This window comes from Klebsiella sp. RC2 (genome assembly GCF_014192815.1).
Classification (GTDB): Bacteria; Pseudomonadota; Gammaproteobacteria; order Enterobacterales; family Enterobacteriaceae; genus Klebsiella; species Klebsiella variicola.
This window is the reverse complement of the sequence record NZ_JACHYL010000003.1, coordinates 511,757-569,427: the sequence shown is the minus strand read 5'-3', so window position 1 is coordinate 569,427 and position 57,671 is coordinate 511,757. Positions and strand designations below refer to the sequence as shown.

The 57,671-nt window shown below is 53.0% G+C and carries 55 protein-coding genes and 1 pseudogene (2 of these 56 running past the window's edge); 42 read left to right on the top strand and 14 right to left on the bottom strand.

Features of this window, described 5'->3' with window-relative positions; all coding sequences use genetic code 11:
• The 7 genes from FHW76_RS12295 to FHW76_RS12270 form a co-directional block, all read left to right on the top strand.
• On the top strand, positions 1–1,422 hold the 3' portion of the coding sequence (locus FHW76_RS12295; RefSeq protein ID WP_126315458.1) for a DNA cytosine methyltransferase. The gene continues 432 nt to the left of window position 1, outside the view; 1,422 of the gene's 1,854 nt are visible here — the last part of the coding sequence; its start codon lies beyond the left edge, outside the window; the stop codon is at positions 1,420–1,422.
• 427 nt (positions 1,423–1,849) lie between these two features.
• Positions 1,850–2,083: a hypothetical protein gene (locus tag FHW76_RS12290; protein ID WP_023304767.1), complete on the top strand. Its 234-nt coding sequence runs from the start codon at positions 1,850–1,852 to the stop codon at positions 2,081–2,083.
• Between the two features lie 35 nt (positions 2,084–2,118).
• Positions 2,119–2,715 (top strand): DUF1367 family protein, encoded by a 597-nt coding sequence (locus tag FHW76_RS12285; RefSeq protein WP_117147561.1) that lies wholly within the window; start codon positions 2,119–2,121, stop codon positions 2,713–2,715.
• A complete protein-coding gene (locus FHW76_RS26440) occupies positions 2,715–2,921 on the top strand; it encodes a hypothetical protein (protein ID WP_040206312.1) in 207 nt (68 codons plus the stop codon). The genes FHW76_RS12285 and FHW76_RS26440 overlap by 1 nt, the downstream gene beginning before the upstream one ends.
• Positions 2,922–2,923: 2 nt before the next feature.
• The gene (locus FHW76_RS12280; RefSeq protein ID WP_117147560.1) at positions 2,924–3,220 is read left to right on the top strand and encodes a DUF1364 domain-containing protein; all 297 of its coding nucleotides are present in this window, start codon (positions 2,924–2,926) and stop codon (positions 3,218–3,220) included.
• Positions 3,217–4,032 carry an antitermination protein gene (locus FHW76_RS12275; RefSeq protein ID WP_117147559.1) on the top strand — a complete coding sequence of 272 codons (816 nt, stop codon included), beginning with the start codon at positions 3,217–3,219 and terminating at the stop codon, positions 4,030–4,032. Before FHW76_RS12280 ends, FHW76_RS12275 begins: the two co-directional genes overlap by 4 nt.
• 252 nt (positions 4,033–4,284) lie before the next feature.
• Positions 4,285–4,911, top strand: coding sequence for a YagU family protein (locus FHW76_RS12270; RefSeq protein WP_038421387.1), 627 nt, complete (start codon positions 4,285–4,287; stop codon positions 4,909–4,911).
• Positions 4,912–5,859: 948 nt separating this feature from the next.
• Here the strand turns inward: FHW76_RS12270 and FHW76_RS26320 are convergent.
• Positions 5,860–6,030: a YnfU family zinc-binding protein gene (locus FHW76_RS26320; protein ID WP_220384099.1), complete on the bottom strand. Its 171-nt coding sequence runs from the start codon at positions 6,028–6,030 to the stop codon at positions 5,860–5,862.
• 203 nt (positions 6,031–6,233) lie between these two features.
• Between FHW76_RS26320 and FHW76_RS12265 the strand changes: the two genes are divergently transcribed.
• The 29 genes from FHW76_RS12265 to FHW76_RS12125 all read left to right on the top strand — a co-directional run bounded on the left by FHW76_RS12265 (position 6,234) and on the right by FHW76_RS12125 (position 31,856).
• The gene (locus FHW76_RS12265; RefSeq protein ID WP_126315622.1) at positions 6,234–6,533 is read left to right on the top strand and encodes a phage holin family protein; all 300 of its coding nucleotides are present in this window, start codon (positions 6,234–6,236) and stop codon (positions 6,531–6,533) included.
• Positions 6,530–7,069 carry a glycoside hydrolase family 108 protein gene (locus FHW76_RS12260; protein WP_117147558.1) on the top strand — a complete coding sequence of 180 codons (540 nt, stop codon included), beginning with the start codon at positions 6,530–6,532 and terminating at the stop codon, positions 7,067–7,069. The genes FHW76_RS12265 and FHW76_RS12260 overlap by 4 nt, the downstream gene beginning before the upstream one ends.
• Positions 7,066–7,413, top strand: coding sequence for a hypothetical protein (locus FHW76_RS12255; RefSeq protein ID WP_048324665.1), 348 nt, complete (start codon positions 7,066–7,068; stop codon positions 7,411–7,413). The genes FHW76_RS12260 and FHW76_RS12255 overlap by 4 nt, the downstream gene beginning before the upstream one ends.
• Positions 7,410–7,685 (top strand): hypothetical protein, encoded by a 276-nt coding sequence (locus FHW76_RS12250; RefSeq protein WP_108433261.1) that lies wholly within the window; start codon positions 7,410–7,412, stop codon positions 7,683–7,685. Before FHW76_RS12255 ends, FHW76_RS12250 begins: the two co-directional genes overlap by 4 nt.
• Positions 7,636–7,824, top strand: coding sequence for a hypothetical protein (locus FHW76_RS12245; RefSeq protein WP_108433260.1), 189 nt, complete (start codon positions 7,636–7,638; stop codon positions 7,822–7,824). The genes FHW76_RS12250 and FHW76_RS12245 overlap by 50 nt, the downstream gene beginning before the upstream one ends.
• Positions 7,825–7,991: 167 nt before the next feature.
• On the top strand, positions 7,992–8,228 hold the full coding sequence (locus tag FHW76_RS12240) for a hypothetical protein (RefSeq protein ID WP_108433306.1): 237 nt from the start codon (positions 7,992–7,994) through the stop codon (positions 8,226–8,228).
• Between the two features lie 1,153 nt (positions 8,229–9,381).
• Positions 9,382–9,627, top strand: a complete 246-nt coding sequence (locus FHW76_RS12235; RefSeq protein ID WP_023304777.1) for a DUF2560 family protein — start codon at positions 9,382–9,384, stop codon at positions 9,625–9,627.
• Positions 9,628–10,184: 557 nt separating this feature from the next.
• Complete coding sequence (locus FHW76_RS12230; protein ID WP_117147557.1) at positions 10,185–11,177, top strand: terminase small subunit; 993 nt, start codon at positions 10,185–10,187, stop codon at positions 11,175–11,177.
• Positions 11,155–12,459, top strand: coding sequence for a terminase large subunit domain-containing protein (locus FHW76_RS12225; RefSeq protein WP_100157556.1), 1,305 nt, complete (start codon positions 11,155–11,157; stop codon positions 12,457–12,459). Before FHW76_RS12230 ends, FHW76_RS12225 begins: the two co-directional genes overlap by 23 nt.
• A gap of 4 nt (positions 12,460–12,463) precedes the next feature.
• Positions 12,464–13,888 (top strand): DUF4055 domain-containing protein, encoded by a 1,425-nt coding sequence (locus tag FHW76_RS12220; protein WP_183476739.1) that lies wholly within the window; start codon positions 12,464–12,466, stop codon positions 13,886–13,888.
• A complete protein-coding gene (locus tag FHW76_RS12215; protein ID WP_183476737.1) occupies positions 13,872–14,984 on the top strand; it encodes a phage minor head protein in 1,113 nt (370 codons plus the stop codon). The genes FHW76_RS12220 and FHW76_RS12215 overlap by 17 nt, the downstream gene beginning before the upstream one ends.
• Positions 14,985–15,090: 106 nt before the next feature.
• Positions 15,091–15,855, top strand: a complete 765-nt coding sequence (locus FHW76_RS12210; RefSeq protein WP_177334884.1) for a DUF6651 domain-containing protein — start codon at positions 15,091–15,093, stop codon at positions 15,853–15,855.
• An 87-nt stretch (positions 15,856–15,942) separates the two neighbouring features.
• Positions 15,943–17,079 (top strand): P22 phage major capsid protein family protein, encoded by a 1,137-nt coding sequence (locus FHW76_RS12205; protein WP_063106149.1) that lies wholly within the window; start codon positions 15,943–15,945, stop codon positions 17,077–17,079.
• A gap of 39 nt (positions 17,080–17,118) precedes the next feature.
• Positions 17,119–17,331, top strand: a complete 213-nt coding sequence (locus FHW76_RS12200; protein ID WP_016160819.1) for a hypothetical protein — start codon at positions 17,119–17,121, stop codon at positions 17,329–17,331.
• A 3-nt stretch (positions 17,332–17,334) separates the two neighbouring features.
• The gene (locus FHW76_RS12195; RefSeq protein WP_126315588.1) at positions 17,335–17,745 is read left to right on the top strand and encodes a protein singed; all 411 of its coding nucleotides are present in this window, start codon (positions 17,335–17,337) and stop codon (positions 17,743–17,745) included.
• Position 17,746: 1 nt separating this feature from the next.
• Positions 17,747–18,043: a hypothetical protein gene (locus tag FHW76_RS12190; RefSeq protein WP_117116257.1), complete on the top strand. Its 297-nt coding sequence runs from the start codon at positions 17,747–17,749 to the stop codon at positions 18,041–18,043.
• A complete protein-coding gene (locus FHW76_RS12185) occupies positions 18,015–18,398 on the top strand; it encodes a hypothetical protein (protein WP_012967908.1) in 384 nt (127 codons plus the stop codon). The genes FHW76_RS12190 and FHW76_RS12185 overlap by 29 nt, the downstream gene beginning before the upstream one ends.
• Before the next feature lies 1 nt (position 18,399).
• A complete protein-coding gene (locus FHW76_RS12180; protein ID WP_012967909.1) occupies positions 18,400–18,951 on the top strand; it encodes a hypothetical protein in 552 nt (183 codons plus the stop codon).
• Complete coding sequence (locus FHW76_RS12175; RefSeq protein WP_117147552.1) at positions 18,948–19,340, top strand: phage tail terminator-like protein; 393 nt, start codon at positions 18,948–18,950, stop codon at positions 19,338–19,340. Before FHW76_RS12180 ends, FHW76_RS12175 begins: the two co-directional genes overlap by 4 nt.
• Before the next feature lie 23 nt (positions 19,341–19,363).
• Positions 19,364–20,296, top strand: coding sequence for a phage tail tube protein (locus tag FHW76_RS12170; protein ID WP_117147551.1), 933 nt, complete (start codon positions 19,364–19,366; stop codon positions 20,294–20,296).
• Positions 20,297–20,335: 39 nt separating this feature from the next.
• Positions 20,336–20,818 carry a hypothetical protein gene (locus tag FHW76_RS12165; protein ID WP_026005925.1) on the top strand — a complete coding sequence of 161 codons (483 nt, stop codon included), beginning with the start codon at positions 20,336–20,338 and terminating at the stop codon, positions 20,816–20,818.
• Between the two features lie 167 nt (positions 20,819–20,985).
• Positions 20,986–21,153, top strand: a complete 168-nt coding sequence (locus tag FHW76_RS12160; RefSeq protein WP_004184440.1) for a hypothetical protein — start codon at positions 20,986–20,988, stop codon at positions 21,151–21,153.
• A gap of 67 nt (positions 21,154–21,220) precedes the next feature.
• Positions 21,221–21,688: a hypothetical protein gene (locus FHW76_RS12155; RefSeq protein WP_117147550.1), complete on the top strand. Its 468-nt coding sequence runs from the start codon at positions 21,221–21,223 to the stop codon at positions 21,686–21,688.
• Between the two features lie 100 nt (positions 21,689–21,788).
• Positions 21,789–24,905, top strand: a complete 3,117-nt coding sequence (locus FHW76_RS12150; protein WP_117147549.1) for a phage tail length tape measure family protein — start codon at positions 21,789–21,791, stop codon at positions 24,903–24,905.
• Positions 24,905–25,378 carry a hypothetical protein gene (locus FHW76_RS12145; protein WP_104458893.1) on the top strand — a complete coding sequence of 158 codons (474 nt, stop codon included), beginning with the start codon at positions 24,905–24,907 and terminating at the stop codon, positions 25,376–25,378. Before FHW76_RS12150 ends, FHW76_RS12145 begins: the two co-directional genes overlap by 1 nt.
• The gene (locus tag FHW76_RS12140; RefSeq protein ID WP_080884792.1) at positions 25,365–25,847 is read left to right on the top strand and encodes a DUF1833 family protein; all 483 of its coding nucleotides are present in this window, start codon (positions 25,365–25,367) and stop codon (positions 25,845–25,847) included. The genes FHW76_RS12145 and FHW76_RS12140 overlap by 14 nt, the downstream gene beginning before the upstream one ends.
• Before the next feature lie 9 nt (positions 25,848–25,856).
• Positions 25,857–26,237 (top strand): nitrite transporter, encoded by a 381-nt coding sequence (locus tag FHW76_RS12135; RefSeq protein WP_104458895.1) that lies wholly within the window; start codon positions 25,857–25,859, stop codon positions 26,235–26,237.
• On the top strand, positions 26,234–29,302 hold the full coding sequence (locus FHW76_RS12130; RefSeq protein ID WP_117147548.1) for a host specificity factor TipJ family phage tail protein: 3,069 nt from the start codon (positions 26,234–26,236) through the stop codon (positions 29,300–29,302). Before FHW76_RS12135 ends, FHW76_RS12130 begins: the two co-directional genes overlap by 4 nt.
• Before the next feature lie 76 nt (positions 29,303–29,378).
• Positions 29,379–31,856, top strand: a complete 2,478-nt coding sequence (locus FHW76_RS12125) for a GDSL-type esterase/lipase family protein (RefSeq protein ID WP_181959791.1) — start codon at positions 29,379–29,381, stop codon at positions 31,854–31,856.
• A gap of 137 nt (positions 31,857–31,993) precedes the next feature.
• Here the strand turns inward: FHW76_RS12125 and FHW76_RS12120 are convergent, their stop codons facing one another.
• Positions 31,994–32,830, bottom strand: a complete 837-nt coding sequence (locus tag FHW76_RS12120) for a hypothetical protein (protein ID WP_117147546.1) — start codon at positions 32,828–32,830, stop codon at positions 31,994–31,996.
• An 8-nt stretch (positions 32,831–32,838) separates the two neighbouring features.
• On the bottom strand, positions 32,839–35,565 hold the full coding sequence (locus FHW76_RS12115; RefSeq protein WP_117147547.1) for a hypothetical protein: 2,727 nt from the start codon (positions 35,563–35,565) through the stop codon (positions 32,839–32,841).
• A gap of 92 nt (positions 35,566–35,657) precedes the next feature.
• Between FHW76_RS12115 and FHW76_RS12110 the strand changes: the two genes are divergently transcribed.
• Positions 35,658–36,257, top strand: a complete 600-nt coding sequence (locus tag FHW76_RS12110) for a recombinase family protein (protein WP_062913846.1) — start codon at positions 35,658–35,660, stop codon at positions 36,255–36,257.
• Positions 36,258–36,388: 131 nt separating this feature from the next.
• Here the strand turns inward: FHW76_RS12110 and lpxP are convergent, their stop codons facing one another.
• The 3 genes from lpxP to FHW76_RS26665 form a co-directional block, all read right to left on the bottom strand.
• Positions 36,389–37,297 carry a kdo(2)-lipid IV(A) palmitoleoyltransferase gene (lpxP, locus tag FHW76_RS12105; protein WP_023322469.1) on the bottom strand — a complete coding sequence of 303 codons (909 nt, stop codon included), beginning with the start codon at positions 37,295–37,297 and terminating at the stop codon, positions 36,389–36,391.
• A 201-nt stretch (positions 37,298–37,498) separates the two neighbouring features.
• Positions 37,499–37,771: a hypothetical protein gene (locus FHW76_RS12100; protein ID WP_023322470.1), complete on the bottom strand. Its 273-nt coding sequence runs from the start codon at positions 37,769–37,771 to the stop codon at positions 37,499–37,501.
• A 79-nt stretch (positions 37,772–37,850) separates the two neighbouring features.
• Positions 37,851–38,027, bottom strand: coding sequence for a YnfU family zinc-binding protein (locus FHW76_RS26665; RefSeq protein ID WP_214579372.1), 177 nt, complete (start codon positions 38,025–38,027; stop codon positions 37,851–37,853).
• Between the two features lie 153 nt (positions 38,028–38,180).
• Between FHW76_RS26665 and FHW76_RS12095 the strand changes: the two genes are divergently transcribed.
• Complete coding sequence (locus FHW76_RS12095; protein ID WP_004132711.1) at positions 38,181–38,414, top strand: hypothetical protein; 234 nt, start codon at positions 38,181–38,183, stop codon at positions 38,412–38,414.
• Positions 38,415–38,427: 13 nt separating this feature from the next.
• On the opposite strand, the gene FHW76_RS12090 is transcribed toward FHW76_RS12095, so the two are convergent.
• The 3 genes from FHW76_RS12090 to cspF form a co-directional block, all read right to left on the bottom strand.
• The gene (locus FHW76_RS12090; protein WP_117147672.1) at positions 38,428–47,016 is read right to left on the bottom strand and encodes a GH36-type glycosyl hydrolase domain-containing protein; all 8,589 of its coding nucleotides are present in this window, start codon (positions 47,014–47,016) and stop codon (positions 38,428–38,430) included.
• Between the two features lie 156 nt (positions 47,017–47,172).
• Positions 47,173–47,337: a YnfU family zinc-binding protein gene (locus FHW76_RS26310; RefSeq protein ID WP_220383972.1), complete on the bottom strand. Its 165-nt coding sequence runs from the start codon at positions 47,335–47,337 to the stop codon at positions 47,173–47,175.
• A gap of 81 nt (positions 47,338–47,418) precedes the next feature.
• The gene (cspF, locus tag FHW76_RS12085) at positions 47,419–47,631 is read right to left on the bottom strand and encodes a cold shock-like protein CspF (RefSeq protein WP_071787615.1); all 213 of its coding nucleotides are present in this window, start codon (positions 47,629–47,631) and stop codon (positions 47,419–47,421) included.
• Positions 47,632–47,910: 279 nt separating this feature from the next.
• Here cspF and FHW76_RS12080 point away from each other — a divergent pair, with 279 nt between their 5' ends.
• Positions 47,911–48,129 (top strand): cold shock domain-containing protein, encoded by a 219-nt coding sequence (locus FHW76_RS12080; RefSeq protein WP_126315592.1) that lies wholly within the window; start codon positions 47,911–47,913, stop codon positions 48,127–48,129.
• A gap of 346 nt (positions 48,130–48,475) precedes the next feature.
• Positions 48,476–48,703, top strand: a complete 228-nt coding sequence (locus tag FHW76_RS26435) for a hypothetical protein (RefSeq protein ID WP_071787616.1) — start codon at positions 48,476–48,478, stop codon at positions 48,701–48,703.
• 435 nt (positions 48,704–49,138) lie between these two features.
• Here FHW76_RS26435 and FHW76_RS12075 read toward each other — a convergent pair.
• The 4 genes and pseudogenes from FHW76_RS12075 to FHW76_RS12060 form a co-directional block, all read right to left on the bottom strand.
• Positions 49,139–49,763: pseudogene (locus FHW76_RS12075) on the bottom strand (SOS response-associated peptidase family protein).
• 228 nt (positions 49,764–49,991) lie between these two features.
• Complete coding sequence (gene sapB / locus FHW76_RS12070) at positions 49,992–50,957, bottom strand: putrescine export ABC transporter permease SapB (protein WP_008805241.1); 966 nt, start codon at positions 50,955–50,957, stop codon at positions 49,992–49,994.
• Positions 50,954–52,597, bottom strand: a complete 1,644-nt coding sequence (gene sapA, locus FHW76_RS12065) for an ABC transporter substrate-binding protein SapA (protein ID WP_008805240.1) — start codon at positions 52,595–52,597, stop codon at positions 50,954–50,956. The genes sapB and sapA overlap by 4 nt, the downstream gene beginning before the upstream one ends.
• Before the next feature lie 333 nt (positions 52,598–52,930).
• On the bottom strand, positions 52,931–53,839 hold the full coding sequence (locus FHW76_RS12060) for an SDR family oxidoreductase (RefSeq protein WP_172755129.1): 909 nt from the start codon (positions 53,837–53,839) through the stop codon (positions 52,931–52,933).
• A gap of 107 nt (positions 53,840–53,946) precedes the next feature.
• On the opposite strand from FHW76_RS12060, the gene FHW76_RS12055 reads away from it, so the two are divergent.
• On the top strand, positions 53,947–54,789 hold the full coding sequence (locus FHW76_RS12055) for a helix-turn-helix transcriptional regulator (protein WP_008805238.1): 843 nt from the start codon (positions 53,947–53,949) through the stop codon (positions 54,787–54,789).
• Here the strand turns inward: FHW76_RS12055 and FHW76_RS12050 are convergent.
• Positions 54,744–57,077 carry a helix-turn-helix domain-containing protein gene (locus tag FHW76_RS12050; RefSeq protein WP_110209412.1) on the bottom strand — a complete coding sequence of 778 codons (2,334 nt, stop codon included), beginning with the start codon at positions 57,075–57,077 and terminating at the stop codon, positions 54,744–54,746. The genes FHW76_RS12055 and FHW76_RS12050 overlap by 46 nt on opposite strands.
• Positions 57,078–57,248: 171 nt before the next feature.
• On the opposite strand from FHW76_RS12050, the gene FHW76_RS12045 reads away from it, so the two are divergent.
• Positions 57,249–57,671, top strand: the start of a protein-coding gene (locus FHW76_RS12045; RefSeq protein WP_008805236.1) for a M20 aminoacylase family protein. The gene runs 747 nt beyond the window's last position; only the first 423 of its 1,170 coding nucleotides appear in the window; the start codon lies at positions 57,249–57,251; its stop codon lies beyond the right edge, outside the window.

The window sequence follows — 57,671 nt, the reverse complement described above, 5'->3', positions numbered from 1 at the left end:
TTCCTGGCATTCGTCGGCATGCTGACATCCGGAGTTCCTGCGGATCACCCTGCGTTGTTGGAATGCTGCGAGTTTCTGGAGTTGTCGCCGGATAGCGAACAGGCGAGGCGCTTGATTACCGGGCTGGGCTATGACATCGATTATCGCGAGCTGCGCGCCTGCGACTATGGTGCACCAACTATTCGTAAGCGCTTTTTCATGGTGATGCGAAGGGACGGAAAACCGATAGTCTGGCCAGAAGCTACTCACGGGGATCCGAAATCACCGGCGGTGCAGGCTGGAAAATTGACGCCATGGCGGACAGCTGCTGAATGCATCGACTGGTCTATTCCTGCACCATCGATATTTGACCGCAAAAAGCCGCTTGCAGTTAATACGTTGAAGCGTATAGCACGGGGTATCCAGAGATTTGTGGTCGATAGCGATAACCCATTCATCGTTAAATGCAACCACACTACGACACGCGGTAAATATGATTGTTTCCGTGGGCAGGGGTTATATTCACCAATACAGACAATCACCAAAACTCATGGTTACGCGTTGGCGGTACCTACTCTGGCACCGTTTATGGCTGGAAATGGTGGTAGCCAGTACCAGGCTAAACCGCGTCCACTCAACAAACCAGTTCATACCATCTTAAAGCAATCCCGAGCATGCGTGGTTGCCCCGGTTATCGCCCGCCAGTTCGGCGCAAGCATTGGCCACCGGGCAGATGAGCCTAGCGCCACGATTACCGCTGGTGGAGGGGGTAAGTCTCAGTTAGTCACCGCTACGCTTATTCAGATGGGGTATGGCGAGCGGGTAGGGCAATCGCCGCGGGTTCTCAATCTTGGTAAACCGTTGGGTACGGTTACAGCTGGGGGCAATAAGTTTGCCGTAACAACTGCGTTCCTGGCGAAACACTATGGCGGGAACTACGCCGGTCCAGGCGTTGCGCTTGATGAGCCAGCTCACTCAGTGACTACCGTCGATCATCACGCTCTTGTGACATCGCAACTGGTAAAATTGCGTGGTACCTGCCGTGATGGTCAGCGCACCAATGAACCGATGCCGACAATCACCGCTGGAGGTCAGCATGTGGGAGAGGTTAGCGCGCTGCTGGCGGCTAATGATTACGACGAGCGGCGTGCGGACCAAGTTAAAAAGTTCCTAAATTCTTTTGGCGTCAGCGAACTGGTGACGATTAAGGGCATTGTTTACCGCATCGTTGATATCGGGATGCGAATGCTGCAACCGCATGAGCTTTACCGGGCGCAGGGCTTTCCGGAGTGGTACATCATTGACCAGGATTACCGCGGCGTAAAATACGCGAAGGACAAGCAAGTGGCTCGCTGCGGTAATGCCGTCCCGCCGCCGTTCGCTGAAGCGCTGGTGCGGGCCAATTTGCCGGATCTATGTCAACAGAAGGGAATGGCTGCTTAATAAACTTCTATCAATTCAACCCGCGCCGGCGGGTTTTCTTTGTTGTCCTGGTAAATAGGGGATTGCACACTACACAAATTGTGCATCCTAAGGCTCAGTAGTTTTTTCTGCTACACCAATACATCTGAAATTAATTAAATTCTGAAATTGGCCTTTTCCATTTGATCGAGTGAAATAGGGGCTTGTACGATACACAAAATATGCCGTCGACAACCGCGCAAAGCTTTTAACTCCGTTAGCCATGAAAGTTAAACAATACTCCCAAACTTTCAATTTCGATAATCTCTTTTGAAAATAGGGGCTTGTAGGACGATCTTCATCTGCCATCATATCTTCCGCTACCGTGAAATTTTCACATGTAAGTGATTTAACATTAATTTATACTGTATAAAAACACAGTATATGGTTTTGCTTCCGGGAGGTAGGGATGCGCAATGAGAGTAATGAGTACTACGATCTGGTTAAACGTTCTACAGGTGAAGTTGTTGGCAGCATCAGGGCAGCAGGCCGGGTTCTGGTATACACGGCAAATGGTGTTACTTCTATGCGACCACTGCTTGAGGACGAGGGAGTATTTAATCTCAACGCAATGACCAGTTTTCTGCATCGCCTCGGCTACCGAGTTATCCCGCCTTCTGATAATATGAAATCAACGGCCTGAACAACCGTTGACCTACTGCGCCACGGAGGGAAACCATGGCGCAATTGCACTTAATAAAGCAGTCACAAGGTTTACTGATCCCTGCCACGCAGGAGACCAGCGAATTTCTACAATCAAAATGCAAGCTCGGCTGCGTTCTGGAGGCCGACTTTAAGCTTGTCCGCAATCCGGCGTTTCACCGCCGTTACTTTGCTTTACTCAATCTCGGTTTTGAATATTGGGAGCCTACCGGCGGGGCGATTTCGTCTAATGAGCGCAGGCTTATCACAGGTTACGCCAAATACCTTGCTGCATATGGCGGGAGTGAATCGGCGTTACTTGATGCCGCCGGGCAATATCTCGACCGAATAGCCGAGAAGCGATCCGGCTATATCAGTATTTGCAAATCTTTCGATGCTTACCGGGCGTGGGTCATCGTAGAAGCAGGCCACTATGACGCCATACAGCTGCCGGACGGCACGCTGAAAAAACACCCTCGCAGTATTTCTTTCGCCAGCATGGACGAATGCGAATTCCAGGAACTGTACAAAGCATCGCTCGATGTTCTCTGGCGATGGATCCTCTCTCGTTCGTTCAACAGCCTGCAGGAAGCTGAGAACGCCGCAAACCAGCTTTTAAGCTTCGCGGGGTGATGCCGATGAAACACTCATGGTTTCACCATCACGAATGCACAACGCAGCAGGCCGACGAACTGATGGCTAGATATCGCCAGCGGGGCGTAAAGGTCGAACGAAGCTTAAACCCTGACTTTATGACATGGACCGTCAGCGCGCAGCTGGTGGAGGACAAAAATCCGCCGCGGCCAGACTCTCGCTGGCGCAACAGGATGTGGGGGTGAGTATGGCGAACCTACGTAAAGCGGCCCGAGGCCGCGAATGCACAGTACGTATTCCCGGGCACTGTAATGGCAACCCGGAAACCAGTGTACTGGCGCATTACCGTCTGGCTGGCACCTGCGGAACTGGATGCAAGCCGGACGATACCCAGGCGGCTATTGCCTGTAATGCATGCCACGATCTCATCGATGGCAGAAAGAAAACCACAGATTACACCCGCGACGAACTGCGCCTGATGCATGCGGAAGGTGTGCTCAGAACATTGGCTATATGGAAAAAAGAGGGGTTACTGAAAGCATGAAACTCGAAGCGTCCTTAAAACATTTCAGCCCTCAGGGTATGCATATCAGCGACGACGTGAAAAGCACATCACCTGATCGTCTCAACGGTACGGATGTTATGGCTGGTATTGGGGTGACAAGCAGCAGGGCACGGTTCGGGCTGGCAGCGTTCTTTGGAAAGACTGGCATCAGCAAGACAGATGAGCAGTTGGCCGTCCAGGCGCTAGCGCGGTATGCGATTGAAACCGCACCGAAGAACGTACGCAAAACAGCTGGTAAAGAGCTGGGGCGCTGCTGCCTGATTTTGGCACAGTTTGCCTTTGCGGAGTATTCCCGGTCCGCGGAAACAACGGGAGTCTGCAGGGTATGCAGTGGCACCGGACAGATTGAAACCACTACCACAGAACGCAAAGTTTCTAATCCGTGGGGCAAAGCACCATATTGGGCAAACAGGTCCCGTGCTGTTCGTCCGTCCGACTGGGATAAGTGGACTGAAGTAACAGCCATCATAAGCGCTAAGTGTGAAGCTTGTGACGGTAAGGGGAAAATAAATGCACGCTGCCGCTGTGGTGGTTCTGGCCGGGTTCTGGACCGCAAAGCGACAAAAGAGCAGGGAGCACCGATATATAAAATCTGTGAGCGCTGTTCGGGGAATGGCTTTTCAACGATGCCGTCTACTGCTGCTTACAAAGCGATTCTGACGCTTATCCCAGACCTGCACATCAGAACATGGACACGCAACTGGAAACCTTTCTGCGATGCGCTGGTGGACCTATGCTGGAGGGAAGAGAAGAGGGCAGATAAAGAGTTTCAACGAGCAACAGCTGATTGAGTAAATGGTCGCATTATTTTGCATTTTAAGCGCACGATGCTTGATTTTGTCCGAAGTTGTCGTGTATATTTTAAATCGTGGAATAAAGCGCCTGAACGAAAACATTTATATAAACCCTGCTACGGCAGGGTTTTGTGTTTTTGAAAACAAATGCCTGAAATCGGCTATAAAGTGTGATCTGCATCAAAATGCCATGCGCCAAACTTAAGGAATATTAAGGAACTGTAAATATTCTTTATAAGTGATGGTCTTATGGCGTTAAAAGATATTTTTGTGCGTACCGAACCTCGCAGACGGCATTATGGCGTTGCATTGTTTATCGGGCTTATTTCTGGGGTGGTTTCAGCATTTGTTAAATGGGGTGCTGAAGTACCATTACCACCGCGTAGTCCTGTCGATATGTTTACCAGTGCCTGTGGACCAGAGTCATTAATTCGAGCTGCCGGGCAAATTGATTGCTCCAGAAACTTCCTTAACCCTCCTTATATTTTCCTGCGTGATTGGTTAGGGTTAGCCGATCCAAATGCGGCTGTCTATACCTTCGCCGGACATGTGTTTAACTGGGTAGGCGTAACACATATCATATTCTCGATCGTATTCGCGGTTGGGTATTGTGTAGTTGCTGAGGTGTTTCCAAAAATTAAGCTGTGGCAGGGTTTGCTTGCAGGTGCACTCGCACAACTGTTTGTCCATATGATTTCGTTCCCGCTTATGGGCCTAACCCCACCGTTGTTCGAACTTCCATGGTATGAAAACGTTTCTGAAATATTTGGTCACCTGGTGTGGTTCTGGTCCATTGAGATAATTCGCCGGGATCTCAGAAACAGAATTACGCATGAACCTGATGCTGAGGTTTCTCTGAATTCAGCATTCAGATAATCCAAGCTGCAAAGCCAGGAACCCGCATAAAATGCGGGTTTTTTATGCCTGCGATTAGTAGCTGTTCGACAGCGCTGTTCGCTGCGATGGCAGCCGTAAGATAGGCGTCTTTCACAGGCATTGTATTGACGCCAGCTATGTTTGCAGCATAACGTATTGATGTGGTGAATCCCCCTGTGCGGAGGGGCGACCAGTCAGTTACAGAAACCTGTAAATGCAGCGCGGGCCATGCCGACTGGGGCATGCTCACCGGGAGGCACCCGGCACCACACTGTCACTAAGCATATTGAATATTTCATAGTGGGTTTACTTTTGCGGTAGCCCTTCTATGTTTATAGAACGTAACGGCAAAAGTGAATGCTTCCTGGTAAATCGGTAGCTCGGACTATTAGGAGTGCTTTCGTTTCGTTACTACCTAGAATGCCTACTTTCTGCCCGCTTCTCTGAGCGGGCTTTTTTTATTCCTAATCAGTTCACGTAAAACATCAAAACAATAATTATGCATTCATCTGCTGGCATGCCTTTTACCTTCAACTGAGAGACACTCCTGGCTATGAGAAGGAGAGTCGAAGCATGCTTTATGTCTAAATCTCTTGTCATTGCAACGTATGGCATTGAAACGATGTTATCGAGATGTTAGGTTTTATGTGTGGTGAATCCCCCTAGCGGAGGGGCGTAAACAGTTAGAAGTGAATCCTCAGCGCGAGTCACGGTGACTGACCAACGACTTACCGGGAAGCACCCGGCACCACACATACTGCATAACCCCCTAAAGGCCTTCCATTCCGGTAGGCCTTTTCTCTTCTGGGCGCCATGACGTAAAAGTTCGACCCGTAGACCTATAACTGTCTGTGGGTTCGTCAGGCCACATTGCCTGATGGGCTCACTTTTGTAAGCTATACGGGCGCTGCAGTGGATGCTTTACCAGAGATTATGATGATGTAAAGCCTAAGCGACTGGGAGTTTGTCTTGAGTGAAAATCTTACTACAGTGAGGGCACATCAGCGCAGAGCCTTTCTGGACTCGGGTGTAACTATGTTCTGATTGGTTGGCGCAGCCAGGGCAGGTACATTTGATGAGGTAGTTGCGATTGTTTTTTGAGTTTTTGCGTTGTTGCATATGATATTTCCTGATGAATGGTCCGCAACCATACACTATCCCCAGGCACATAGCTCGCGTTGAATTCCCCAACCACCTCTTCAAGGTGGTTTTTTCTTTCAGGCACCTGGAATCACCATTGATGAGTATTCCACCTGCCGGTCCTGATCCCTTTCAAACACACAGCACCCCGTTAACCCGGAGGTGAACCTATGGCAAAGCATATGCAAGACAAAGAGAGCATGGCCGGAATCACCTGGCTAGCTCTGCTGATCATTGCTGGTTGGGGCGGCCTTGTCCGATTCCTGATGGATGTGAAGCAGGGCAAAGCAAAATGGAGCTGGATAAATGCTTTTGCGCAGATTGTGGTTTCGGCTTTTACCGGGGTCATTGGTGGGCTCATCAGCATTGAAGGTGGCCTGAGTATTTACATGATACTGGCCACTGCCGGTATCAGTGGTGCTATGGGGTCTGTAGCGCTCACGTATTTCTGGGAACGAATCACCGGAGTGAAAGTACAATGACAGCAGACCAGATTATTGAGGGGATCCTCGGCAAAGAGGGTGGTTATGTCGATCACCCCTCTGATAAAGGCGGGCCAACCCGCTGGGGCATCACCCAAACCACCGCCCGTGCACATGGTTACACCGGTGATATGAGAAACCTGCCCAGGGAAACAGCAAAGCAAATCCTGCTGAGCGATTATTGGACCGGCCCCCGGTTCGACCAGGTGGCGAGTTTGTCTACGTTACTGGCAGATGAGCTTTGCGACACTGGCGTGAACATGGGGCCCAGCGTCGCCAGTAAGTTCTTTCAGCGCTGGCTGACGGCAATGAATATGCGCGGAAAGCTGTATCCCGATCTGATCCCGGATGGCGCCATTGGCCCCCGAACCATCACTGCGCTTAAGGGATATCTTTCAGCCCGAGGGAAAGAGGGGGAACAGGTTCTGTTACGCGCGCTGAACTGCAGCCAGGGCGCCAGATACCTCGAACTTGCGGAGGGTCGCGAAGCCAACGAGGATTTTCTCTACGGCTGGATTAAGGAGCGCGTGCTATGAAGATGATCATCTTCGCTTTGCTCGTGCTGGTGGCTTTGCTCGTTCTCTTACTGCTGCGCAAATATACCCGGCTGGAGTTCGTAGGCCATGCCAGCCTGCTGCTGAAAACGTGGTCTGTAAAGCTGGGGACTATCGGCGCGCTGGTTGGTGTGTGGGCGCAGTCGTTCCCGGATGCTGCACTGCACGCCTGGGCGATGCTGCCGCCGGACATTAAAAACATTCTGCCTCCAAACATTGTTGCGTTGATTAGCCCTGCGCTGGTGGTGCTGGCGGTGCTTTCGCAATACGTACGCCAGCCAGCATTGAAAGCTAAGGCCGAAGAACTGAAGGAGCCGCAGCGATGAGCTTCGAAATTATTGCTGGGCTGGTGGTCGTCATCCTGGGCGCTATAGCTGGCACGTTCGGTATTGGTCATGCTCGCGGTACCAGTAAGGCAGAAGCCAAAGCCGATCTGCAGCGTACCGAAGAGAACGCCGCCGCAACCGTCGCCGCGACAGAACGTAGGGCAGAAGTCACGAAAGAGGCAAGCGATGTACAGCAGACTGTTAGCCATATGCCTGATGACGATGTTGATCGGGAGCTGCGCGAGCACTTCACCCGCCCCGGTAGTCGTTGATACCGCGTGCAGCTGGGTGCGGATTATCTACCTGACCGACCACGATATCGAGGTGCTGGATAAGCAGACCAAGCGCGATATCCTGGCGCACAACAAAGCAGTGCAGGCCAATTGCCAGAGCATTACCCCTATTCAGTGAGTTAAAAGAATGGCCTCATCCTTGAGGTCCACGGGTAAGTAAACGCAAGGTCTTTCATGTAATGGCTCTTTTAGCCTAGGAGCCAGCTCAGAAACAACAAGCGTAAGCGGTAGATATTTATGATTTTTTTCTGCTGCATATCCCCAGCAAACCAAAAGGGCTACGAAATGAGTGAAGCTAAACCGCGGGATGGCAGCACCGTAAAGGGATACCGCACGTTAACCGAGGGTGATATTGAACAGATGAACCGTCTGAAGGGTGTCAGTAAGCACTTCTTAAACCTTCTGGATACAGCCAAAGAATCAGATGCCGATACCCGTTGGATTGGTATGGCTAAAACTGAAATGCAGAAGGCGTGCATGTTCGCTTGTCGGGCTGTGGCTCAACCTGAAGACGGCTGTTAGCGCTTCAACGTTTCAATGAAATAAATAGAACCGCGGAATGAATCCTACAAAATGCAAGTGTGCTGTATTTTATCGGATTCTAATGAGGTTTTGAGGTGTTTTTCTACTGGTTGCGAGAAAAATGAAAGGTCAGACGTTATGGGAAGTGGCTCATCCATGAGCACACGGGTAAAACAACGGACTTTGTCATGGCAGAGCAAAGTCAAAAGTAAGTGTAGAATGTGTCTCGGATTTAACAAGCTCAGCGGGTTTGTTTCATTGATTGTACGTCTGTAACTTTCATAATATTTCTGCCATTTCAAAACTAACATATTAGGAAAAAACTTAGGAAATTTAGAGGGTAAGTGGAAAAGTGGACAGCTAAATCTCCTCGTGAAGCAATGGGCTTAATTTTAAAAAAAATATATAGTTTGCAATGTTAGTTTTTTAGTTCATTATGCATGCTACATTGACTTTTTATAAAGTGAGTTACTAATTATGATTGATTGCAAACTTCCGCGACTTCCAAAGCATTATCGATATGGTGCTGAACAAATTAACAAATTGCCTGAGCGTGGGGATGTTTTTCCTCCCGCGGGCAGTATAATAAAGTCAGTAAGTTTAACTGAAAGTGTGTTTGTTTGCGTTCCGGTGCAGCGTTATATTCATGGGTTGGATATTTGGGTCACAGTTGAATCCTCTTGCTAATATTTTTTTTGGTAAGAGTGGCTTTTCGTTAGTTTGGTAGTTTCTATTTTTTGTAAATTCGCTGTAGGAATTTAAAATTAGCATCATTGCAACGCTTTCAAACACCGTAGAAGGATTATGATGCTAGTGCAAAATAATATTTATAATAATTCAGAGTCATATGCTCTTCTTTTGTTTAGTATGTGGCCTGTCCTTATTGTACTTCTTGTTGTGATATCTTGTGCCTTCTACGGTGTATTGATGCATAAAACTGCAATTTGTTGTTTTCTGTCAGCCATGTTCCTTGGTATCGCAGGCTGGTTTTATGGATGATCACCAATAGCTCTAATATGAGTCGTTTTTTAGTATAAAGTCAAAGTGTCATTACTTTACCTGGCTTGTAGCGCTGGTTCTCTAAGGTTTGACGATAAAAGGCCCTGCTCATACAGGGCTTTTCTGTATGTATTATTTATTAAAGAGGTAAGACATGTCAGAGATCACCGCATCCGAGCAAATCCGCCTGGATATCATCAAGAAAGTTAACTACGACACCGCAGCGGCCAAGTTGGCCATTGACTGGGTAGGCGACAGCTATCTGAAATCTGAACTTTTCGCAGACTCCTTTGATCGTGTTTACACGGAAAGCGAGATTGTCTCGAAGACCCGTAAAGCGATTCAGGAAGCGACCGAAGCGCTGGCGTTGTTTGATACCGGCGCAGAACAGGCCAGCTAAGGCATTACAACAGGCATTCACTGAGTGCCTGTGATAATGACCATCAGACAAATCGTCTGGGCTGACAGTTCAATCAATCACCAATTTCCAGTTATACGGGGTAACTGACATCATTGTCTGTTTATCCCGGTGAATTTTGAAATACTCACTACTCTCATAACGTCTCTGCCTGCCAACACCAGAACGGCAGAGGTCAGTTAGCCGTATAGATGAACCTCTCCCGGGTGGCTCCTGAGAGATTCTTTATACGCTAGCTGGTAGTAACTAAAGGCCGCATATTTTTGCGGCCTTTTTCATTTTTGTAAAATGAAAGCCCTCAGGCGGTTAACGATGCTCTGGACCATGGAAGTGATCTCCACCATGCCCGCCTCCATGGGGACCAGGGGGAAGGATACATCCTGAAAGTGACAGCGCACCACAGATCACAAAAACAGCAAGCATAATTCTTTTCATAATAACTCCTGAACTAAAGAGCCTTAATTCCAAAACATAAAAGTGAATATTTTATGGAGAATCAGTAATTCCTTTTTCTCCCTCACGTTAAATAGGAATAATCCATGGCAAAACCGGACTGGGGCGAGCTTCAGCAACGGTTCCTGTCCGATCATGCCGCAACCGGCGTATCACCGAAGGATTGGTGTGAAGCGCAGGGACTGAATTACGCTACAGCCCGCCGATACATCAAGAAACCCACTGCGCAAACTGCGCAAAAACCTGCGCAGAAGAAATTGTGCACTGCGCAAAAGGAAAAGTGCGCAGAAGAGTTGGTGGAGAGCAAACTGAGTCCAAAGGTAAAGCGCTTCATTGCTGAATACCTCAAGGACCAGAACGCTACCGCTGCCGCTGAGCGTGCGGGCTATAGCGACCCAAACTATGGCCGTCAGCTTCTAACGAATCCTAACGTTGCGCAGGCCATTGCGCAGCAGCAGAAAGCATCCATTGTGCGCACACTCGGCAGCGCTGATGAAGTACTTGAGCAGATGTGGCGCCTGGCAACGTTCGACGCCAACCAGCTATCACAGTATCGCCGCGGGAGTTGCCGTTACTGCTGGGGCTTCGGTCACCAGTATCAATGGCGCGATGCTGTTGAGTATGAAGAGAAGCGGCTCGAAGCGCTTGAGCGTAAACGTCGCGAGCCCGTAGATGTTGGTGGTTACGGTTACGACCACACCAGCGCACCTAACCCGGAATGCCCTCGCTGTAATGGTGACGGCATCGGCCAGCCTTTCTTCGCTGATACGCGCAAACTGGCGCCCGATGCTGCGCTTGCCTATTCCGGAGTGAAGCTTGGGAAGAATGGCGTAGAGATTACCGCTATTAGCCGGGAGCGGATGTACGAGGCGGTGATGAAACGTCTCGGCCTGGCTGATAGCGAGTTCGCCCAGCGTCTGCAGCAGATAGAAATTGAGCGCCGGCAGCTGGAGGTCGAAAAATTACGCAAAGAGCTGGCCGCTGACCCGGAGGATGACGAACCAACGCCAGTTGCAATCAATATCAACGTAGTCGATGCACGAGTGAGGGAAGAGGATGGCGATAGCACCGACGCTTAACATCCCTCAGGCCAAATTTCTTGCGATGCAGTACAAGTTTAAGGCCTACGTCGCCGGCTTCGGTTCTGGCAAGACATGGGTCGGCTGCGGTGGTATCTGCAAAGGGATGTGGGAACACCCCAAAATCAACCAGGGTTACTTTGCGCCAACGTATCCGCAGATCCGTGACATCTTTTATCCCACTGTTGAGGAGGTGGCCCACGACTGGGGGCTGAATGTCAAAATCAACGAGGGAAACAAAGAGGTTCACTTCTACGCCGGACGCCAGTACCGAGGAACGACGATTTGCCGCTCGATGGAGAAACCGCAAACCATCGTTGGTTTTAAAATCGGTAACGCGCTGATTGATGAGCTGGACGTAATGCCCGCCAAAAAGGCGCAGTTAGCCTGGCGAAAAATCATTGCTCGTATGCGTTACAACGTGGCCGGTCTTCGTAACGGGATCGACGTCACCACGACGCCAGAAGGGTTTAAATTCGTTTATCAGCAGTTCGCAAAGGCTGTACGCGATAAGCCTTCGCTCTCAACGCTGTACGGCCTGGTGCAGGCCTCGACGTTCGACAACGAAAAGAATCTGCCGCCGGACTATATCCCGTCGCTGATGGAGTCATACCCGCCGGAGCTGATCAAGGCTTATCTCCGTGGCCAGTTCACCAACCTTACCAGCGGGACGATTTACCATCAGTTTGACCGTAAGCTGAATAACTGTCGGGAGGAAGAGCAACCCGGTGAGCCGCTGTATATCGGTATGGATTTCAACGTCGGGAAGATGGCCGGGGTTGTTCATGTGTTACGTCTGGGGCTTCCGTTTGCGGTTAATGAAATCGTGAAGGCTTACGACACCCCTGACATGATCCGCATCATCAAAGAACGGTTCTGGCTGTACGACGGCAACGATTATCGCAAGGTGCGGGAAATCTATATTTACCCGGACGCTTCCGGCGATTCCCGCAAATCCAGCAATGCCAGCGCCACGGATATCGCTCAGCTTAAGCAGGCCGGCTTCAATGTGGTTGTTAATGCATCAAACCCGCCAGTGAAAGACCGCATCAACGCGATGAATGCCATGTTCTGCAATGGTAAAGGTGAACGTCGCTACAAAGTGAATGTAAAGCGATGCCCGGTGTACACCGAATCGCTTGAGCAACAGGTTTGGGGCGAAAACGGTGAGCCGGATAAAACGGCGGATAACGATCACCCCAACGATGCCGGTGGGTATTTCATTGTGAAGCAATTCCCGATTATCAAACCGACTGGAAAAGTCACCCAACTGCGGATGTAAAACCATGCCTGATATTTCAACGCCCAACCTCGACTATAACGACATGGTTGAGGCATGGGATATTAATGATGCGCTGATGGGCGGCACGCTGGAAATGCGACGGCAGGGCAAGAAGTATCTCCCGAAATGGCCGAACGAAGATCCTGAAAGTTATAAGGAGCGTTTGGCTTCGGCAACGTTACTACCTGCCTATGAAGAGGCCATTAAACAAAACATCGGGCGAGTGTTTGCTGAGCCGACGGTATTGAGTGAGGACTCTCCTGAACAAATACGGGAACTATCGCCAGATATTGATATGGAAGGAAACCGGCTCGATGTCTGGGCACAACAATTTTTCAGCATCGGATTTCAGTATGGTCTGGTACATGCGCTGGTGGATTTCCCGAAAATTGACCCGGAGGCAGTAAAAACTAAAGCCGACGAAAAAGCCGCGGGATCCCGCCCGTATGCCACGATGTTAAATCCTCGCCAGGTCATCGGCTGGAAATCGAAAGTGGTTAAAGGGAAAGTGGTGCTGACCGATCTGCGCATCAGAGAGGTCATCATTATTGATGGCGACGATTACGGGCAAACGAAAGTTGAACAAATACGCCATATCATGCCGGGCAAGGTTGAAATTTATCGCCGAAATAAAGGTGATAACGGCGAAAGCCAGTGGCAGATTCACGACGAGTGGGAAACCAGTCGCGATGACATTCCCCTGGTGACTCTTTACACAAAACGCACAGGCTTTATGCGCGGTTCACCGCCACTGCTTAATCTCGCCTTACTGAATATCAAGCACTGGCAGAGTCAGAGTGAACAGGACAACATCCTTCATGTCGCTCGCGTGCCGTTGCTGGTGGCTTACGGTCTGGCTGATGGCGAAACGTTGACGATAGGTTCTTCCTCTGCGACTCGTTTCGATGACCGCCAGCGCCAGGGACTGGAATATGTCGAGCATACAGGGGCTGCGATTGAAGCCGGTAAGATTTCCCTTGAGGATCTGGAAAACCAGATGCGTCAGGCCGGCGCAAAACTGCTGCGCGCGGAAAACCCATCGACTAAATCCTTAGACCAGACTCACGAAGAACGGATGCAGGAGAATTCACCTCTCTACACCATGGCAAGTTCGCTTGAGGATGCGCTCGATAATATCCTGCAGATTATGGCGGAATGGCTGGGCGAGAAAGAAGGCGGCAATGTCGATGTACGCACCGAACTGGATGTTTCAGCCCAGACGTTTGATGCCACTGCTGCAACAGCTGTTCAGTCGCTCCGTCAGGGTGGTGATATACGTCAGGTCGATGCTGTTCGCGTTTTGCAGGCCCTCAAATTTATCGATCCGGACGCGAAGCCCGAAGAGGTAATCGATGAGTTGCGGAATCAGCAGGTCACGCTGGCCGGCGGACTGAGTAACCCGGGTGGTGCAAATGGCAACGGCGAATGACAAGCTTCAGGATGAATCGATAGCGCATGCGATATGGATAGCGCGGTACAGCACCAGCGTTGCAAACAGGATGATAAAAATCCTGAATGACAGCGATGCGGAACTGACAGCCAGATTGCTGGTAGCGATGGATAGCCTGGATGCTGACAGCTTTACCGTGTCGCGACTGGAAGCGCTGCTCGTTAGTGTCAGAGCTCTCAATCGCGAGGCTGTGCAGTCAATGTACGCGGGACTATCTGATGAGCTGCAGCAACTCGCTCAGCACGAAGCAGGCTTTCAGCTGAGCCTGTTCCAGTTTGCGATCCCCGATGATGTGCTATCGCTTCACCCGCTGGTGGGCATTTCACCGGATGCCGTTTACGCAACTGCGATGGCACAGCCGTTTCAGGGGCGCCTGCTTTCGGAGTGGGCAGATAACCTTGAAGCTGACAGGATGGCAAGAATTTCCAATACAGTGCGGCAGGGTTTTCTCCTGGGCGATACGCATGAGCAAATCGCCAGAAAGGTCCGTGGTCATGCTAACCGTGGTTATCAGGATGGCGCGCTGCAGATGAGCCGAACCAATGCCGGCAGTATTGCAAAAACGGCTGTGGGGCATCTTGCTTCTACGGCCAGGAAAAGCTTTGCAGATGCGAACGATGACATTTTGAAGGGTAAGCAGTGGTTATCCACTTTGGATAACCGGACATCAAAAGACTGTCGAATTCGCGACCGCCTCAAGTACACACTGGATAACAAGCCGATCGGCCATAAGGTGCCGTATCTGCAGGGACCCGGGAAAATCCATTTCTGCTGCCGCAGCGTCGAAACCTACATCCTGAAATCGTCTGATGAGCTGGGTATTGCTGTAGGGCAAATATCAGATAGCTCGCGCGCCAGCATGGACGGGCAGGTGCCTTCGGATACCGATTATCAGGGTTGGTTCTCGCGCCAGTCGTTCACGCGACAGTCCCAGATCGTTGGCGTAACCCGGGCCCGGCTGATTCGTGACGGCGGCATGTCGCCCGATGATTTCTACAACGACAAGGGCGAATGGCTGACTCTGGAGCAACTTCGTAACCTGGATACTCAGGCGTTCAGCAACGCCAGACTTTAAAGCTTTTTAAGTCTTCAATCAGGCTGCCTCCGGGCGGCCTTTTTTATTGCCGTGATCCGGATGGTGAGCGGTGCAACGGTCGGATGACCACCGAAAAGGTAACCACATGAAACTGAAAACAGTCGAAGTTAACGGCAAAAGCTATGCAGAAGTCGATTCCAGCGGTTTACCCGTCTACGTCCACGATGACGGCCAGGAAGTTGGTTTTGATGCTGTGCAGGCCGTTGGGAAAATCTCTTCTCTGAATGGCGAGGCGAAATCTCATCGTGAAGCCAAAGAAGCAGCTGAAGCCAGTCTGGCTAAGTTTGCCAAAATCGGTGATCCGGCAAAGGCGCTCGAAGCGCTGGAGATGATGACTAAAATCGACCAGAAAAAACTGATCGACGCAGGCGCTGTTGATCAGGTTAAAGCAGATATCACCAAATCCTTCCAGGCCCAGCTTGATGAAGCTACTCAGCGTGCGGCGACCCTTGAAGGCCAGCTTTATCAGGAAATGATCGGCGGTCGGTTCTCTGGCTCGAAATTCATCGCAGATAAAGTAGCAATTCCGGCAGATATGCTTCAGGCGCGGTTCGGTCAGTCCTTCAAAGTCGAGGACGGCAAAGTCGTTGCCTATGATGGCTCTGGCAACAAAATTTATTCCCGCTCGAAGCCGGGCGAACTGGCGGCCTTTGATGAGGCGCTGGAGTTCCTGGTGGAGCAGTACCCACAGAAAGACCACATTCTGAAGGCCAGCGGCAACCAGGGAGGCGGCTCACGGCAGTCTCAGCATTCACTCGGGCAGAAAACGATGAAACGCGATGCGTTTACCAGTTTGAGTCCGACAGATCAGCAATCAACTCTCAAAGACGGTATCACCATCGTCGATTAATTCTTTGCCAGCCGCCGGATGGCTGCTGGTGCCGGAGCTGGATAGCTCAACCAACCCTATATTTTAACCTCCAAGGAATCCATACACATGGCTAATACGCTTACCGGGTTGATCCCGACTATCTTCACGGCTCTGGATACCGTATCTCGCGAACAGGTCGGTTTTATCCCGGCTGTATCGCGCAATGCTAAAGCTGATGCGGCGGCGAAGGACCAGACTGTTACTGCGCCGGTTGCGCCACCGGCAACCACTGTTGATATTACCCCGGGGGCTACTGCGCCAAATGACGGCGACCAGACGATCGGCACCGTTGATGTCAAAATCACCAAATCCAAAATGGCCCCGGTCAAATGGAACGGTGAGGAACAACTGGCACTGGGGCCCGCAGGGACATACAACACCATTCTTGCTGATCAGTTTAAGCAGGCTTTTCGCGCGCTGGCTAATGAGATGGATGCAGATCTTGCAGCTCTGTATTTCGCATCCTCCCGTGCTGTTGGTACGGCCGGCACCGCTCCTTTCGGTATTGCAGGTGATTTGTCGGATGCGGCAAATGCGCGCCAGGTTCTCTCTGACAACGGTTCGCCGACAACTGATCTGCAGATGGTTCTCGGTTCTTCGGCTATCGCAAACCTCCGCGGTAAACAGTCTGTTCTGTTCAAAGTAAACGAGTCCGGTACTGATGCGCTTCTGCGCGAAGGTATCGTGGGGCGACTGGAAGGATTCAACATCCACGAATCCGCGCATGTTAAGAAACGCGCTGCATCTCCGGCTGCCGGATACCTGGTGAATGGAGCAAAAGCTGAAGGCGATATTCTGATTGCCATTGATACCGGCACAGGTGCTTTTGCAGCGGGTGACATCGTGACGTTTGACGGGGACAGCAATAAATACCTTGTTGCTGCTGCGACGGCCACAGCAATCACCCTGGCTGCTCCTGGCTTACGTCAGGCACTGGCCGATAACACCGCTGTTACCGCTGGTGGCGCCTACACCGCAAACATGGCGTTTGATCGCAATGCATTCCTGCTTGCATCCCGAACCCCGGCAATGCCGCAGGGCGGCGATACTGCGGATGATGTGATGAACGTTACTGACCCGGTATCTGGCATCACTTACCAGGTAGCCCTGTACCGCCAGTATCGCCAGGTGCGTTACGAAGTCGGTTTGTCCTGGGGCGTAGCGGCAGTTAAGTCGGCGCACTCAGCGTTGTTGCTGGGCTGATAAACAGGGGCTTCGGCCCCTTTTTTTAGTGGAGGGCTAATGGCCGGATTAACAAAAGAGCAGCGCGCACAACGAGCTGCTGAGCAAACTGCGTCTACGCAGGCGGATAACAATGAACCCGTATCGACCACATCGCAGCTGGTGGCAATGGTTACCGATTTCCCGGCATTCCCTGGTGCGCCCAATACCGCCAACGTTCACCCTGATGAAGTGGAGAACTGGAAGGCGCACGGCTGGAAAGAAATGGAGTGATACATGATCACTTTCATCACCGTTGAAGTTGTCAATTCGATTCTCGGTGCCACCTGGACAGATGAAAGCAAAAAAGCCAAATCTGTGCTGATGGCCAATACCTGGATGAATGGACTTAACCTGAAACTGCCGTGCAATAAGGCAACTCACGAAATCATCATTCCTGACGATGTGAAACAAGCTGGCGCCTATGCAGCGCTAGCGGCCTCGAATGGTGGCCTTTATCAGCAGAAAACCGATTCTGGTGTGTTGCTGAGTAAGACGGTAGATGCCGATGATGTCAGCGTTTCAAAGACCTTCGCGGAACTTGCTACCAACAGCTCGGCATTGCTTGATTCCGATCTGCAGCTGGCGCTTGCAATGCTAAAGCCCTATGGCGTTAGTCAGTCTCAGGTACGGCTGGTAAGGGGGTGATATGCAAAACACTGATGTGCATTATGCCGGTGACGGGCTCGGCCCTCGCGATGTGTTTGTGAATGGAAACCCGATCAATTATGTCGTTTACGCAAACCCGGCAAAGGGCGTTGTTGAGTTTGCTCCGCTTCGGCTGAGGGTTAAACGCAACGGCGAAATCTATACCAGGAAACTGCGTGGTAACGTCCTGGTCCTTTTTACTGGCGGATATGTTTCTAACAATATCCCGCTTCAGCGTTTTGGTGAAAAAGGCATAGAGGAGGTAGACCGTGGGTATCCGCGACGAACTCCAAACTGAAGTCGCCGCAGCCTTCGATACAGACCTGCAGGATGCCGTTAAGGATTTCACTGGGTCATACACCGTTCGAGGTGCCTGGGACCCGGTGACGGAAACCGGCACTGAAACGCAGGTGACTTACTCGGGGCGTGGAGTGCTGGCGCGTTATAAACTGCGCCGTATCGATGGCGTTAACATTCTGCATGGTGACGTGAAGCTAACCGCCCTGGTCAATGAGGTGACTGACAAGCCGGCAGTCGGGCATATCATCACCGCACCGGATTCTATTACGGGTGAGCTTCAGCGTTACGAGATCATCACCGCTTCTGCCGACTCTGCTGGCGCTGCGTACTCCATTCAACTGCGGAGGGTGTGATATGGCTAAGGGCTGGAACATTGACCCGGCGGCATTCGCCGGGCTGGTGGCCGAAGATGTCAAACTACGCCAGCGGACAATCGCCATTCAACTGCTGAATGAAATCGTTCAACGTTCGCCGGTAGGAAACCCTGAGTTGTGGGCCATCAACGCGACCGCGGTTCAATACAACAAAGCTGTTGGGGAATGGAACGAATCTCTTTATGCCGACCCTGCTAACCTGACCAAAACCGGAAGGCTCAGGAAGAAAGTCCGTGTTAATGACAGCATGGATATCAGGCGGCCGGCTGAGTATCGCGCAGGAACCTTCAGGGCATCGCATTTTGTCAGCATCGGCGAACCCGATCACTCCGTCCCGACCGAGCCGGATCCGCGTGGGACAATGACATTTCTTAATGGCAAAAATATCATTGACCAGGCGCCAGCCTACTCGGTGATTTACATTCAGTCGAACCTGCCTTACTCCGTGCCTCTGGAGAATGGTCACTCAACGCAGGCGCCAACAGGCGTCTATGCCGTCTCGTTTAATGGTGTGATTCAGGCCTACAAATGACCCTTACAGAAATCAGAAACGCTGTCATTTCCCGAATGGCGGCACAGACCGCTATTGCCTCTGATGCGGTGGATTATCCCAATGGTCCGGTATTTTACCCCAGCAACCGCGATATCTGGGCCCGCCTCACCAACATTGCAGGACAGGCTGGCGCAACCGAGATCGGGGATGGGCCAGTCGTCCACAGGACGGGCTTACTCATCATTCAGCTATTTGTTCCGGTTGGCTCCGGGACGTTGCTTATCTCACGGACGGCTGATCAGCTAACGGAGCTATTCGAGTTCAAGGACGACGGAAAACTTAGTTATTTCGCTGTTTCTGCTGTGCCGGCGGGTGAGACCGATGGCTGGTTACAGCTCAATCTTCAAATTCCTTATCGCGCTCTGTAGCGCACAAAAAACAGGAGGCTCCTGTGAGCTCAGGTGCAAAAGTAGTAGCCGCGTTTATTCGCGAGACAACGCCAGGAATCACGCCAACAGCAGGGGCGTGGAACCTGCTGCGTCGTTCTTCATTTGGTCTGAAACCAACGCAGAACACCAACAACAATGACGAAATAGCTGGTGACCGTATGGCGCAGGGTGTTTCACGCGGCACAGTGGATGTCGGCGGCGATGTCGGCACACGGTTTCGCTGGAATCAGCATGACGATTTTCTTGCCAGCTGTTTCGGCGCCGAATGGGTAAATAACGTGCTGACGATGGGTAATGGTCGTATTACGTTCTCCGTGGCGACCTTTGCCAGTGATGTGGGGATCGCCCAGATTGCCCGCGGTTGCCAGGTTGGTACCTTCCAGATGGAAATCCCGGCCGATGGTGATATCACTGCAACCATTACGTTTGCAGGGCTGGACTGGGAGACGAAGGGGGACGATACCAGCTTTTTCACCACGCCAGTGGATTTAGCGGGGGCGCTGCGTTACTCCTTCAAAGAGGTCACAAACATCCGGCTAAATGGTGTTGATGGCGGGACAGGCTTCTGCGTCGACACCTTTAACATTCAGTTCAACAACAATATGCAGACTCAGCGCTGCATCGGTACCGGTTCGGCGTTCGCCGGCGCAAACATTCCGACAACCTTTACCCCGTCAGGTCAAATCACGCTGTCATGGTCAAAGGCTGCCTGGGAGGTTTACAAAAAAACATTCACCGGCGAAACGGTGCCGTTTAGCTTCACGCTGGAGAATGATGAAGGCGCCTATACCTTCGATTTCCCGGAAGTGCAGATCTCCGGCGACTGGCCGGATGCGGGGAGCACTGACATTGTTCAGGTTCAGCTGGATATCACCGCGGCCAATACTCCGCCAACTATTACTCGCGTTCCTGCCACTACTGGCGGTGGTGATTAACATTGGCCCTCTTTGGAGGGTTTTTTTATGGAGTTTTTTATGCTGATTGTTACCCCGAAAATTGATTTAAATGGCGAGCGCTGGTTTTATCCCTACAAAAAGCCAGAAGGCAGCAAAAAGGAATTCTCGCCGGAAGAAGAATCGCTGTTCAAACTTCGCCTGCTGGTGGCCAGCAGCGAGAATCCGCAATATCGCTCTCGTAACGCGCTGGTGCGCCGCCACATCGATAAGATGGACGCAGGTTATAAGGTGGGGACAACGGATTTTAATCTCGCCAGCGTGGACGATATAGACTCTGTTGATGACCTGCTGATCGATAACGCCGCTCGGTTCCTGCTGAAAGGCTGGGAGGGAGTAGGTAAGTTAGTCGACGGCATAGAGGTTGCTCTCGACTACACCCCAGAACTTGGGGCTGCCATGCTGAAACAGCACCCGGCGCTATACTGGCTGATACTGGCTGAGGCGGCAAACATTGCTCAGGGTAAGGAGCAGCAGACTCAGGAAACCGTAAAAAAGCCATAGAGGCCCAAAAGTGGCTAAAGGATTTCGCTGGCGAGCAGGGCGAGAAAGCAAAGTGGCGCAGGGAGAAGCTAAATCTCCCACCCATTCCAGAGCCTGAAATCGATGCGGTCACTGGGGAGATCCTCAACGCTTACGCCATGATATCGCGCGGCAGGAAGTATGCCGGCATGGCCGGAGTGCCGCTCCCTCTATCCCTGAATGATATTGAGCTTTACCTGGCATCGCGCACCATCCTGATCGACCGCATTGAGTTTGACGCAGCAATACTGGCCCTCGATGATGCCTGGAGAGTTGAGTGGGCTGAAGAGCAGAAAAGACAGGCAAAAGTGAAGTAGTCATATCATTGTCCCTATCTTTTCCTGTGCTAACCTGTGAGCAAATGTTAATGATGAGGATAGGGATGTGAAAAGGGCTTTGGTGGTCGGGCTTGGTTTAATGGCATTGTTGGGCTGTGATGACAAGTTTCAAATATCAAAACTACTCCCCCCTAAAGACCCACCTTCAATTGCTGAGATGATAGCTACGGGGAAAGAGCAAATAATGTCGGAATGTAAAAAAGGCGATGTTTCCTTTAACTGTGAATTCCTCACTGGCGATTTAACCGGGACGGGAAAGTGGCATCATACCAAGCTGTACCTGCATAACAACGGGATGGTAGATATGATTATTGACGGCAAGGCTTACTATCAAAGCGATATCAGCAGTAACACCTTTGCGGGTCAGGAGACAACTACCTTCACAATGAAAGGCGTTGGTGGCGACAATGGTGAAGTAAATATCGTTAGATCCAATGAAGGGAAATCCTTAAATTTTGAAGCCTATAACAAAGATGACAAACGGTTTGTTATGGGAGGCGTTAAATTGCAGTAACTCAATCGAGGGATGAAGATAGCCTTCACTGATTATCATTTTTTAAGTATTTCCTAACCCGCTTTATCGGCGGGTTTTTTATTGCCCGGAGATAAGGTAAATGGCAGAACAAGAATCACGGCTAGCGATACGCCTGGACAGCTCCGGGGCAGAGAAGCAGGCTGACAGCCTTACTGTTGCGCTTGATAAGATGACTCAGTCTGGTGATAAGGCCGTAACCAGCATATTCAAAGTGACAAAAGCGACTGACGATGAAAAAGATGCTCTCAATAAATTACGAGCAGCCATTGATCCGGTTGGTGCTGCAATTGATACAGTCGGTCGCCGCTATAGTGAGCTAAAAAAATACTTCGATAAGGGTCTAATTGACGAGGAAGAGTTTCGTTCGCTGTCTAAGATGCTGAATGACACCACTGAGGAACTAAGTGGTGTTGCACAAGCTCAACGAGAAGCAGAGAAGGCCAGCAAACTGGCTGCTGTGCAGCAGGAGGCGCAGGCTGATGCATTCCAGAGAATACTCGATAAAATCGACCCTCTGGCAGCTGCTCTTCGCAATCTTGAACAACAACAAAGTGAACTGAATACAGCCTTTAAATCGGGCGCAATTAATACTTCCCAATATGATGCATACAGCAAAAAACTTCAGGAGACTCGTCGGGAAGTCACTGGCGAAGCACAAGCCGAGCGCGAGGCTGTAAAAGCACATGATGAGCAGGTAAATGCACTGCGTCGTCTTGAGGCCCAAATAGATCCCGTAGGTGAAGCATTCCGTCGCCTTAACGAGCAGCAGCGCCAGCTGGATACAGCTAAAACATCCGGGATGCTGTCGCCCCTGGCTTACGATCGCCTCAACAGTAAACTTGCAGAATCCCGCGATGCTCTGGAGAAAACCCAGGCGCAATTGGGTAAAACAAGCCAATCTGCAGCTCAGACTGCCAACGCTATGCGCATGATCCCTGCTCAGATGACCGATATCGTTGTCGGTCTTTCTACCGGGCAGTCACCGTTTATGGTTCTTATGCAGCAGGGCGGTCAGCTCAAAGATATGTTTGGCGGCATTGGGCCAGCGATCAAGGGCGTTGGCACATATGTCATGGGTCTGGTTAATCCCTATAGCGTGGCAGCTGCTTCAGTTGGGTTGCTAACTTATGCTGTCTATCAGAACCGCCAGGAAATTGATGCTGCGACAAAAATAGCCACAACGTCCCTTGGTGCTAACGGAGATGCTGCTGAGCGACTTGCGCTCAATATGGTTGCTATATCTGATAAGACGGGTCAGACGATCGATGAAGTCGGTAGTATGTTTATAACTACTAATGACGGTGCGAGCGAAGCAATAAATAAGCTTATCGACGTTGGTTTTAGTTATGACGAGGCAAGGACAAAGGTAGCCCAATACAAGGATTCTGCTAATTTAACCGCCTTGAATGCTGATATTGATCAGCATCGACGGGAGATCCTGAAAATAGGTGATTCGTGGACAGCTGCAGCTATTGAGGTCAAAAATTATTACACAGCAGCGGATAAGGGTAGGCAAAACGTAGCGCTTGGTGGCGCAATTGACCCTACGATGAGGTTTATCGGCCAGGCGTTAGATCTGCAAACCACGATGAACACACTTACCATTGAAGGTAATAAGGCGGTAAAAAATTCCGTTGACTGGATTAATAAGGAGTATCTGGCGGCAGACAGGGTTGCCGGTGCAGAAGCTCGGTTAAAGGAGGCAAGAGCACAGTCCAGAAAAATTGCTTTCTCAGGAAATAAAGAAGCAATCAATCAGGCCAATGCGCTAATTGCTGTAAGGGAAAAGGAACTTGAGCAGGCCAAAAAAGCTGGGCAGCCCAAGACCCACAAAGAAAAAGCCTATACAGAGGACGCAGCAACCCGGCTTCTTGATCAGATAAACCAGCAGACTGCTGCCATGCAGTCCCAGCTGGATGCCAGTGACAAGCTTAACAGCGCGACACAGGCGCGAATCAAGTTCGAGCAACAGATTGCTGACCTCAAGTCTAAAACGCAGCTCACAGCTGACCAGAAGTCGATCCTTTCCCGTTCAGATGAAATCCTCCAGGCATATAAGCAGCAGGAGGCACTGCAAAATTCCGTAAAAACCCTGGACGATTACCGGAAAATGCAGGAACAGGTAAAGACGAAGGATGAGCGGACCAACGATCTGCTTAAAACTCGTCTTGAACTGCTGGAGAAAGCCAAAGCAACCGGGCAACTAAAACCCGGTGAATATGAAAAAACACGGGCAGATATTTATCAAAACACCGATATGCAACTGCCCTCGACGGTTCGTAATGTTGTAGGAAACCTGACACCCACAGGAGGGCGACTCTCTGGAACTTTTGAGGGGATGCAGGGGCAAATCAACGAATATGACCAGGCTCAGCAAGAGCTCCAGCGCTGGCTGGCAGCTCAGGAGGAAGCTTATGCGAAGGCCGGTGAAATAACTGCCGAGGGTGAGGCCAGAATGACCTCTATTCGTCAGCGTGCAGCGGATGCAAATCAGGTCATAGAGGCTCAGAAAAATACCATCATATCTGCGGCCACGCAGTCCTTGTTTGATAGTACCGCTGAAATCATGCGAACGGGGTTTGGTGAGCAATCGGCAATCTACAAGGTTGCTTTTGCTGCGAGTAAGGCATTCGCTATCGCGGACTCTATGGTGAAAATCCAGCAGGCTATAGCAAGCGGTGCAGTAAGCGCGCCTTATCCGGCCAACTTCATCGCTATGGCCTCAATCGCTGAGCAGACTGCCAGTATCGTCTCAAATATCCAGGCCGTTTCAAGTGTTGGCTTCGCCTCCGGCGGTTACACAGGCCCCGGTGGTAAGTATCAGCCAGCGGGTATTGTTCACAAAGGAGAGTACGTTTTCGACCAGGCATCAACGAACCGGATCGGCGTGTCTCAGCTTGAGGCACTTCGAAATGGCCAACCGCTTGATGCAACTCTGGGGCGTACAGGGTTTGGTACTGGTGTTCAGAACGTTAACAGCGATAACAGCAGCAAGACCACCATCCATGCTCCCATTGAGCAACATTTCCATACGCCGCCCGGGGTGACACCTGATCAGATGGCTCTCTCCATGGCTCAAACGCAGAAGCGGGCGACAACGGAAGCCCTGGATCAGGTTGCTGCGCAATTGTTGAGAGGGGACGGGAAAGTTGGTAAGGCAATGCGCAGTAAATATCCAGGCAGAGGGTTAGAGTGATGACTGATATCTACTACCCGCATGACAGTCTTCCGATGCCATTACAGGAAGGGTACGGATTCCAGCCTGTCAGCCCGTTAAAACGAACCCAGTTAACCACCGGCCGCGCGCGGCAAAGGCGAGCTTATACGTCCACGCCGACGCAGGCCAGCATCACCTGGTTTATGGAAACCGATGCGCAGGGACTGGCGTTTGAGTCCTGGTTCCGGGATGCGTTATCTGACGGGGCTGCGTGGTTCATGATGAAGCTGCAGACGCCGGCGGGCATTAAGTTTTACAAATGCCGCTTCACAGACATTTATCAGGGCCCGGAACTGGTTGCCCCGATCTACTGGAAGTACAGCGCAACGCTGGAATTATGGGAGCGCCCCCTTGCTCCTACCCCATGGGGTAATTACCCGGAATGGATAGTCGGAAGTTCGTTGCTTGATATTGCCCTGAATAAGGAGTGGCCGAAGCATGACGCAGATTAAACGCCTCTACGCCAGCAGCGGCCCGGAGGTGATCATTGAAACGCTGCAGATCACCATTGGTTCTGACGTCCATTATCTGTGCCAGGGTTACGAGAACATCACGGCAACGACGGAGAACGGCGATACCGTAACGTTTTCAGCCTGTGCGATAGACATTGCGCTGCCGGCGCGCAATGCGGACGGCACGCAGGACCTCAAATTTGCCTTGTGCAATATCGATGGTGTTGTGTCCACGGCGATCCGCAATGCGCTGGCTAACCGTCTGTCTGCATTTCTGACGTACCGCCGTTATATCTCCACGGATTTAGCGGCCCCTGCGGAAGTACCGTATACGCTGAAAATCAAGTCTGGTTACTGGACGGCGACAGAGGCGCAGATTACCGCGGGTTATATGAATATCCTTGATACAGCGTGGCCACGTTACCGCTACACGCTACCTGTATTCCCCGGACTGCGTTACATCAGCTAAGGAATCCCAATGTTTATCCCTGATAAATACCGTTCAGTCATCTGGCTGAAGGGCGGGCGCGTATATCCGCAGCTCGACTGCTTCGGCATTGTGAACGAGATACGCCGCGATCTGAAATTGCCCCTCTGGCCTGATTTTGCCGGGGTCACGAAAGACGACGGCGGCCTCGATCGGGAGGCGCGTCGAATGATGCTTACTCTGGAGCGCTGTGAACCATGCGAAGGCGCAGGGGTAGCCTGCTATTCAGGGTCAACCGTCACCCATGTCGGGATCGTCGTTAGTATCGGTGGCCTGCTGCATGTGGCGGAATGCAATCCGGGAACGAACGTCACCTTTCTGCCGTTGCCGCGGTTTAAGCGCCGATTTGTCAAAGTGGAGTTCTGGCAATGACCATTCGTTTTTACCCGTCCCGGCTTCCCGGTGAACCACTCGAAACGCATGAGCATGGTGTAACCAGTATTCGCAGCTGGCTGGTGGAAAATGTTGAAGGCTACGAGGATCGGGATGTCCCACCGCTGACCGTTGAGGTTGAGGGGCTGTTAATTCCGCCAGGCGAGTGGGCCACCTGCGTGATCCGCCCTGATAGTGATGTCAGGTTTTATCCGGTTCCCTTCGGGCTGGAGGCCGCCACAATCGCGTGGATCGGCGTCGGTATCTCCGTTGCCGCTGCAGCCTATTCGCTTGTTTTGATGAGCCGCATCGATACGGGCGGCTATACCTCATCCACAGGGCGGAGTCTCGACCTGAACCCGGCGCGGGCCAACACCGCAAAACTCGGTGATGCCATTCGTGAGGTGTTTGGCCGGGTGCGTATCTACCCGGATTATGTGGTCCAGCCCGTTACCCGGTTCGATGCCGCAGATCCTACGAAAATGCGCGTCCAGATGCTGCTATGTCTCGGTGTCGGTGAACTGATTTATACCACTGGCGATATCAGGGTAGGCAGTACGCCAGCTTCAACGCTGCCGGGTTTCAACATCACCTATTTTCCACCAGGCGCGGACGTTTCCGGCGATGAGCGCAGTGAAAACTGGGTCAATAGTACTGAGGTCGGAGGGACATCATCCGGTACCGGGCTGGATATGGCCCAGACGTCGCCGGATGCCGACGATATTATCGCAGACAGCATGACCGTATCCGGTTCGAGCGTAACGTTTACCGGGCTGGATACGGATGATGATGACGATAATGACGAGAACGATAACTCACTGCCGCCCAGTTGGGTCGCTGGCGCCGTGGTCGAACTGAAAGCCCAGGCGAACTACCAGATCACCACGGCGGCCGGATACAGCGTTATCGCAAGCCCGCTGCTGACGGAGATCGCGCCGGTGGTTGGAATGCCGGTGACGCTGGGGTTTAACTCTGTCGATTACGATCTGTTTATCGCGTCATATACCCCCGGTCAGGCTGCAGTGCCCGGCACCGGGGGGAGTGCGGCAAAAGTCCAGGCCAGTGCGGCCCCGACCACCTACGATTTTTCGACCAGCTCCAGCACGTTCACGATCACTTGGCAGGGAGTTACCTACCCGGTGTCGCTGGTGGCTAACTACGTCTCGATGTCGGGACTGCTGGCGGCCATCACCGAGGGACTCACTGGCTCCGGCCTGGTTGCGCAGGACAACGGCGGCACCGTACTGATAACCGAGTCGGCCAGTCCGTTCGCGGGTGGGGAGATCACGTCCTCTTCGCTGCCTGCAGCTGTTTTCGGTGATGCCCCGGTTTACACCTCCGGCACGGCATCAACCGGCGGCAGCCCGGCGGTAACGGCGAATGTGACGCTTGCCTATAACAGCGCCACGGGAACGGCCTTTTCCGGCATGCCGGAGGGGGTGCAACGGCTTTCACTTGCTCACCGCGGGAATGAGTACCGCATTGTCTCGACCGACGGCACAACGGCGACGGTGGCGCGCCTGGTTAACGGTGCCGTTGATGAGTCATGGCCGGGATTCACCGCCCGGACGATGATCGACTATGAGGCCACTGGTCTTAACGACACGCTGAGCTGGCTGGGGCCGTTCCTGGTTTGCCCTGAAAATGAGACCGTCGATATGTTCGAGGTGAATTTCTCTTTCCCGAACGGTATTTGCGGCTTTGACAGTAAGGGCAAAAAACGGATCCGCCACGTTGAGTGGGAGATACAGTATCGCGTCTACGGTTCCGGATCGGGGTGGGTGAGTCACCAGGGCGAGTATGCGCTGAAAAACGTCAACGGGTTAGGTTTCACTGAGCGGATCACCCTCAGTTCTCCGGGACTGGTAGAGGTTCGCTGCCGTCGGCGCAATGAGCAGGGCTCAAACAACGCCAGGGATTCGATGTACTGGCAGGCACTGCGCGGGCGACTGCTGACGCGCCCTTCATCCTATCCCGGCGTGTCGCTGATGGCGGTGACCGTTGAGACGGGCGGGAAGCTGGCGGCGCAGTCGGACCGCCGCGTAAACGTTGTGGCCACCCGCGCCTATGAAACCGGAACGGCCAGAACTATCTCGGGTGCTCTGCTGCATGTCGGAAACTCGCTGGGGCTGGAGATGGACGTCGACACCATCACTGCGCTGGAATCCGCGTACTGGACGCCACGGGGCGAAAATTTCGATTTCGCTACCGGAGACAGTATCTCAGCGCTGGAAATGCTGCAGAAGATAGCCAATGCCGGGAAGTCACGTTTTCTGCTGAGTGATGGCCTGGCGACGGTCAACCGTGAGGGGATTAAGCCCTGGACTGGCGTGATCACTCCGCATGAGATGGTGGAGGAGCTGCAGAGCGGATTTACCGTCCCGTCCGACGATGATTTTGATGGCGTCGACGTGACGTACATCAACGGGACTACCTGGGCGGAGGAGACCGTTAAATGCCGGACGCCTGATAATCCCACGCCGGTGAAAATCGAGAACTACAAACTCGATGGGGTACTGAATCAGGATCTCGCCTACCAGATCGGCATGCGTCGCCTGATGAAATACCTGCAGCAGCGGGTGACGTTCCAGACCACTACCGAGCTGGACGCGCTGTGCTACAACACGGGCGATCGCATTGTGCTCACGGATGATATTCCGGGTAACAACACGATTTCCTGTCTGGTGGAGGCGATGACAACGGCTGGTGGCGTGACAACGTTCACCGTTACGGAGCCGCTGGACTGGTCTTTCGAAAATCCCCGAGCACTGATCCGCTATCAGGATGGCTCTGCATCCGGGCTGATGGTGGCGAGCAGGGTGGGTGATTTTCAGCTGACAGTCCCGCACCTGAGCGAGTTTGATGACCCGATGAAGGTTGACCTGTCGTCGGCAACCATCGAGCCGATCCGCCTGGTGTTCTGCGGCTCAACGCGCCACGTCTACGACGCCATTGTTGAGGAGATCGCCCCGCAGTCTGACGGAACCTGCCAGGTCACCGCAAAAGAATACCTCGAATCGTTCTACCAGTACGACGACGCCACATACCCTGGCGACGCTGCTTAATACCAAAAAAATCCCTTTCAACTTTTCTTTCGCTCAAACCCTCGTTTGGGCGAATCCCTTTTTTGGAGCAAAAAACATGGCCGAACTTAACCCGCCTCTGGGAACGACGACGCCTGAAATTTTCCTGGATAACGTTAAACGGGCCGATCGGCTGGTGAACGGGCCAGAGGAGACGGTCGATGACCGCGGAGGGAAACCGCTCGATACCTGGCGCCAGATGATGGCGAAGAATGATGAGATCCGGCAGAACATCATCCCGCTCAGTAAGCAGTACATGACCCTGACGGCAGCGCAGGCGGATATCGTGAATATTCCGTTGGGGAGCACCACCTATTACCGCAGCCCTGATGACAGCGCGCTCGCAGTTGAGGTTATCAATAACGCCGGGACGCTACAGCCAACCGGCCGAAAAATGCCCTCCCAGCAGGCCGTTGACGCTATTATCAGGGCTGTTTTTGGCGGTCTTAATGTGTTGTTTGATCCGCTTTGCGAATTGCTTCTTCTTTATCCTTCCCTTGGCGGGAAAACACATATCCCCCTGGGTTCAATCACAGCAGCGGCGAACACAAATTCAAGGATGGGGTTCCCGGCTATAGTAGCGGGACCAGCAGCGGGAGGTGTGGCAGCGAGAACGGCATGGTTTGCTGATTGCGGTTTGAAGGCGGGGGATGTAATTAGTACGAAGGTTACTGCATGGTATGCCAACGCAGGCGGGCGCGTGGCCTATGTTTTCAGGGATACGTCTGGTACACAGATTGGCACGCAGGGATTGCAATATGCCACTGCGACAGGCGTGAACAGTTTTACAAACACGCTGACTATTCCTGCCGGGGCAGTCAGGTTAGATATTCGGGTGGAAAATACGGCTAACGCTGGACTGGTAGAGCTGGCTGTTGTGTTCGTGATTACTGCAAATGCTTCCGCTACCCTGGTTGTTCCTGGACGTCCTCTATCTCCTTATCCCGTCCCTCTCAGCGCGGGAGCGGTCTCGACCGATGCGATACAGAAAAAGGCGGTGACAGTAGAAAAAGCCGCCTTTTTTGTTCCTGGGGTTAACCTCTTCGATAAGAGTGCAGTGACACCTGATTCATATGTTGATGCCTCAACGGGCACAATAAAGACAAATGTAACTTATGATGCCTCAGATTTTATCCCGGTTGTTGCAGGGAACGCCTATACGCAACACTATGCTCATCAAACTGCATATTACGATGCAAACAAAAACTATTTGTCAGGTGAGCAGGCATCTACATCTCCGGCAACACCCCGAACTTTAACAATACCGACAGGTGCCGCTTACATCAGAATGACCGTTGCCAAAACGGTTCTGAACACAATGCAGTTTGAAAAGGGAGGCGAGGCGACGGGTTACCAGCCCTATGCTGTTCAGCTTGATCCACTGCTGATACCTCAGACGAACACTGCAGTTATTTCTGACTATGTGGAAAGAGCGCATCAAATCCGTATTGGTCGTATGAAGCTAAGCCAGCTGGAATCAGGAGCATCAACCATTCTAACCGTCGGTATCTTTGGCGACTCCTGGCCAACACAGCCAAACCGGTTTTCACAGCCATTAGCAAAGGCATTAAGAGCAAAGTATGGCGCTGGATCGGGGGTAGGATGGACGTCGTTTGGAAGACATGCAACCTCGGAGAGCATAATTAACGCCAACGTGTTTTCTCCGAGCAGTTCAGACGTATTGAAAACGTTGTTCACATGGACGGGTAACTGGTTATTTAGCTACAGCGGAACTAAAAATCCCACAAACAGCTCTCCGGATACTGCCGTGGTTACGTCATCCACACCTGGGGATAAGCTGAAAGCTACTGTTCCCGGCACGTCAGATGGTGGCTGGTCAACGTGCAGGCTTGGGTATGTGGGTACAGGTGACGGTGTTATTCGATATAACTGGGACGGAGGGGCATGGACGACGCTCAACGTACAAGGTAGCGGGCTGCAGTTTGTTGATATTAACCCACCGGCTACAGTAAATGCGTCGAACGTGCTCAACATTGAGAACGTGTCCGGTACCGTTTCGCTCTGTGGACTAAATCCCCTGGCAACAGGAGCAGGCGTACGTGTTCATAAGCTTGGTGCATCCGGTTCAAGTCTCGCCAGCTGGCTAACAATGGATGCGAATGATTTCGCGAAGGCGCTGACGGAGCTGGCGCTCGACACAGTAATCATTCTGACAGGCACAAACGACCAGAGAATTACGGGAGGAGCGACGGCTTTCGAGAATAACCTCCGCTCGTTCATTGCCCGCATTCGGGCGGCTTTGCCGGGTGCAGATATCCTGTTCGTTATGCCCTGCGAGAATGAGCGCCCAGATAACCCGGCAACAATGGCAACAATGGCAAAACGGGCCCGTTCTGTCACTGCCGAGCTTGGCTGTGCATTTATAAACCTGCAGTACATTTTTGGAGATAATCCGGCAGATTATGCCTATGGCTCGGTTCATTCCTGGTTTGCCGAGGATGGCATTCACCCGGATCCGGCAACTGGTGGTTATCTAATCAAAGACGCCGTTTTTCGTGCTTTAACAAACAGATAGAAAAATGTCCCCCGGAGGCACGCCGGGGGAAAAACGATAAACGACATTATTGCTGTGTGCGTCTTTGCGCGGCTCATATGTTCCTGGATTTTTCCATATATTTCCAGATATTTCTTACTTACCTTAACTCATCAGAGTTAAGGCAACGCCGATGGACTGGTAGGTATGGTATCACCGGCGTATTTCCCCCCCGCGTTAAAGTTGGCGTTAAACAGCTGCTGCTCTGCTGCCACAATATCAGCCAGTGCCATCCCGGATGCGTCAATATCAATCAGGTGCGTCCGGTACATTACAAACGACTTGCAATTATTATTCACCAGCGCGCCGAAACCCGACGCCGCCCCCCATACTGGCATATCCTGATAATAAATATTCTCTGTAAAATCGCTCCCGTTTTTGTCCGACTGCAGGCTGAACTGCGCCGGACCCGCAGAAACGGCGTTCGGTAAACGGGCTACGATCAGGCGGTTCGTTGAGGGGGACGTTTGTGACGAAATCAGCACCTCAGTGGTCTGCGTTGCAGGTGTTCCACTGCCGACACGGGTAACCTGATAGTGCATAATGAGCAGGAATTTATGATCGTGCTGATGTTCGGCCAAATACGGCATGATACCTGGGCAGGTAAACCGCCCACGGTGACCTGACACCTGATTCACCAGTGACAGGATGCCATGTATCCCGCCTTTTGCCGTCCTTTCAAATTTCGCCTCCGGCGCAGAGCCGGTGGTGACCAGCGTGCTATTCCATGCCACCTTCAAATCAGCCGCGGTTTTCCCTGTCAGTTCTGCGGACACTTCTGCCGCCAGGTTATCGGTATATACCGTTGTTCCGGTTGCCGAGAAATTGAAAGCGGGGTCTATCATCACGGCGTCCAGCAAAAACAACGATCCGGGATTCAGCCCCGGATAGTTGTAGAGGATTGGTAATCTTGAATCCGTGAAATTCGCCCCGTAGAGATTAACGACCTGTCCCATTCTTCACCTCATTTGAAAAAATAATTGTTGTTCAGGATGTCAGCAATACCGTCCCGTGTCGGGATCGGTGTGTATCCTGCGCCCAGGTCAAAACCCGCACCGCCAAACGCCAGCGCCTGGCCTCCGGCCTGGCTGAGATGGGTGATATCGATGGCAATTTCTGACCAGGAGCCGTTGTTATTCACGATGACATTTCCCACCGTACCGGCTGCAATCCGCAGATAGTAATCAGCATGTGAGCCACCGGAAGGCGTCCCGGCATTACTCCAAGTTCCCTGGTAGGTCAGCATGTTGGTTGTGAGTCCTGAGGGCATCAGCGCGCTGGCAAAAAATGACCACGGCAGCACGCCATATTTCGCGGCAACCTGTTTTTCAGTCATACCAGGGAAAGTCGGGTCTATGGCATCCGTCGCCGCAGACAACATGATCTCGTACACTACGGCGTGTTGTTCGGGGAACATTCGGCGATACCACTCCGTGAGCTCATAGAGCGGGCCGGTTCTGGCAAACTGATTTTCATGCTGCGTATAAACCATCCGCACGCCGTTCCATGTCGCCTGACGTTGCCCCATCACAGTAAGGAACAGCACGCGAATGAACATCGCCCAGGCCAGCCTATGCAGCTTTATGGACGCCTCACGTACCTGGGCGGCCCCCAGATCTGTCGTCGGCTGATTGTTCTGCCCATGCCATGCGCCTATTACCTGCCCAGCCCAGCGATCGCCCCAGGATAAAGCCTCTTGCTGGAGCATCCCCACCACTTGATCTGACGTGGAGCCGCCATATGAGCGGACCTCTCCAATACGGCCAGTCGCCGCGATAATCGTTGTGCCAGAGGAACCACTGCCAAACATCGAGTCGCCGATCAGCAGCAGCTTCTGGCAGATCCCCTGACGCATAGCGTTAGCAACCTGTGCTTTCATCCGCACTGCAACCGACGTCGCCGCTTTATCCGCACGCCTGAACTCCCATTCATCCGCGTTCGCAGCACATCGCAGGCTGATACTCTGTCCGGCAGCAACCGTTGAAACTGGTTCACCGGCGATCTTTACCCAGTTAACACCATCAAAGATGGCGTAATCGCCAGCTACATACGTTTCCCCGCCAGCGCTCCCGCCAGCTGATGCCTGGTAGAGGACATTCGGACGGTTTGAGCCAGGTAGCCCTGCGGCCGGGGAAAACTCCCCCCCGTACAGCAGGAGATCACTGGTGGAGTTCAGGACGGCAAATTGTGGCTGCAGGAATCCACCGCCTGCAGTTTGCAAGGTCAGGAATAACAGCGCGTCACCAGGAGAGAGCGTCATTCCTGCAAATGTCCCGGCCGAGGTGACCAGATACCAGGTATCGTTCTTTCGCGCTGCTCCTGAGCCAGGGGAACGCTGAATACTCCAGCTGGTGCCATCATAGACCAGCAGATCGCCGAGATAGACGTTCTGCCCGTTCCAGTTTCCCGGCGCAGTTTCCGAAACGCTGGAGTTGGTGTTATATGCCTCGTAGCTGTAATAGTCGCCTGCTGAAAACGAGCCGGAGGGTGTTGATATCGTCGGGCTGGTCAGTCGTCCCCTACGGGTGATGGAGGCTACTGAACCGGGATTAAAAGGAACACCCTGCGCCTTACCGGCAACTTTGAGGCCGAACGACCGCCGATATTCCAGCGCCGTGCCGGTGGTATTCACACCGTACAATGCCCGGCAGATATGGGATGACAAAGGCACCCATCCCGATCCGTCTTTGTCGTTGGTGCGGGCTGTAAGCTCTGCAATTCGTGATCGTATTGCATCCGGATAAACGCTCACGACGTCCTGAGCTACCGGCATCAGCGAGCCGCGCAATGAATCGGTGAGATTGTCGGCTGTGATGACGTTTTTACCAATCGCCAGCAGCGGAATCTCTACCTGGCCCGTAACGGTAACCCGCATCGCACAGCGCCGGGTAACGGGATCAATCCAGGCCATGACATAGCCACTATCCGGGGTCAGGTAAACGGGGACCAGCCCCTGCAGATTGGGTGACAGCATCTCCGGTTCAATGGCACCGTCTGCGATTTTCAGCAGCGGAATATCAACCTCACCACTCACCGAAACCCGCAACGCCATGCGGCGGGTAACAGGATCTATCCAGGCCATAATGTATCCGGTGGACGGATCAAGGGTCATGGGAATTAACCGTTGAATTTCCTCCTGCAACGCCGGGCGTTCAATCGACCCGTTCTGGTACTGCAGCAGGGGAATTTCAACCTGGCCGGTAACGGTTACGAGTATGCAGGAACGCTTCGACTCCGGATCGCGAAACGCCAGTACATAACCGCTTTCCGGGTTCATGACTTCGGGGATCAGGCCAGACGATTTCAGGCTGTTGATAACATTATCGGTATAGCCCTTTGCCGCCATCTGTTTGCCGGTGGTCGTGAGTACACCACTGATATTTTTATACTCATCAGCCAGAACGTCACTGAGCGGGCTCAGTACATAAATCACCGCACCATCAGGAATGTTTGCGATATCCGCCTGGGCTTTCGACAGGTCTGTATATTGTTTTCCCAGAGGGACCAGGTTTTCCCGCGTATTTTCAACAATTGCCGCGAATGTCTGCAGCATCAGGCGCCAGGTGTCCAGCGGTTGCCCGGCACGGTCGGTAACGGTGCCCGCGGGCCCGTTAACGAGTTCGTCCAGGCGAGTGGCGTTATCGAGCAGCACCGCGGGCGACGTGCTCCCAAGTGGCGGATCAAAGGCCATGTTTTTTTGCTCCAAAAAGAGGCTTCGCACAAACGAGGGTTTGAGCGAATGGCCGCGGCTTTTTACAATCAGCTATTTCAAGGAGTTAGATAGTGCTGATTGGCTATGCGAGGGTATCAACCGGGGATCAAAACCTCGATTTACAGAAAAACGCGCTGATTCGCGCAGAATGTGAGCTGGTATTTGAGGATATGGCCAGCGGGAAAAATGCCCGGCGGCCAGGGTTAAAGCGCGCCTTACGGCGGCTGCGACCGGGCGATGTGCTGGTGGTCTGGAAACTGGACCGGCTGGGCCGAAGCGTGCGTGATCTGATTACGCTCGTGTCGGAGCTGCAGGCTCGCGGGGTAAATTTCCGCAGTCTGACCGACAGCATCGATACCAGTACGCCAGCAGGCCGTTTTTTCTTCCACGTCATGAGCGCCCTGGCGGAAATGGAGCGCGAGCTGATCGTCGAGCGTACCCGCGCCGGTTTAGCCGCTGCGAGGGAGCAGGGGAGAGTCGGTGGCCGCCGCCGGGTAATGACTGAAGAAGTGGTGGAGCGGTGCCGCAGAATGCTGGAGAACGGCGCTACCCGACAACAGATCGCAGATGTGACAGGGGTGGGGGTGAAGACGATTTACAAATATCTCCCTGTAGCACTTACTCGGGAACCTCTTTGTAGAAAATTGCAGGGATTATCGGAGATAGTTTGAAGACTACTATGAAATTCCCCGAAAAACATTGCCCCATCCTTATAAACTTAAGGATTTCAACGTGGTAAAGCCTGCTGCTGTTAAAAAGTAGTCAGCAAGATAGATTCATGGTACATGACAAGTAGAATGGTTCAATTATATAAAGAGGCTTCGCCTTCGGGACGCGTTTTGAACCTGCGATGCATCCACAGGTATTGCTCAGGGGCACGGAGAATTTCACGCTCGATAATCTTGTTTATATAAGCCGCTGCGGCGACCTTGTCCTCCCCTGGATAGCCTGACAGCGGATTGCTGATATACATGTGATAACCTTTTTTATCGCTACGTCGAATCATGCTAAGTGTGAGCAAGTCTGCACCAGCGAGTTTTGACAGAGCATACGTTCCGTTCGTCGTGGCTGCTTTTTTTACCGAGAAAAAAGGTGCAAAAACGCTTCCCTTAGACCCATAATCCTGGTCTGGTGCAAACCACACGGCTTCACCAGCTTTTAGCGCATGAACAAAACCGGATAAATTACGTCGATTAATCATCGCCTTATTTGAACGCATACGCCCTTTTGTCTGTACCCATTCCATTAATGGATTATTGTGTGGACGATACGTTGCCATCATAGGATGGCATAACCCCATTACTCTTCCACACAATTCAAGGGACATAAAATGTATCCCGACAACCATTACCCCTCTGGTCGCACCGGTCAGGTTTTCAAGCCCTTCGACATCAAACCATTTTTTGACTCTCGCATCGCTCCAGAACCAGGCCATTCCTGTTTCCATTAGTCCCAGCCCGAGAGAAACAAAGTTTTTATTGACCATCTGGCTCCGGGCAAACGGTGTCATCTCGGGAAAGCACAGTTCGATATTTCTACTCGCAATCCCTTCCCGGCGTTTCAGAAAGGGTCTGGATATTTTTCCAAGACCAGAGCCCAGAGTATGTAAAACCGGGTAAGGAAGTTGAACGAGAAGCCACAGCAGACCCAAACCAGTCCAGGTAAGCCAGTAGCGGGGATGGAGTAAATTATGAGTAAAAGTCTGTGCCATAAATTTCCTTAATGCTAATGAAGGTTATAACGCAAAAGGAAAACAATGAAGCAATTCGTCTTGAGCGATACATTTTGTTTTAGACAATTTAAAGTCATCTAAATTCAGAAAAAATAACTTTGCAATGACTGGTAAAGAATTTAAAGAGTCAGGAATGAATTGTAAGCCAGCAAAGTTATTCTGTTATAAATCCATGTTTTATCATTGATACTCAAGAAATTGTCTTCTTGATTCATCATCATCAAGGTACTCAAAAGAAAGAAGCCGAATTTTGGTAAATTTATAAAACCACTCACAATCGTTTCGTTGAATAATTTCGCCTGGTTTGAAACATATCCCGGATGCCACCCGTATAATCGCATATTTACCATTACTAAACCTGACCCGGTGAATACAGAAAGGTTGACCGGCCTGCCCGTGACAGCTGTTTGACAGGATATGTCCTTCAATAAAAACAGTTTTTTTAGATTTCATTATCATACCCTCGACAACTGCAGTACAGGAGAAATGTTGTCATTTCCCGACATCACTGACGTTAAGTGGCAGAAGCTGATCAGCCGCCGATACACCAGCATTCTGAAGGTCTGAAGAGCAGTCCGCAGGCAGGGCACTCAAGAACCGCATCTTTTCTTAGTTTACCTGCTTTTTGATCGGCTCTGTGTGCGCATGCCGGGCAGGCAACATGAACCGGTCTTTCTTTAAAATACCTGAGCCCATTTGTATAAGACATAAATAATTCTCTGAGGAATACAGTAATTATTATACACTTTAATATAAAAATAACTGGCATAAGTTATGTTAAGTTGTGTCTGAATCAGTATATCAGATATTGAAAATTGAACGTCTGATTTATGGTACACTACCCTTCCGTGAGAAATTTAAGATGAAATCAGAAGACACCCTTGACTGGTATCCGGCACAACTACCGCCAGTGAAAATTATTCTTGGCGAAGCCGTGCTGGCTGTGGGTAAACAGGGCCGGCCGATTAATACCCGCACCTTGCTGGAATACCTTCAGGTCATGCAGGACAAACAAAAAAGGCGGGATGACAAAATCGCCATGCAGACTGCGATTGATGTTCTCAGGGATAATCAGCGCATTAACGGCAGACGTTAATGCACCTCCGGGCTCAGTGACAGTTCTGAATGATCTCAACCGTATGGTTTTGTCCATCATCCTTCAGCGGTATTCTGTCATCAGGGAGGAGAACACCATCCAGTGTCACGCAATATTCTGCATCGCCGCGTGAAACACTAATCTGATAATGGCTTTCACCATATTGATATGCCATAGAAAAAGACGACCACTCATCCGGTAACCGGGCATGAACACTAAACTCAGTGCCGGAACGTTTTATCCCCAGTAATTCCTCGGTAAGTAAACGCCAGGCCCAGCCTGCGGAACCGGTATACCAGCTCCACCCTGCACGTCCGGTATGGGGAGCGACGCTGTAGACATCAGCACTCATGACATAAGGCTCAGCTTTATAAATCCCGACAGAGTCCGCATTCAGGGTATGATTTATAGGGTTGAGCATTGACCAGAGTTGCCAGGCTCGTCCGGCATTCCCCATTCGGGCAAAGGCCATCACTGCCCAGATGGCGCCATGCGTATACTGCCCTCCGTTTTCCCGCACGCCTGGCAGGTACCCCTGTATGTAGCCCGGATTTGGACCGTGTCCGTCGAAAGGAGGCGTTAACAGTTTGATCAGCCCTCCTTCGTTATCCACAAGGTGCTTATCCAGCGCCTGCATGGCCTTTGCGCACCGTCCCGGGCTCGCGGCGCCGGACAATACAGACCAGCTCTGCGCAATCGCATCAATCCGGCAGTCCTGTGAGGTTTTCGATCCCAGGGGAGTACCATCGTCAAAATACCCGCGCCGGTACCATTCCCCATCCCAGGCGTGGGCTTCGAGATTACTTTGCAGGCGCAGAGCCTGTGAACGGCACATCGCGGCGACGCTTTCATCCAGCCTGCGCTCCGCCAGCGCTGCAAACCGCTGCAAAATGTCGTACAGGAAGAAGCCCAGCCAGACGCTTTCACCTTTGCCTTCGATACCCACCCGGTTCATCCCGTCATTCCAGTCACCAGCACCCATCAGCGGCAGGCCATGCTCCCCGAAGCGAAGTCCATAGTGTATAGCTTTGACGCAGTGTAACCAGAGTGTCTCTTCGGTGCCGCTGATGACCGGCGTGTCATAGACAGACTCTTCACCAGGCTGAAGCGAGCGTCCCTCCAGATAAGGAATGCGTATTTCCAGTGCATCCATATCCCCCGTCGTTTCAACATAGTAGCAAACAGCAAGCGGCAGCCAAAGATAGTCATCGGAACAGCGGGTACGCACACCGTTGCCGTGTGGCGGGTGCCACCAGTGCTGCACATCCCCCTCGATAAACTGCCGCGATGCGCAGAGTATTATCTGTTCACGCATCCGGTCCGGAGCAGCGTGGCTCAGAGCTAGCGTATCCTGCAGCTGATCGCGAAAACCAAATGCACCGCCAGACTGATAGTAGCCACTCCGGGCCATAAGACGGCAGGCGACCGTCTGATACAACAGCCAGCCATTAACCAGTAAATTTACGGACGTGTCGGGGGTGTTAACTACGATTTTATCGAGAACATTGTGCCAGTGATTATGAATCCGGTTCAGCTCCTGGCGGACCGTATCCTCGTTCATGTAGCGGGCCAGCATCTCCTGAGCACAAACATCATTCTCCTCTGCGCCGAGGATAAAAATAAACGTCCTCTGGTCCCCGTCAATTAATGTAACCGCCGATTGCACCGCTCCGCAGGGATCCAGACCGGCCCCCGTCTTACCAGAAAGCTTTTGCAGTTTCATGGCCGAAGGGGCGTGAAGGGAACCATTACGGCCAATAAACTCCCGGCGGTCCCCTGTCAGAGAACAGTCATTACCGCTGACGGCAAAAAATGCAGTTCGGCCGCCACCATTATCACCATAAAAGTTATTCGCAAGTATCCCGCAGCCGCCGGGCGTTCTGGCCACATGTGTCACAATGTGAGGGGCTGAGCGCGTTCGTGTTTCTCCGAGCGTCCACTCTACATAGCCTGTGACGGAAAGTTGACGTGTCCGTCCCGAAGAGTTACTGAGCGTCAGGAGCACCAGTTTAACCGGATCTTCTTCAGCAACCAGGACCGTCAACTCGCTGTCTATACCACTCTCACGATGGGCAAAAACGCTGTAGCCAAAACCATGGCGGGTCAGGTAATCACCGTGTCCGCGAACAGGTAAAGCCGTCGGCGACCAGCACTCCCCGCTCTCTTCATCGCGCAGGTAAAATGCTTCGCCGCTGCGATCGCTCACCGGATCGTTCTCCCACGGCGTCAACCGGTATTCATGGGCATTCTCATACCAGGTATAGGCCTGCCCTGCCTCTGAGATCACACTGCCAAAACGAGAATTTGCCAGTATGTTCGACCAGGGAGCCGGTGTAAGCGCATTTTCCCGAAGGACGATCTGATATTCCCGCCCATCCAGAGAAAATCCACCGTACCCATTGAAATGGCATAACTGACTGGTATCAGGGCTCCAGTCCGTATGTTGATTACGCTCGCGCACAGCACGCGGAATGAATGCCCTTGCCGGCGATTTCAGCGTATGAATACGCTGGTTAAGCTGCTCATTAATACCCCCTGCGCGGTCATCAAGATAAAGACAGGCCACGCTCATCAAAAGCAACTTATCCTCAGCGGAGAGATGCTCACCGTTCCGGACAAAAAGCCCGCCCTTTTTATCCAGCAGACTGGCTTCAGACCCGGCATAAATTAACTCCATAATCTGATTTTGTAATCCCTGCTGGTAGCCGCCGGGGCTGTTATTCAGGATAACCAAATCAACATCCAGCCCTTTCTGTCTCCAGTAACGGTGTGCCTGAATCAGTGTGGTCACTGAGGTGATACTTTCCTCGCTGGTTATACTCAGCAGCACTATCGGCAGATCTCCTGAAATTGCCCAGCCCCACAGTCCGGACTGGCCACGCCGGTTGCGGTCGATCGCCTGGCCTTCGGCGCGCAGCTCCTGGACAGGGTAAAGCACAGCGCTGGCGAGATTATTGAACAACGTGGCATCATCTTCACTGGCGTTCATCTGGCGCAATACCACCAGACTGTGAGACCAGGCCAGTTCAAAGACGCGATCGGCGATAGGGTAATCGCGATATTTCTCCAGCAACGCCAGGCTCTGCTGACGGGTCTCGCTGATGCCATAAATGATATCAATCGTAACCGGCTGCCCCGGCTGCAGAATGATGGCGTTGCGAATTGCCAGTATCGGATCCAGCACCGAGCCCGACGTGTTGCCTAGCATCCCTCCCGTCTCTATTGCCTGTGCATTCGCAGGGTTTCTGCCACGTCCAATAAACCTTGCCCTGTCCGTTTCAAACGACACGTTATGTCGGTTATCGCCGTGCACCACCATCATGTGAAACAGGCAAGGGCCCGGTTCATCCGGTGAGCGCGGGCGCCGGTGGCAAAGAATAGCGTCACGTTCAGGAGCAAGCTCAGTCTGAATAAACAAATTGCTGAATGCCGGGTGTGCCAGATCGCTGGCATCAGGTGCCAGTACCACTTCAGCATAGGTTGTCAGCTCCAGAGAGCGAGGCTTGCGACCACGATGAATCAGTGTGAGCCGTCGCAATTCAACATCATCCTCCGGAGAGATCACCACCTGAGTTTTGACGCTGAGTCCCCCTAAGCTGCGTCTGAATTCTGCCCCCGCATCGGTGAACAACACTTCCTCGTCTTGTCCGCTGGTGTAGCCTGTCGGTTGCCAGGTATTGCTCCACACATCTCCCGTCTGGGTATCGCGGATGTAGCAGAATGCTCCCCAGTTATCACGGGTGGTATCACTGCGCCAGCGCGTTAGTGCAATATCATTCCAGCGACTGTAACCACCGCCGCCCGCGGTCAACATCAGATGATAATGGCCGTTGGACAGGAGTTGAATATCCGGGGCGGGGGTATCCACGCTATAGAAAATACGGGGTTCATAGCGAACGGGTTTGACCATGCCCTCATGAGATTCAAAATGACGGCGCGGACTGTACAGATCGACCGCATCCGGCACGCGCTCCTGTAACAGCAGACTCGCTGACAGGAATACCGTGCTGGACATAAAGCGTTCAGTCATGGGGGCGTCAAGCAGCACATGAGCCAGCGCCTGAAATGCCATACCCTGGTGATGCGCCATCCAGGACTGTACCACCGCATAGAGCTGACCGGTTGCAAGACGTGAGGGGGTATAGTCCAGCGCTTCATAAAAACCGTATTCTCCGCGTGCACCATTTTTTTGCAGCCTGAACAGGTTCTCACAGGCTCTCTGTGGGGAAACCATCAGCGCCAGCAGCGTGGCGTAAGGAGCAACAACCATGTCATCGGCAAGTCCCCTGCGCAGACCGAGCCCCGGTACGCCAAATGCCTGATACTGATAATTATGCTGAACATCAAAAGCATGATAGCCAGACTCTGAAACACCCCATGGTACCCCGCGTTCTTTCCCCCAGTGAATCTGGCGCATAACCGCCGACTGACTCATTTCATCGAGCAGGCTTCCGGGCCAGGTGGGCATCACCAGATTCGGCATCAGATATTCAAACATGGATCCGCTCCATGACATCAGGGCAGTTTCATTATCAATCGTGGTAAACAATCGACCCAGCGCGTACCAGCTTTTAAGAGGCAGCTGATTAGTCGCAATGGCAAGAAAACTGGTCAGGCGAATTTCAGACGGCAGGAGATCGTAGTGGCTCTTGTCAGGCATATTGGTGTCACAGTTATAACCGACGCTGAGCAGACTGGTTGCTTCACTGTACAGAAAGGCGAAATCCATCCGGGCATGCTCATCCAGCCGCTGTTCCAGTTCGGTGATAATATTGAGTCGCATTCGGGCCTGCTCCGTCACTGACGCCGGAGGCGTTCCTGTACCGGTTAATGTCGGACGGGCAAGCTCGCTCAGCGTCGGCAGCGTCTGTTCATTCCAGGATGCAGGCAACCAGCCAAGCAACAGAGACCACTCATGGCAAAGCTGAACCAGTTGATGCTCCAGATGTCCAGCCCAGCGCATCTGAAGAGGAGATCCCTGATGGCATGCGCTGGTCAGATGGTTGCACTGGGTGCGCATGCTTTTCAGTTCGCTGAAAAGCGCCTGCGGAGAGAGCGACACCGCGTTCAGGCAATGCTTGCGCAGCAGTTTCAGGCTGTCAGGTGGGTTCTTACCCCACTGTTTTTCCAGAATATCCAGCGTATCGTTCAGTCCTGTCAGTATCTGTTGGCTGCTTAAAACAGGCTGATGACGCATGGCGGACAGGCCTGCACGCAGGGTCAATAAATGCCCGGCCATATTGCCGCTGTCGACGCTGGAGATATAGCGTGGACTTAGGGGGACCAGCGTACGGGTGTCATACCAGTTGTAGAGATGGCCCCGGTAGTGCTCCATTTTATCCATCGTGTCGAGCGTGAGCGACACGCGCCGGAGCACCTCTCCGCCAGGCAGGTAGCCAAAGTCCCATGCCGTCAGGTTAGCCATAAGTGAAAGACCAATATTGGTAGGAGAGGTTCGGTGTGCCACCGTCGGTTGTGGTATTTCCTGATAATTATCAGGCGGAAGCCAGTTCTCTTTTGCTGTGGCAAATGTTTCAAAAAAAGCCCAGATTTCACGGCTTGTCTGGCGTAACAGCTGTTTTTGTTCCTGATTAGGCGAAAAAACCTTACGCACGGGCTGGCGACTCAGCCTGCTCATCAGCAGCGGTGCCACACACCATACCAAACCGATCGGTAACGCAATCCCCAGCAGCTGTGGGGCAAATTGTCCGGTCAGTATTGTCAGCGCCACGCCACCGGCAACGTTCAGCCACATCGCCTGATAAAAACGTGCAACAGTGGGTCTGGCCTGACTGCTGTCCTGGCTGTGGCTGACCCACTGGCTGAGGTGACGCCTGCTTATCCCCAGTCGCCATAGCGTCTCGGCGATCGCTTTCAGCGAATATCCGGCTTCGTGCGGCAGTATCGCAAAATTAAGGCTGATACCTGACAGACGCTTTAGCGCGCCCGCCCCCACCAGTAACAGATGCGACTTCACGCGGCGACGCAGAGGTTTATGCAGAAGGTCGTGGCTAATGCAGAGGAGGGCTGGCAACAGCCATATCAGCAACAGTATGCCCAGCCAGTAAACCGGATTGGGTACCCAAAGCAGAGTGAAGAACAGCAATACCAGTAAGGAGGGGGCTACTAGGCTGCGACGCAGATTGTCGAGTAATTTCCAGTAAGAAAGCGCGGTCAGTGGATTCCGGGTACGGGTTCCATCGGCTTTTCTGACGTGTGGTTTCAGCCAGTTAAGCAGTTGCCAGTCACCCCGGATCCAGCGTGAACGGCGTGCAACGTCGGACAGATAATTATTAGGGTACTGTTCGTAGAGTAACACCTCACTCAGCAGACCCGAGCGCGCATAGCACCCTTCGAGGAGATCATGGCTGAGAACCAGATTTTCCGGACAGGTATTGGCAGTGGCCTGCATAAAAATGTCAACATCGTAAATCCCTTTGCCCACAAACGATCCTTCCCCAAAGAGATCCTGATAGATATCCGAAGACATCATAGAATAGGGGTTATTACCCGGTATGCTGCTGCGCAGGGCGGCGTAACGCCCCTGACCGTTACGTGGTATCTCCTCCGCAAGACCGGGTTGTAAAATACCAAATCCTTTGACCACCCTCTGGCGTACCGGATCATACTCTGGCGTATTCAACGGATGGGCCATCGCCGCGACCAGTTTGTGAGCCGTATCGCGCGGCAACACCGTATCACTGTCCAGGGTAATGACGTATTTAATGTGATCCGGTAAAAGGTGGGCCGGCATGTCTGCAACGCTGACGAATTGCGTTCCCGGATGGCGCAACCAGCTGTTCAGCAACGCCAGTTTTCCCCGCTTGCGTTCGTAGCCCATCCACATTCCTTCCGAGGGGTTCCATTCAGGCTGACGATGTAACAGATAAAAACGTGGTCGACCGGAGGGGTAGCGCCGATTCAGCGCCTGCGTATCAGCGATAGCCTGTCTGAGCAGCGCGTGACTTTCCGGCGAGGGTTCATTTTCAGAATCTGCAAAATCAGTGAGCAGCGCGAACCTGAGATTTTCGTTTTCATTCCCCAACCAGCAAACTTCAAGACTGGTGAGGAGCTGGCTGAAACTTTCGTGGCTGGTCAACATGCAGGGAATGACTAACATAGTGGCACTGTCAGCGGGAATACCGGCTGAAAAATCCATCCCCGGCAAGGGGCGAGGAACGCGAAAACGGGTGGTTGCGTCACTGAGTAAATCACTCATTAACTGAGTTAAAGCGATAACCAGAGGTAATATCACCGCGATTAACAACCAACCTACGCCCTGCATGGCAGTTTCGTGCAATATTGCCGCGGTCGCTGCGGTTGTCAACAACGCCAGGCTGCCAAGCCATGACAGCAGGGTTATTCTGTTGAAACTGTGCCGCAAGCGTATGAGCCCTGAGGTGTCTGCCAGAAGATGTATATCCAGTGCCTGTCGACCTTCGCCGGCGAGATAATAACCAATATGATGTTCCGGTGTATTGGGGGCTTTTTCCTCTGAAAGCGCCAGCACCCTGTCAGCAACCTCAGGCTCGCTGAGCCCACTGTCTCTGGCCAGGACCTCAACTACGTGCCGGTAATGATCCCGGGTATTGAAGTGCATCCGGGGATAGATACCGGCAGGATCATTGCTTAATGCCTGTTCGACGACGCTTATCGTTTCGGCGAAATCAGCCCAGTCCGTTTCACCCAGTAATCGCAGGCCTGCGATGCTGTTACTGACAGACAGCTGGCTGGCGGCAAGCTGTTGATTGAAGTTATTTATGAGAATGTCAGTGGTGACTCCCTGTTCCCGAAGGCACTGATCAACCCAGGTAAGAGGTAACGACAGCGCGTTGCCGTGCCCCTGCAGACGCCGCACCAGTTCTGCGACAAACGCGCTGGATAACGGAGGACGGGAGCGCGCCAAATCGGCAACCACCATAATTAAATCACCAGGCGCACTCTCTGCACATTCGAAAATCCTGGTTATCCACGTATCTGCCAGGTTTCTGTCCTGTTGCGCTTTTATCACTTCCATACTGATACGACGAAGATTTTCAATCAGCGCCAGGCGAAGCATTCCCGGTAATGCCCAGATTTCACCTAGTGTCAGCGGCGTCACCTGTTGATAGGCAGCGAGATAGCTGGTCAGACTGGTGGCATCCCAGCGGCCATCACCGTGAGCAATGGCCTCTGATGCGATATGATAAATTCTTGGGCAATTCAGCGGCGACATCAGCGACGGGAGACCTTTACCAAAACTTTTCGGCAAGTGCTGGCGGACGGTACGGATTTGTTCCTCAATCAGATAATAATTGTCCAGCAACCACTCCCCGGCGGGCATGATACTGGTCTTTTTACCTGCATTAAGCTCATAGCAGTTTTGGGTGATAACGGCCTCATTGTCGCCAAGCCGTTTCAGAAGATAATAGGGATGTTTATCCGGTGATACTTTATGGGTCCGCGCCAGCTTCTGACCATAGCGTTCCATCTGGGCAGTCGAAAAGAGTTCTGACCGCGGAGTGCTTTCGCTTGCAGGATCGTTCGCCGAAAACGTTACGTTTTCGGCAGCATTCACCGGAATACGGGAGCGGTTAAACCACGCTCTGGGGTTCATTTTCATAGCATTGCTCTGATGCGACATTAGCGCGCAGGAGCAGTTGCGAAATCAGTTCAGAAACGTTCTCTCAGGATGGGCGTCAGGCATCAGGGATTTAACAGCTGCTGGGATTTAACTTAAGTATAGAAGATGGTTCTGTCCACGGTGGATCAGTTGATACTAGCGCCGTGAGATAAACAGGGCTTTACACCGAGGGCAAAGCATGGCCTGATTGCGCCGGATTTTTGCCATCGGTTGAACTGATTTGAAACCACAAACAGTGCAGCCAACAGTGGCAGTAGATGCACCGCTGAAGAATTTCATTGCGTAATTGATAATAGACATAACCATTAACCTTTCAATGAATGAACTTCACCGTATCACATATGGTTAAGTTTTAATCTGTTTATTTTGAGACCCTGAAATTTAGGAGAGGTAAATGTTCGCAGCCACAGGCCCTCTGGGACCATTGATCCGACAGAATTCTATGCGGCTTCCTGGGATGAGTAATTCTGATTCGCGGGAGTTAACGGCTGAAATGTGAAGCAGAACATCTTTTCGCCCATCTGAAGGGATTATGAGGCCTTTACCACTGAGAATGTCAAAGCTTTTGACAATGCCTGTCATTTTATGGGACAAGTCAATTCCTTATTGAAAACACGTAAAGACTATACATTCAAAATAGTATATTGCACATTTAATTTTCCTGCCGGACTTCTGGATGGCTAAAAAAATAATTTGCTTATATCGATTCCCTGTGCCTTAATGAATCCTGTTAGTTCAATGTACAAACGAACGTTAAACATTTTCTGGTCAGTCCTCATTACCAGGCGCTATCGCTGATATCCCCTCTTTTTGAGTCATACCTTTAATACTATACGTTTACTATTAATACTATCATGTATAACAGGAGTCAGTATGTCTACAAGAATTAAAGGTTTGGTAAAATGGTTTAACGAAGATAAAGGTTTTGGTTTCATTTCACCTCTTGACGGTAGCAAGGATGTTTTCGTCCATTTCTCCTCGCTTCATGGTGAGAATTTCAATACCTTATTTGAAGGGCAGAAAGTTGAGTTCGCCATGCAGAGTGGTGAAAAAGGGCCTGCTGCTACAAACGTAATACTTTGCGATAAATGAAAATTTGTGGGCCTGCGACAACGATGAAGGATTATTCCTGAGTAGACAGGTCCATAAATTAAATCAGAGAAAGTCGGTTATTTTTAATATCAGGTCAACATGTTTTTCGCAATTATGAGTGTGCTGACCGATGTGATGAAGTGCAGGACTGCTGCATGAAAGCATGAAAGCATGAAAGCATGAAAGCATGAAAGCAGAAGCTAACTGCCTGTTAAATAATAAAATATGTAAGAGGCGGGGCTGCCTTCGAAATCATCACGTCCCTGATTGTATTTTAATTGCATCGTCATTTAACATCACTGATAGAAGAGAGTGACGGAAAAGACTAACAGAATTATGGTGGCATATGATAAAAGTACTCGTTTTCTTTAATACCGAATCCTGTAAAGTCATGACCGTTCCGGAGGGGACATCCTCAATCAGACAGGAATACCCAAACGGTGAAGAAACACATCTACAGATTATGTCTGCAGGCTTTCCTTCATTAACCGGTGATCATGATGTTATTTACGTAGCCTCTGACAGACAGTTAATGTCACAGGAAATTCTCGATGCGTCCCGGAAATATTTATAGCATTTTTGTTATGTTCTCTGCTTCAAATTTAATTGCGTATTTACCCTATTTATCAGAAGCGAAAAAAAATGAGTTAAAATCTTTGTGGCTTGCTAATAGCAGGCCTTTTTTTACATGTTCATTTTTAATAATCGTTCTCATATAAGGAAGTCACTCTTTGTGCACTGACAAAATGCAGATATCTTTCTAACCTGATGACTTTGCTGCTGGAATGTTCATCATGCACGACTGAAGCCGCGAGTCATGGGGGGATATCTAAATATTTACCGGGAGGAACCCGGCATCATATTGATACATCCAGACAATGCAGCAAGGGCTTTTTCACCGGATATTCCATTTTCTGACCCAGTAAGTTATTATCGAAAAATTATTATTTATTTCTGCTTTTGGCATTAGGCGCACGTCTGGCTATGTGCATTTGATTGCCTCAATCAATTATTCCCCTGATTTTTCAAATTTTTTTACGGCGCGCGTCACTGCATGCCAGATAAATTTGTCTGCGGGCACGGTGCCATCCGCAGCTAACTCCTCTGACTCTTTCCCTCCAATGTCCTGACTCATCCATTATCTTGCTGCTTCTGGCGACAGTACCAGAGGCTGGTGGTCGTGGATATCTATTAGACCTTTTTCTGTTGCTGCGGTGACGATCAGAAAGCCTTCTGTTTCGTCTCCAAATGGTGTGCTTCCGATTGCCGCCATGAATATCGGCTGGCCATCGGCGCGATGGATAAAGTAGAGTGGGTTGCTTCTTGTCACCTTCTTTCTTCCATTCGAAGCCCCCATCAGCAAAGCAGATCGCCCGGCCATGTTGCCATAGCGGCTTAAACATCCTGCCGGTAACCACGGTTTCAACACGCGCGTTAATCAGTGGAGCCTTATCCCACCACCCGGGCGCATAACCCCAGAAGACAGGATCGATATGCAGTTGTTCGCCGCGTTCGCTCAGAAGCAAAACTTTGGTACCGGGCGCGACGTTATATCGACTAATCGGCGCCGGGTCATATGCAATGTCACGATCGGCATCATCTGCAAGGTAGGACAGATAATCTTCACGGGTCATTGACTGAGAAAAGCGTCAGCACATATCAACCACCAGTGGTCAGAATGGAAGTATAGAAGGTGTGGAGGAAACGTAGGAAGGGAACTCCGACAGCCATCTAACTGATGACTGTCGGAGATGACGTCAAAAACAATGTGTACAAAATTGTGTATTAAAGTCAGGGAAATCGCACAATTTAAAAATTTAACACATTGTTTTTAATTAAAAAAATTATTTAGTTTGTAGCTGCTATCGTAGGGCATACCATTCCTTATGTTTCAGCGGGTTAGCCATGGCACCGAGGATATCGGAAATCACGTTGACGATAATGACCAGTGCGCCAATCACCATGACGCCGGCGGAGATCGCCGCGTAGTCCTGCTGGCGGATCGCGTTGATCAGCCAGCGTCCCAGTCCGGGCCAGCTGAACACCATCTCGGTGATCATCGCCAGGGTGAGCATGGTGGAAAACTGCAGGCCGAGGCGCGGGATCACCGGCGGCAGGGCGTTGTGCAGTACATGGCGCAGTAAAATTTTGCGTCGCGACACGCCGCGGGTGGCAGCCGCTTTGACATAGTTGGTGTCATACACCTCGCTGGTGCTGATGCGCATCAGGCGGATCACCTCGGTGGTGGGCGCCACCGCCAGGGTCAGCACCGGCAGCACCATATGCCGCGCGGCGCTGACGATCATCTCATGGCGCCATGGCGAGTCCGAGATCCAGGCGTCAATCAGCGCAAAACCGGTGACGGTTTTCACCTCATACAGCAGATCGAAGCGGCCAGAGACCGGAAACCAGCCAAGAGTCAGCGAGAAGAAGAGGGTCAGGAGCAGCGCCAGCCAGAACACCGGGATCGAGAAACCGACCAGCGCGACGGCGCTGATCAGGGTATCAGGCCATTTGTTGCGCATTACGCCAGCGATCATGCCCACCGGAATGCCAATCAGCAGGGCAAAGCCGAAGGCGAGGATGCACAGCTCCATGGTCGCCGGGAACACCTCGCGCAGCTGCTCAGAAATCAACTGGCCGTTAATGCTGGAGACGCCAAAATCCCAGTGCAGCACCCCTTGAAACCAGAACAGCCACGCATTCCACAGGGAGGCGCCCTGTAGCGGCGCATGAGGGGTGAAATAACTCAGGCTGAAGCCGATAAAGGTCAGAAAAAAGAGGGTGACCAGCAGCAACAGCAGACGACGCAGGGTAAAAATAATCATGGTTTTTTCACCTCTTCGGTTTTCTCCCGCGATACGCCAGCGAACGAAGCGTTACCGAAGGGGCTCAGCACGAGGCCTTTCATATCATAGCGATAGGCCTGCAAACGCAGCGAGGAGGCCAGCGGCAGGACCGGCAGTTCGCGGGCGAGGATCCGCTGTGCCTCTTTGTAAGCGTCCATCCGCGAGGAGAGCTGTTGCGAAAGCAGCGCTTTTTGCAGCACGTCATCAAATTCCCGGTTACACCAGTGGGCAAAGTTGGTTTGTGAGGCGATCGCCGCGCAGCTCAGCAGCGGCCGGAAAAAACTGTCCGGATCGTTACTGTCCGTCGCCCAGCCGGAGAGCGTCAGGTCATGGTTCATGTCCATCAGCCGCGCCTCCTGGAAGCGCCCCTCCACCGGCATGATGATCACCTTGACGCCAATCTGCGCCATATCCGCCTGGATCAGCTCCGCCGTTTTCAGCGGGCTGGGGTTCCATGCCTGAGAGCTGGTGGGCACCCACAGCTTGAGGGTCAGATTTTCCAGCCCCAGGGCCTTCAGGCGGGCGCGGGCTTCCTGGGGATTGTACTCAGTAATTTTAGCGTCGTTATCGTAGGCCCACGAGGCGCGCGGTAGCATGGATGCCGCCGTCTCTGCGGTGCCGTAGTAGATGGACTGCATCAGGCGCTGGTTGTTAATAGCCAGCGCCAGCGCATGCCGCACCTCAGGGTTGTCCAGCGGCGGCTTGGCGGTGTTGAAGGCCAGCCAGGCAATGTTCATTCCCGGGCGCAGCGTCAGGCGCAGGCGCGGATCGTCGCGCAGGATCGTCAGCTGGCTGGCGGCGGGCCAGGCCAGCACGTCGCATTCCCCGGTGAGCAGTTTCGACAGTCGGCCGGTACCACCGGAGCCGAGGTCCACCACCACCTGCGGCATCAACGGTTTGCCGCGCCAGTAGTCGGGGTGACGCTGCAGACGGATATATTGCCCGGAGCGGTACTCGGACAACTGGAACGGACCGGTACCGACCGGCTGGCGATCCAGCTGCTCCTGGCGGTCGTCTTGCGTTAAGCGGGCGGCATATTCGGCAGAGGTAATTGACGCATAGTGAGTGGCCAGATGCCAGAGGAACGAGGCGTCCGGCCGCTTGAGGCGAAACTCCACGGTCTGATTATCCAGCTTACGCACACTCTCCACGCTGTCAGCAAACTGCAGACTGTCGAAGTAAGGGAAGCTGCTGCCGTTGACGTTGTGCCACGGATGGTCGCGGTTAAAAATACGGCCAAAGGTAAAAATCACATCATCCGCGTTGAAGTCCCGCGTCGGGGTAAACCATGCCGTGCGTTGAAACGGGACATGGCGGCGCAGGTGGAAGCGGTAGGTGGCGCCGTTATCAAGGACTTCCCAGCTCTCCGCCAGCTCGGGGACCAGCCGGTAGGTATAGGGATCGACGTCAAGCAGACGATCGTAGATCTGAGCGGCCAGCGTATCGACAATCAGGCCGCTGCTGACTTTCTGCGGATTAAAGGTATTCACCTGGCCGCTGACGCAATAGACGAAACCGCTGTCGCGGATATCGGCGCGGTCAGGGAGCACAGGGGCGGCAAAGGCCTGCCCACACAGCAGGGAAACGGCTGCCAGGAGAGATGACAATTTCAGGCGCATATTTTCTGTTTGATTATAGAGTTGAACTCTATCTTATTAAGATTTATAGACATTCACCACCGCCTTCAACAAGCCTGAGGGATAATGCGGTTACCGGGAGCGTATAGTATTCAGTCAATTGATTAAAATAGTAGCGGAACCGAGTCTGTATATTGAAACATGGTAACTTTTTATCGCCGATATCGCCAGTCAGGTCTGTTTGGCCGCGGTTTGCCAGACGATGAAACAGACGCTGACGCCGGGGAGATATATTCAGTATAGCGGGGAGAAAGCAGAGGGACTGACGGGCAGAGGGCGAGCCCGTCAGAAAATTAAACAGAGGGTTTCGCTCGCTTATTGTGACAACGTCACTTTTTGGTAATCCATATTCCGCAGGTCCTCCAGCAGCCCGGGGCCAACCGGCTGCCACTGCAATCGCTCACGGGTCCATGCTGAGCTGGCGCGCAGGTCAAGGGCGGTAAACGGCGCAAACCAGCCGAACCAGGCGTCGACCTGCGACTCATCCAGGTGGGTCAGCGGCAGGTTTAATCCCTGAGCAATTACCGTAGCAATATCGCGTAACGCGATCCCCTCTTCGTCCACCGCATGGTAGCGCTCGCCGGCCGCGCCCTGCAGCAGGGCGCTAACGTACAGTCGCGCGACGTCATTGACATGGGCGGCGGACCAGCGGTTGCTTCCCTCGCCGCGCAGGGCCACCGCCCCGTTGGCGACCGCGCGTTCGATATAGCTGGTCAGTAGCCCCTGGCGCACGGTGTCATGTACCTGCGGCAGGCGAACCACCCGAACATCCACTCCCGCCTCCAGCAGTTGCTGACCGGCGAGCTCAGAGGCGGTGCGCGGGCTGGGGTGCCCTGAGTTGAAGAACGACTCCCGGGCCGGGACGCCGCTCCCGTCGTCGCCCATCAATGTGCCGGAGGTGATGACCAGCGGCCGCGCGCTGCCTTGCAACGCCCGACCCATGGTCAGGATCGCCTGGCGGTCTTTCTCGCAGTTGGCGGCAAAGCGGCTGAAGTCGTGGTCGAAGGCGGTATGGATCACCGCGTCAGCGCCCTCGACGCCAGCCAGTAGCGAGTCCGGGGCGTCCAGCGTGCCGCGGTGCACCTCGACGCCTGCCGCTTTCAGGGTCTGCGCTGCGGTGTCGCTGCGCGCGAGGCCGATAACCTGATGGCCCGACGCCTGCAGGGCCGGAAGAATACGTGAGCCGATAAATCCGCTCGCGCCGGTAAGAAATATACGCATCATGGATCTCCTGAACGGGTTTCAGGCGTATCCTACCTGCGATGTCATACTATAAAAGTAGAGACATTATCGGGGTATAAATTCTAACAGGCAGAACCCACAGGCAGATGATGAACACTTCTGACAACCATGCTTTAGGCGATTTTCTCCGCGCCCGGCGCCAGCGCCTCGATCCGGCGACGTTTGGCTTCCCGGCGGGACGCCGGCGCACGCCGGGGCTGCGCCGCGAAGAGGTCGCGCAGCTCGCCAGTATCAGCCCGACCTGGTATACCTGGCTTGAACAGGGGCGCGGCGGGGCGCCCTCCCGCGAGGTGCTGGAGCGGATCGCCTGCGGTCTGCGGCTGACCACCCCGGAGCGCGAGCATCTGTTTATTCTCGCCTTTGGCCATCCGCCGCAGACGCGTCTGACGGTGACAGATGATATGACGCCGCGGCTGCAGCGGGTGCTTGACGCTTTTACTATTCCGGCGATTATCCGCACCGCCAGCTGGGACGTCATCGCCTGGAACGCGGCGGCGGCCAGGGTGCTGACCGACTACAGCCAGCTACCGCTGGCGGAGCGCAACGTACTGCGTCGCCTGTTTACCCGACCTGAAGCCCGCTGCACGCTGGAGGACTGGCAGACGGTGGGGCAGCTTATCGTCAACGCTTTTCGCGCCGACGTAACCCGGATGGGGGCGACGACGGAAACTGACCAGTTGATCGCTGAACTCACGCAGCAGAGCGTTGAGTTCGCCCGTTTCTGGCAAAGCCATGACGTCGCCGGCCACGGAGAAGGCTATAAGCGCATTCACCATCCGCAGATGGGCCCGCTCGATCTGGAGTTCACCTCTTTTGCCGTGGAAGGCCGCCCCGATCTGTCGCTGCTGGTTTTCAACCCGGCGACGACGGAGAGCCAGCGCAAAATTCACGGATTGCTTGCGGGGGCGGGATCCTCGCCGGGAGCGCGCTGAGGCGTAAATTCGTACAGCGCCAAAGCGTTGCTTTCCAGCGAGTCGACCCGCAGCCAGTGTCCGTCAAGCCGGGCATCTTCCACACTGAGCGCCGGACGAGCCCGATGCATCAACCACTGGTAATCCTCAGCGTCGGGGCCGCTGCGGCTGCGAAAGGCGTCGACCAGCGGGAATAACGCGCCATGATGCTGATCGAACAGGTGCTGTTTGACGCGCCAGCCGCCCTCCAGGCCCTGCAGCCGCACGCTGTAGGGCTGGCTGAAACGCTGGATAAAGGCCGCTTCGCTGGAGAGCCAGGGATTGTAGACCACCGTATTGCGCAGCAGCAGCTGGTAGTGCCCCTGGTGGTGAAGCAACAGCAGGTTTTTATCCTGAAACAGGATCTCGCCGCGCAGCCGCCGCCAGAGCCACAGTACCCAGTAAACCGGGCGAGGCAGCCCGTGCAGATAGTGCAGCGCCAGGCTGGAGGTATCGAGCTTCCCGTTAGCGCGGGCTTCGCCCTGGAGGCCTGAATTTAACCAGAAGCCCGCCAGCCAGACCTGGTCCGCCACCCCCAGCAGATTATCCATCAACAGCGCGCCGCGAAAAAAGCGGCCGTTGGTATCCCGCGTATCGCCGGTCAGGGTATTCCAGGAGAGCAGCCACAGCGGCAGGTTAAGCTGTCGCTGGCGCAGGGCGCTGTGGATCTGCCGCAGCTTGTGCAGCGGATAATGTTCGCTGGAGGCCAGGCGGCTGCTGTCTGCCTGCGCCAGATCCAGTTGTTCGTTGGCATCTGCCTGGCAGGCGAGAAAATCCGCCTCCGCCAGCAGCGGTGAGTGAAACAACGGATCGTTACCGGGATCGCTGGGAGCAAAGCGGTGCCAGATCCCCAGCTGCGGCTGCGGCAGCAGGCGGTGAAGAACCTCGCGCTGCTGGCGCCAGGCCGCCTGGCGGGTCGCTTCGCTGGCCTGCGGCGACCAGTGCCAGACAAAGCGCCAGCTGTTGAGCGTGGCCGGCGGAAAATGGTTGGCGGCGAGCAGCAGAAACCGCTGCAGCAGGTCGCTGCGGGTGGTGACGCCGGTGTGGAGGATCACGTTCCAGCCCATCGCCGCCAGCCAGCTAAAAATCTGCTGCAGGTTATACCAGCAGGCGTAGCCGGCCATCTGCGGATCGTCCCAGCCGGTGCCGAACAGCCGGCTGCTGAGAAAGGGATCGTTGATATCGATGGCATACACCGGCAGGGCGCGGTGCAGCTGCTCCAGTTCCCGGCGCACATCCTCCCGTAGCAGGTCGTCCAGCTCGCGCACGGTCACCACCATCCGGGTATGGCGCAGCACAGCGGCGCGCGCCGGGCGATCGTGCAGGTTGATCTCCCGGGTCTGCGGCGGATTGATCGGCAGCGGGGGACTTTCCCGGTCGCGTGGTTCCGGTTCATTGAGGCGAGCATAGAGCCGGTCGACAGCGACCGGCTGCCAGCGGTCGGCCTGCGGCGGACGCGGTCGGGCAAGCTCCCGGGGATGCTGTTCACGATACTGGCGCGGCGTCACGCCGTGCTGGCGCTTAAACAGATCGCTCATCATACGGGTACTGGCGAACCCCTGTTCGCGGGCGATTTGCTGGGCGGGTTTGCGGGTGGTCAACAACTGATCGGCGGCGTGGCGCAGGCGCAGCGCGGTGAGGTACTGAACAAAACTCACCCCGACTTCTTTGTGAAATAAGCGTGACAGCCAGGCCTCGGAGACAAATTCCGCTGCCGCCACCTCCTGCAACGAGAAGCGGCGCTGATAGTTGGCGTCGATCCGCGCCACCACGCTGGCTATTCGCCGGCTCCAGTTCTCCGCTCCGCGGCGCGGCGCGGAGGCGATGGGCTGGCTGAAGCGCGTGGCCAGCAGGAGCGCTATCTCACTCAGCCAGCGGTTGGCCTCCAGTCGGTAATGGCCGGGATGCTTGACCAGGCCGCTCACCAGCAGCTGGCGCATCAGGCGGCGCAGGCCGTCCTCCGCATCCCGGGTGCGCGGCGTTATCTGATAGTCGACAGCAAAAAAAGCGCTGTCAAGGCGGGTCAGCCAGCTGGCGGAAAGGGTCAGGATCATCACTGCGTTGGTACCGGCGCTGCGCAGACTCCAGCGACGGTTGCGGTTAACGATCGCCAGCTCGTCGGCGGCGAGCGGCTGCGGCACTCCTTCCGCCTCCGTCAGATTTACGCTCCCCTCCAGCACCCATAGCAGCGTCAGCAGATCGCCTTCTGTCTGGTTCAACTGACGTACATCGCGCACGGTGACGCTAAAGTCGCCTGAATGCTGCTCCACGTGACACTCCTCCGCAGACAAAAAACAACCCGTTATTTTTTGTCATAACTGATATGTATGAAAAACAGTCATTGATTTCTCGTCAATATAAAACAAAAAAGCGCACCTGAAAGCTGTTTCACCCGCATAAACTCGAAAGTGTCGTGCAAACACAACACAGGAATAACAAAAATGACACATCCGTTGCTTGAAGCCTTGCAGGTCAACGAGGCGCAATTTATTGCCCTGCGTCGCCAGTTCCACCAGCAGCCGGAGATCGGCTTTGAAGAACATCAAACCAGCAATGAGGTCGCTCGACTGCTTGGCGAGTGGGGATACGAGGTTCACCGCGGCCTGGCGGGCACCGGAGTGGTGGGCACGCTGCGCGTCGGCCACGGAAAAAAACGCCTCGGCCTGCGGGCGGATATGGATGCCCTGCCGATGCAGGAGCGGAGCGGGAAGCCGTGGGCAAGCCAGGTTGACGGGCGTTTCCACGGCTGCGGCCATGACGGGCACACCACCACGCTGCTCTACGCGGCTGAATATCTGGCGCGCACCCGCCAGTTTACCGGGACGCTGCAGCTGATTTTCCAGCCCGCGGAAGAGCTGTTGTAC

Excerpts from the sequence above, each read along its gene's own strand:
- FHW76_RS12290 (WP_023304767.1), top strand. The coding sequence starts at position 1,850 with ATGCGCAATGAGAGTAATGAGTACTACGATCTGGTTAAACGTTCTACA.
- FHW76_RS12285 (WP_117147561.1), top strand. The coding sequence starts at position 2,119 with ATGGCGCAATTGCACTTAATAAAGCAGTCACAAGGTTTACTGATCCCT.
- FHW76_RS26440 (WP_040206312.1), top strand. The coding sequence starts at position 2,715 with ATGCCGATGAAACACTCATGGTTTCACCATCACGAATGCACAACGCAG.
- FHW76_RS12280 (WP_117147560.1), top strand. The coding sequence starts at position 2,924 with ATGGCGAACCTACGTAAAGCGGCCCGAGGCCGCGAATGCACAGTACGT.
- FHW76_RS12275 (WP_117147559.1), top strand. The coding sequence starts at position 3,217 with ATGAAACTCGAAGCGTCCTTAAAACATTTCAGCCCTCAGGGTATGCAT.
- FHW76_RS12270 (WP_038421387.1), top strand. The coding sequence starts at position 4,285 with ATGGCGTTAAAAGATATTTTTGTGCGTACCGAACCTCGCAGACGGCAT.
- FHW76_RS26320 (WP_220384099.1), bottom strand. The coding sequence starts at position 6,030 with ATGCAACAACGCAAAAACTCAAAAAACAATCGCAACTACCTCATCAAA.
- FHW76_RS12265 (WP_126315622.1), top strand. The coding sequence starts at position 6,234 with ATGCAAGACAAAGAGAGCATGGCCGGAATCACCTGGCTAGCTCTGCTG.
- FHW76_RS12260 (WP_117147558.1), top strand. The coding sequence starts at position 6,530 with ATGACAGCAGACCAGATTATTGAGGGGATCCTCGGCAAAGAGGGTGGT.
- FHW76_RS12255 (WP_048324665.1), top strand. The coding sequence starts at position 7,066 with ATGAAGATGATCATCTTCGCTTTGCTCGTGCTGGTGGCTTTGCTCGTT.
- FHW76_RS12250 (WP_108433261.1), top strand. The coding sequence starts at position 7,410 with ATGAGCTTCGAAATTATTGCTGGGCTGGTGGTCGTCATCCTGGGCGCT.
- FHW76_RS12245 (WP_108433260.1), top strand. The coding sequence starts at position 7,636 with ATGTTGATCGGGAGCTGCGCGAGCACTTCACCCGCCCCGGTAGTCGTT.
- FHW76_RS12240 (WP_108433306.1), top strand. The coding sequence starts at position 7,992 with ATGAGTGAAGCTAAACCGCGGGATGGCAGCACCGTAAAGGGATACCGC.
- FHW76_RS12235 (WP_023304777.1), top strand. The coding sequence starts at position 9,382 with ATGTCAGAGATCACCGCATCCGAGCAAATCCGCCTGGATATCATCAAG.
- FHW76_RS12230 (WP_117147557.1), top strand. The coding sequence starts at position 10,185 with ATGGCAAAACCGGACTGGGGCGAGCTTCAGCAACGGTTCCTGTCCGAT.
- FHW76_RS12225 (WP_100157556.1), top strand. The coding sequence starts at position 11,155 with ATGGCGATAGCACCGACGCTTAACATCCCTCAGGCCAAATTTCTTGCG.
- FHW76_RS12220 (WP_183476739.1), top strand. The coding sequence starts at position 12,464 with ATGCCTGATATTTCAACGCCCAACCTCGACTATAACGACATGGTTGAG.
- FHW76_RS12215 (WP_183476737.1), top strand. The coding sequence starts at position 13,872 with ATGGCAACGGCGAATGACAAGCTTCAGGATGAATCGATAGCGCATGCG.
- FHW76_RS12210 (WP_177334884.1), top strand. The coding sequence starts at position 15,091 with ATGAAACTGAAAACAGTCGAAGTTAACGGCAAAAGCTATGCAGAAGTC.
- FHW76_RS12205 (WP_063106149.1), top strand. The coding sequence starts at position 15,943 with ATGGCTAATACGCTTACCGGGTTGATCCCGACTATCTTCACGGCTCTG.
- FHW76_RS12200 (WP_016160819.1), top strand. The coding sequence starts at position 17,119 with ATGGCCGGATTAACAAAAGAGCAGCGCGCACAACGAGCTGCTGAGCAA.
- FHW76_RS12195 (WP_126315588.1), top strand. The coding sequence starts at position 17,335 with ATGATCACTTTCATCACCGTTGAAGTTGTCAATTCGATTCTCGGTGCC.
- FHW76_RS12190 (WP_117116257.1), top strand. The coding sequence starts at position 17,747 with ATGCAAAACACTGATGTGCATTATGCCGGTGACGGGCTCGGCCCTCGC.
- FHW76_RS12180 (WP_012967909.1), top strand. The coding sequence starts at position 18,400 with ATGGCTAAGGGCTGGAACATTGACCCGGCGGCATTCGCCGGGCTGGTG.
- FHW76_RS12175 (WP_117147552.1), top strand. The coding sequence starts at position 18,948 with ATGACCCTTACAGAAATCAGAAACGCTGTCATTTCCCGAATGGCGGCA.
- FHW76_RS12165 (WP_026005925.1), top strand. The coding sequence starts at position 20,336 with ATGCTGATTGTTACCCCGAAAATTGATTTAAATGGCGAGCGCTGGTTT.
- FHW76_RS12160 (WP_004184440.1), top strand. The coding sequence starts at position 20,986 with ATGGCCGGAGTGCCGCTCCCTCTATCCCTGAATGATATTGAGCTTTAC.
- FHW76_RS12150 (WP_117147549.1), top strand. The coding sequence starts at position 21,789 with ATGGCAGAACAAGAATCACGGCTAGCGATACGCCTGGACAGCTCCGGG.
- FHW76_RS12145 (WP_104458893.1), top strand. The coding sequence starts at position 24,905 with ATGACTGATATCTACTACCCGCATGACAGTCTTCCGATGCCATTACAG.
- FHW76_RS12140 (WP_080884792.1), top strand. The coding sequence starts at position 25,365 with ATGACGCAGATTAAACGCCTCTACGCCAGCAGCGGCCCGGAGGTGATC.
- FHW76_RS12135 (WP_104458895.1), top strand. The coding sequence starts at position 25,857 with ATGTTTATCCCTGATAAATACCGTTCAGTCATCTGGCTGAAGGGCGGG.
- FHW76_RS12130 (WP_117147548.1), top strand. The coding sequence starts at position 26,234 with ATGACCATTCGTTTTTACCCGTCCCGGCTTCCCGGTGAACCACTCGAA.
- FHW76_RS12125 (WP_181959791.1), top strand. The coding sequence starts at position 29,379 with ATGGCCGAACTTAACCCGCCTCTGGGAACGACGACGCCTGAAATTTTC.
- FHW76_RS12120 (WP_117147546.1), bottom strand. The coding sequence starts at position 32,830 with ATGGGACAGGTCGTTAATCTCTACGGGGCGAATTTCACGGATTCAAGA.
- FHW76_RS12115 (WP_117147547.1), bottom strand. The coding sequence starts at position 35,565 with ATGGCCTTTGATCCGCCACTTGGGAGCACGTCGCCCGCGGTGCTGCTC.
- lpxP (WP_023322469.1), bottom strand. The coding sequence starts at position 37,297 with ATGGCACAGACTTTTACTCATAATTTACTCCATCCCCGCTACTGGCTT.
- FHW76_RS12100 (WP_023322470.1), bottom strand. The coding sequence starts at position 37,771 with ATGAAATCTAAAAAAACTGTTTTTATTGAAGGACATATCCTGTCAAAC.
- FHW76_RS26665 (WP_214579372.1), bottom strand. The coding sequence starts at position 38,027 with ATGTCTTATACAAATGGGCTCAGGTATTTTAAAGAAAGACCGGTTCAT.
- FHW76_RS12095 (WP_004132711.1), top strand. The coding sequence starts at position 38,181 with ATGAAATCAGAAGACACCCTTGACTGGTATCCGGCACAACTACCGCCA.
- FHW76_RS12090 (WP_117147672.1), bottom strand. The coding sequence starts at position 47,016 with ATGAAAATGAACCCCAGAGCGTGGTTTAACCGCTCCCGTATTCCGGTG.
- FHW76_RS26310 (WP_220383972.1), bottom strand. The coding sequence starts at position 47,337 with ATGTCTATTATCAATTACGCAATGAAATTCTTCAGCGGTGCATCTACT.
- FHW76_RS12080 (WP_126315592.1), top strand. The coding sequence starts at position 47,911 with ATGTCTACAAGAATTAAAGGTTTGGTAAAATGGTTTAACGAAGATAAA.
- FHW76_RS26435 (WP_071787616.1), top strand. The coding sequence starts at position 48,476 with ATGATAAAAGTACTCGTTTTCTTTAATACCGAATCCTGTAAAGTCATG.
- sapB (WP_008805241.1), bottom strand. The coding sequence starts at position 50,957 with ATGATTATTTTTACCCTGCGTCGTCTGCTGTTGCTGCTGGTCACCCTC.
- sapA (WP_008805240.1), bottom strand. The coding sequence starts at position 52,597 with ATGCGCCTGAAATTGTCATCTCTCCTGGCAGCCGTTTCCCTGCTGTGT.
- FHW76_RS12060 (WP_172755129.1), bottom strand. The coding sequence starts at position 53,839 with ATGATGCGTATATTTCTTACCGGCGCGAGCGGATTTATCGGCTCACGT.
- FHW76_RS12055 (WP_008805238.1), top strand. The coding sequence starts at position 53,947 with ATGAACACTTCTGACAACCATGCTTTAGGCGATTTTCTCCGCGCCCGG.